Annotated in this window: 46 protein-coding genes (2 of these 46 only partly in view); 29 read left to right on the top strand and 17 right to left on the bottom strand. The window is 57.9% G+C overall.

The genetic code is table 11. The annotated features are described in order from the left end of the window. Window positions 1-364 carry the 5' portion of a UvrD-helicase domain-containing protein gene (locus BLW70_RS19030; RefSeq protein WP_074876519.1) on the bottom strand. 2,111 nt of this gene lie to the left of the window's left edge, so the window shows 364 of its 2,475 coding nt (coding positions 1-364); the start codon lies at window positions 362-364; its stop codon lies beyond the left edge, outside the window. Between the two features lie 280 nt (window positions 365-644). Here BLW70_RS19030 and BLW70_RS19025 point away from each other — a divergent pair, with 280 nt between their 5' ends. Then, window positions 645-1,340, top strand: a complete 696-nt coding sequence (locus BLW70_RS19025; protein ID WP_074876517.1) for a pirin family protein — start codon at window positions 645-647, stop codon at window positions 1,338-1,340. 62 nt (window positions 1,341-1,402) lie between these two features. Here the strand turns inward: BLW70_RS19025 and pgm are convergent, their stop codons facing one another. The 4 genes from pgm to BLW70_RS19005 form a co-directional block, all read right to left on the bottom strand. After that, the gene (gene pgm / locus BLW70_RS19020; RefSeq protein ID WP_074876507.1) at window positions 1,403-3,049 is read right to left on the bottom strand and encodes a phosphoglucomutase (alpha-D-glucose-1,6-bisphosphate-dependent); all 1,647 of its coding nucleotides are present in this window, start codon (window positions 3,047-3,049) and stop codon (window positions 1,403-1,405) included. 111 nt (window positions 3,050-3,160) lie between these two features. Beyond that, window positions 3,161-4,561 carry an aminotransferase-like domain-containing protein gene (locus tag BLW70_RS19015; RefSeq protein ID WP_074876505.1) on the bottom strand — a complete coding sequence of 467 codons (1,401 nt, stop codon included), beginning with the start codon at window positions 4,559-4,561 and terminating at the stop codon, window positions 3,161-3,163. A gap of 67 nt (window positions 4,562-4,628) precedes the next feature. After that, window positions 4,629-6,116, bottom strand: a complete 1,488-nt coding sequence (locus BLW70_RS19010; RefSeq protein ID WP_074876503.1) for a hypothetical protein — start codon at window positions 6,114-6,116, stop codon at window positions 4,629-4,631. 575 nt (window positions 6,117-6,691) lie between these two features. Continuing rightward, window positions 6,692-7,714 (bottom strand): zinc-dependent alcohol dehydrogenase family protein, encoded by a 1,023-nt coding sequence (locus tag BLW70_RS19005; protein WP_074876501.1) that lies wholly within the window; start codon window positions 7,712-7,714, stop codon window positions 6,692-6,694. Window positions 7,715-7,982: 268 nt separating this feature from the next. On the opposite strand from BLW70_RS19005, the gene BLW70_RS19000 reads away from it, so the two are divergent. From BLW70_RS19000 to BLW70_RS18970, 7 genes are all read left to right on the top strand, one after another. Next, window positions 7,983-8,900, top strand: a complete 918-nt coding sequence (locus tag BLW70_RS19000) for a LysR family transcriptional regulator (RefSeq protein ID WP_008156370.1) — start codon at window positions 7,983-7,985, stop codon at window positions 8,898-8,900. A 319-nt stretch (window positions 8,901-9,219) separates the two neighbouring features. Continuing rightward, entirely contained in the window at window positions 9,220-10,473 is a 1,254-nt protein-coding gene (gene mexE / locus BLW70_RS18995; protein ID WP_074876499.1) for a multidrug efflux RND transporter periplasmic adaptor subunit MexE, read from the top strand. A gap of 15 nt (window positions 10,474-10,488) precedes the next feature. After that, window positions 10,489-13,671 (top strand): efflux RND transporter permease subunit, encoded by a 3,183-nt coding sequence (locus BLW70_RS18990; protein ID WP_074876497.1) that lies wholly within the window; start codon window positions 10,489-10,491, stop codon window positions 13,669-13,671. After that, window positions 13,668-15,089: an efflux transporter outer membrane subunit gene (locus BLW70_RS18985; RefSeq protein ID WP_074876495.1), complete on the top strand. Its 1,422-nt coding sequence runs from the start codon at window positions 13,668-13,670 to the stop codon at window positions 15,087-15,089. The genes BLW70_RS18990 and BLW70_RS18985 overlap by 4 nt, the downstream gene beginning before the upstream one ends. Window positions 15,090-15,335: 246 nt before the next feature. Further along, on the top strand, window positions 15,336-16,391 hold the full coding sequence (locus BLW70_RS18980) for a tetratricopeptide repeat protein (RefSeq protein ID WP_074876493.1): 1,056 nt from the start codon (window positions 15,336-15,338) through the stop codon (window positions 16,389-16,391). A gap of 115 nt (window positions 16,392-16,506) precedes the next feature. Further along, window positions 16,507-18,009: an ATPase domain-containing protein gene (locus BLW70_RS18975; protein ID WP_074876491.1), complete on the top strand. Its 1,503-nt coding sequence runs from the start codon at window positions 16,507-16,509 to the stop codon at window positions 18,007-18,009. A gap of 14 nt (window positions 18,010-18,023) precedes the next feature. Beyond that, window positions 18,024-19,676, top strand: a complete 1,653-nt coding sequence (locus BLW70_RS18970) for an ATP-binding protein (protein ID WP_074880677.1) — start codon at window positions 18,024-18,026, stop codon at window positions 19,674-19,676. A gap of 134 nt (window positions 19,677-19,810) precedes the next feature. On the opposite strand, the gene BLW70_RS18965 is transcribed toward BLW70_RS18970, so the two are convergent. The 5 genes from BLW70_RS18965 to BLW70_RS18945 form a co-directional block, all read right to left on the bottom strand. Beyond that, complete coding sequence (locus BLW70_RS18965) at window positions 19,811-20,188, bottom strand: response regulator (protein WP_074876490.1); 378 nt, start codon at window positions 20,186-20,188, stop codon at window positions 19,811-19,813. Window positions 20,189-20,265: 77 nt separating this feature from the next. After that, window positions 20,266-21,447: a hybrid sensor histidine kinase/response regulator gene (locus tag BLW70_RS18960; RefSeq protein ID WP_074876488.1), complete on the bottom strand. Its 1,182-nt coding sequence runs from the start codon at window positions 21,445-21,447 to the stop codon at window positions 20,266-20,268. Beyond that, window positions 21,441-22,034, bottom strand: a complete 594-nt coding sequence (locus BLW70_RS18955; protein ID WP_074876485.1) for a chemotaxis protein CheB — start codon at window positions 22,032-22,034, stop codon at window positions 21,441-21,443. The genes BLW70_RS18960 and BLW70_RS18955 overlap by 7 nt, the downstream gene beginning before the upstream one ends. Further along, window positions 22,031-22,846 (bottom strand): CheR family methyltransferase, encoded by an 816-nt coding sequence (locus BLW70_RS18950; protein ID WP_083383376.1) that lies wholly within the window; start codon window positions 22,844-22,846, stop codon window positions 22,031-22,033. The genes BLW70_RS18955 and BLW70_RS18950 overlap by 4 nt, the downstream gene beginning before the upstream one ends. Beyond that, window positions 22,846-26,337 (bottom strand): response regulator, encoded by a 3,492-nt coding sequence (locus BLW70_RS18945; protein ID WP_074876481.1) that lies wholly within the window; start codon window positions 26,335-26,337, stop codon window positions 22,846-22,848. The genes BLW70_RS18950 and BLW70_RS18945 overlap by 1 nt, the downstream gene beginning before the upstream one ends. A 261-nt stretch (window positions 26,338-26,598) precedes the next feature. Here BLW70_RS18945 and BLW70_RS18940 point away from each other — a divergent pair, with 261 nt between their 5' ends. The 14 genes from BLW70_RS18940 (at window position 26,599) to BLW70_RS18875 (ending at window position 44,136) form a co-directional block, all read left to right on the top strand. Beyond that, the gene (locus BLW70_RS18940) at window positions 26,599-26,958 is read left to right on the top strand and encodes a response regulator (RefSeq protein WP_074876479.1); all 360 of its coding nucleotides are present in this window, start codon (window positions 26,599-26,601) and stop codon (window positions 26,956-26,958) included. Further along, window positions 26,918-27,214, top strand: a complete 297-nt coding sequence (locus BLW70_RS18935; protein WP_310650411.1) for a PhoPQ-activated protein PqaA family protein — start codon at window positions 26,918-26,920, stop codon at window positions 27,212-27,214. The genes BLW70_RS18940 and BLW70_RS18935 overlap by 41 nt, the downstream gene beginning before the upstream one ends. 376 nt (window positions 27,215-27,590) lie before the next feature. Continuing rightward, window positions 27,591-31,364 carry a hypothetical protein gene (locus BLW70_RS18930; protein ID WP_074876475.1) on the top strand — a complete coding sequence of 1,258 codons (3,774 nt, stop codon included), beginning with the start codon at window positions 27,591-27,593 and terminating at the stop codon, window positions 31,362-31,364. 108 nt (window positions 31,365-31,472) lie between these two features. Beyond that, window positions 31,473-32,768: a glycosyltransferase gene (locus tag BLW70_RS18925; protein ID WP_074876473.1), complete on the top strand. Its 1,296-nt coding sequence runs from the start codon at window positions 31,473-31,475 to the stop codon at window positions 32,766-32,768. 139 nt (window positions 32,769-32,907) lie between these two features. After that, complete coding sequence (locus BLW70_RS18920) at window positions 32,908-33,771, top strand: phosphatidylinositol-specific phospholipase C domain-containing protein (RefSeq protein ID WP_074876471.1); 864 nt, start codon at window positions 32,908-32,910, stop codon at window positions 33,769-33,771. A gap of 78 nt (window positions 33,772-33,849) precedes the next feature. Next, window positions 33,850-34,755 carry an AraC family transcriptional regulator gene (locus BLW70_RS18915; RefSeq protein ID WP_074876469.1) on the top strand — a complete coding sequence of 302 codons (906 nt, stop codon included), beginning with the start codon at window positions 33,850-33,852 and terminating at the stop codon, window positions 34,753-34,755. A 343-nt stretch (window positions 34,756-35,098) separates the two neighbouring features. Further along, complete coding sequence (locus tag BLW70_RS18910; RefSeq protein ID WP_074876467.1) at window positions 35,099-36,409, top strand: ABC transporter substrate-binding protein; 1,311 nt, start codon at window positions 35,099-35,101, stop codon at window positions 36,407-36,409. 205 nt (window positions 36,410-36,614) lie between these two features. Then, window positions 36,615-37,514, top strand: a complete 900-nt coding sequence (locus BLW70_RS18905; RefSeq protein ID WP_235865042.1) for a carbohydrate ABC transporter permease — start codon at window positions 36,615-36,617, stop codon at window positions 37,512-37,514. 10 nt (window positions 37,515-37,524) lie between these two features. Beyond that, window positions 37,525-38,355 (top strand): carbohydrate ABC transporter permease, encoded by an 831-nt coding sequence (locus BLW70_RS18900; protein ID WP_074876465.1) that lies wholly within the window; start codon window positions 37,525-37,527, stop codon window positions 38,353-38,355. Window positions 38,356-38,519: 164 nt separating this feature from the next. Next, a complete protein-coding gene (locus BLW70_RS18895) occupies window positions 38,520-39,623 on the top strand; it encodes an ABC transporter ATP-binding protein (RefSeq protein ID WP_074876463.1) in 1,104 nt (367 codons plus the stop codon). Between the two features lie 15 nt (window positions 39,624-39,638). Further along, complete coding sequence (locus BLW70_RS18890; protein ID WP_074876461.1) at window positions 39,639-41,114, top strand: mannitol dehydrogenase family protein; 1,476 nt, start codon at window positions 39,639-39,641, stop codon at window positions 41,112-41,114. Between the two features lie 128 nt (window positions 41,115-41,242). After that, a complete protein-coding gene (gene xylB, locus BLW70_RS18885; RefSeq protein WP_074876460.1) occupies window positions 41,243-42,739 on the top strand; it encodes a xylulokinase in 1,497 nt (498 codons plus the stop codon). Between the two features lie 13 nt (window positions 42,740-42,752). After that, window positions 42,753-43,697, top strand: coding sequence for a carbohydrate kinase family protein (locus BLW70_RS18880; protein WP_074876458.1), 945 nt, complete (start codon window positions 42,753-42,755; stop codon window positions 43,695-43,697). Window positions 43,698-43,866: 169 nt separating this feature from the next. Further along, window positions 43,867-44,136 carry a DUF2790 domain-containing protein gene (locus BLW70_RS18875; protein ID WP_074876457.1) on the top strand — a complete coding sequence of 90 codons (270 nt, stop codon included), beginning with the start codon at window positions 43,867-43,869 and terminating at the stop codon, window positions 44,134-44,136. 80 nt (window positions 44,137-44,216) lie between these two features. On the opposite strand, the gene BLW70_RS18870 is transcribed toward BLW70_RS18875, so the two are convergent. Beyond that, window positions 44,217-44,486: a DUF1652 domain-containing protein gene (locus BLW70_RS18870; RefSeq protein ID WP_074876455.1), complete on the bottom strand. Its 270-nt coding sequence runs from the start codon at window positions 44,484-44,486 to the stop codon at window positions 44,217-44,219. Window positions 44,487-44,791: 305 nt separating this feature from the next. On the opposite strand from BLW70_RS18870, the gene eco reads away from it, so the two are divergent. Together eco and BLW70_RS18860 are read left to right on the top strand one after the other, a co-directional pair. Then, window positions 44,792-45,274 (top strand): serine protease inhibitor ecotin, encoded by a 483-nt coding sequence (gene eco, locus BLW70_RS18865; RefSeq protein WP_074876453.1) that lies wholly within the window; start codon window positions 44,792-44,794, stop codon window positions 45,272-45,274. A 29-nt stretch (window positions 45,275-45,303) separates the two neighbouring features. After that, on the top strand, window positions 45,304-45,609 hold the full coding sequence (locus BLW70_RS18860; RefSeq protein ID WP_074876451.1) for an NIPSNAP family protein: 306 nt from the start codon (window positions 45,304-45,306) through the stop codon (window positions 45,607-45,609). Window positions 45,610-45,615: 6 nt separating this feature from the next. On the opposite strand, the gene ilvA is transcribed toward BLW70_RS18860, so the two are convergent. Next, window positions 45,616-46,629 carry a threonine ammonia-lyase, biosynthetic gene (gene ilvA / locus BLW70_RS18855; protein WP_074876449.1) on the bottom strand — a complete coding sequence of 338 codons (1,014 nt, stop codon included), beginning with the start codon at window positions 46,627-46,629 and terminating at the stop codon, window positions 45,616-45,618. Between the two features lie 248 nt (window positions 46,630-46,877). On the opposite strand from ilvA, the gene BLW70_RS18850 reads away from it, so the two are divergent. After that, on the top strand, window positions 46,878-47,210 hold the full coding sequence (locus tag BLW70_RS18850) for a DUF2834 domain-containing protein (protein ID WP_074876447.1): 333 nt from the start codon (window positions 46,878-46,880) through the stop codon (window positions 47,208-47,210). On the opposite strand, the gene BLW70_RS18845 is transcribed toward BLW70_RS18850, so the two are convergent. Both BLW70_RS18845 and BLW70_RS18840 read right to left on the bottom strand, forming a co-directional pair. Continuing rightward, a complete protein-coding gene (locus BLW70_RS18845) occupies window positions 47,191-48,114 on the bottom strand; it encodes a magnesium transporter CorA family protein (protein ID WP_074876445.1) in 924 nt (307 codons plus the stop codon). The genes BLW70_RS18850 and BLW70_RS18845 overlap by 20 nt on opposite strands. A 7-nt stretch (window positions 48,115-48,121) precedes the next feature. Then, window positions 48,122-49,696, bottom strand: a complete 1,575-nt coding sequence (locus tag BLW70_RS18840; RefSeq protein ID WP_074876443.1) for a RimK family protein — start codon at window positions 49,694-49,696, stop codon at window positions 48,122-48,124. 92 nt (window positions 49,697-49,788) lie between these two features. Between BLW70_RS18840 and rimI the strand changes: the two genes are divergently transcribed. Further along, window positions 49,789-50,886 carry a ribosomal protein S18-alanine N-acetyltransferase gene (rimI, locus tag BLW70_RS18835; RefSeq protein ID WP_074876441.1) on the top strand — a complete coding sequence of 366 codons (1,098 nt, stop codon included), beginning with the start codon at window positions 49,789-49,791 and terminating at the stop codon, window positions 50,884-50,886. Between the two features lie 17 nt (window positions 50,887-50,903). Here rimI and BLW70_RS18830 read toward each other — a convergent pair whose 3' ends face one another. Both BLW70_RS18830 and BLW70_RS18825 read right to left on the bottom strand, forming a co-directional pair. Beyond that, window positions 50,904-52,055 carry a PQQ-dependent sugar dehydrogenase gene (locus tag BLW70_RS18830; protein WP_074876439.1) on the bottom strand — a complete coding sequence of 384 codons (1,152 nt, stop codon included), beginning with the start codon at window positions 52,053-52,055 and terminating at the stop codon, window positions 50,904-50,906. Between the two features lie 51 nt (window positions 52,056-52,106). Next, complete coding sequence (locus tag BLW70_RS18825; RefSeq protein WP_074876437.1) at window positions 52,107-52,463, bottom strand: hypothetical protein; 357 nt, start codon at window positions 52,461-52,463, stop codon at window positions 52,107-52,109. Window positions 52,464-52,666: 203 nt separating this feature from the next. On the opposite strand from BLW70_RS18825, the gene ku reads away from it, so the two are divergent. Beyond that, the gene (ku, locus tag BLW70_RS18820; protein ID WP_074876435.1) at window positions 52,667-53,527 is read left to right on the top strand and encodes a non-homologous end joining protein Ku; all 861 of its coding nucleotides are present in this window, start codon (window positions 52,667-52,669) and stop codon (window positions 53,525-53,527) included. A 119-nt stretch (window positions 53,528-53,646) separates the two neighbouring features. Here ku and lpxO read toward each other — a convergent pair whose 3' ends face one another. Continuing rightward, complete coding sequence (lpxO, locus tag BLW70_RS18815) at window positions 53,647-54,546, bottom strand: lipid A hydroxylase LpxO (protein ID WP_074880671.1); 900 nt, start codon at window positions 54,544-54,546, stop codon at window positions 53,647-53,649. A 496-nt stretch (window positions 54,547-55,042) separates the two neighbouring features. Between lpxO and BLW70_RS18810 the strand changes: the two genes are divergently transcribed. After that, on the top strand, window positions 55,043-56,632 hold the full coding sequence (locus BLW70_RS18810; RefSeq protein WP_074876433.1) for an ABC-F family ATPase: 1,590 nt from the start codon (window positions 55,043-55,045) through the stop codon (window positions 56,630-56,632). 260 nt (window positions 56,633-56,892) lie between these two features. Beyond that, a protein-coding gene (locus tag BLW70_RS18805; RefSeq protein WP_074876431.1) for an MFS transporter crosses the window boundary here: on the top strand, window positions 56,893-57,671 show its 5' portion. It continues 409 nt past the right edge of the window; only the first 779 of its 1,188 coding nucleotides appear in the window; its start codon is at window positions 56,893-56,895; its stop codon lies beyond the right edge, outside the window.

Here is a 57,671-nt window from a genome sequence, read left to right as displayed (position 1 = left end):
GCAGTCGGGCGACATCTGTCTTCATGCGCTTTTTTAACTCAGAGCTCAACGGCAGACGCCAATCGTCGAACAGATTCTCGTCAACATTGGGCGGTCGGTGTTCGGTCGAGCGCGAGTCGCGGATCAACAATACCTGCCGGCCTTCCTCCAATCCTTCAAGTTTGCCTTCCTTATAGCCGTAATCCACCCCGGCGCTGTGCCCGCTGCGAAAGCCGTCGGCCTGGCCGTGCAGCCAGGATGCCCGGTGTTGTGCGCGCAGACGCGTGAGGCCGTGACCAAAGAACCGGGCGGCCAGACGCTTGAGCAGCGGCATCTCGGCCAGGGGACGAAGCTCAGGAGGAAGATCGGGGGTGTGTTGCGGCACGCGGGCTGACTCCAGGGTGTGAGGCTGTTGCAGGCTATGGTGTCTGCATTTGCCATTCAGTTCTAGTGAAATGCTTACAGCTCATTGGCTTATGCGATGAAGTGAAGGTTGGGTGAGAATCTTTCGAGGTGATTAGATATCAAGTTATTCGATTGTATTGAGGCATTTTTTACGCTTTTTATCGATTAGTTCCTGATAGATGATGCTCGCCATCAACCACCGGTTCGCGTTTCGTGGCTCAGGCGCTGCGCCCCATGACGAACCTATTCAGGAGACGATCATGCTTGAACTCAGACCTTTCAGCTCCCTGGGCGGCGCCCACCATGGCTGGTTGGATGCCCATCACCACTTTTCGTTCGCCGAATACCATGACCCGAAACGGATGAACTGGGGCAACCTGCGGGTGTGGAACGACGATGTGATTGCGTCTGGCACCGGGTTCCCGAAACACCCGCACCGGGACATGGAAATCATCACTTACGTCCGTGAAGGCGCAATCACTCACGAAGACAATCTGGGTAACAAGGGTCGCACCGAGGCCGGCGACGTTCAGGTCATGAGCGCCGGCACGGGGATCGCCCACAGTGAATACAACCTGGAAACCACCGAGACCAGGATCTTCCAGATCTGGATCATCCCGAACGAAACCGGTTTGGCACCGTCCTGGGGCGCCAAGCCGTTTCCAAAAGGCCAGCGCGAAGGTTTCGTAACGCTGGCGAGCGGTAAAGCCGGCGACGATCAAAGCCTGCGCATTCGAGCCGATGCGCGATTGGTGGCCGCAAACTTGAAGGCCGGTGAATCCGCCGAGTATCGCCTGGACAATGGCCGTCGCGCCTATCTGGTACCGGCCACCGGCGTCATTGAAGTCAATGGCTTGCGCGCACAAGCTCGAGACGGTGTTGCGGCCGCCGATGAGCACGTGTTGCGGGTGACCGCCATCGAAGACAGTGAAATCGTCCTGGTGGACCTGGCTTGATCAGGTAAACGCGGGACAAAAAAAAGGGCGACCGTGATGGCCGCCCTTTTTTACATTCTGGATTACTTCGCAGAGATCGCGCCGTCCACCAGTGTTTGCGCTTCTGCCACCAATTGCTTGAGGTGTTCGTCACTGACGAAGCTTTCAGCGTAGATCTTGTAGATGTCTTCGGTGCCCGACGGACGCGCCGCGAACCAGCCGTTCTCGGTCATGACTTTGAGACCACCGATCGCCTGGTCGTTACCCGGCGCGTGGCTGAGGATGCTCTGGATTGCTTCGCCCGCCAGTTGGGTCGAGGTGACCTGGTCTGGCGACAATTTGCTCAGCAGTGCCTTCTGCTCAGGATTGGCCTTGGCATCGACGCGCACCGAGAACGGTTCGCCCAGTTCTTCGGTCAAGGCGCGATAGGCCTGACTTGGGTCGCGGCCGGTACGGGCGGTCATTTCTGCGGCCAGCAGCGCCGGGATCAAGCCATCCTTGTCGGTGCACCAGACGCTGCCATCCTTGCGCAGGAACGAAGCGCCGGCGCTTTCTTCACCGCCAAAGCCCAGGGAACCGTCGAACAGGCCGTCAGCAAACCATTTGAAGCCGACTGGCACTTCGTACAGACGACGCCCCAGACGTTTTGCCACGCGATCGATCAAGCCGCTGCTGACCACGGTTTTACCCACGGCCGCATCGGCGCGCCACTGCGGACGGTTCTGGAACAGGTAGTCGATCGATACGGCGAGGTAGTTGTTCGGCGCGAGCAAACCGCCGGACGGGGTCACGATGCCATGGCGATCATGGTCCGGGTCGCACGCGAAAGCTACGTCGAAGCGCTCTTTGAGACCGATAAGGCCCTGCATGGCGTGAGTGGACGATGGGTCCATGCGGATCTGACCATCCCAGTCAACCGTCATGAAGCGGAAGGTCGGATCGACCTGTTGGTTGACCACTTCCATATCCAGACGGTAATGCTCGGCAATCGCCGACCAGTAGCGCACCCCTGCTCCACCCAGCGGATCGACACCCAGACGCAGCTTGGCATCACGGATGGCGTCGAAGTCGATCACGTTGATCAGGTCGGCGACGTAAGTGTTGAGGTAATCGTGACGATGGGTCGTGCTGGCCTTCAGCGCCTGCTCGTAGCTGATGCGTTTGACGCCGGCGAGCTTGTTGCTCAGCAGTTCGTTGGCCTTGGCTTCGATCCACTTGGTGATGTGGGTATCGGCCGGGCCACCGTTGGTAGGGTTGTATTTATAACCACCGCTTTGCGGCGGGTTGTGCGACGGAGTGATAACGATGCCGTCCGCCAGCCCCGACGTGCGTCCGCGGTTGTAGCAGAGAATCGCGTGGGAAATGGCCGGTGTCGGGGTGTATTCGTCACCTTCGGCAATCATTACCGTCACGCCGTTGGCGGCCAGTACTTCAAGGGCGCTGGTGCCGGCCGGGGTGGACAACGCGTGGGTGTCGATGCCGACGAACAGCGGGCCGTCAATGCCTTGGGCTTCGCGGTACAGGCAGATTGCCTGGCTGATTGCCAGAACGTGCCATTCATTGAAACTCAAGTCGAACGAGCTGCCTCGGTGCCCGGACGTGCCAAACGCTACGCGCTGGGTCGAAATGGCGGCATCGGGCTGACCGGTGTAATAGGCCGTTACCAGTCGCGGGATGTCGACCAACAGTTCTACCGGTGCCGGTTTGCCCGCAAAAGGACTGAGTGTCATGCAAAACCTCTGAAGTAGAGTGGTTCAGGAATAGGAACGCAGTTTACTGGCAGTTTGACCGCAGCGCGATGGGATCGATCCATCAGTATCACGCAGGGGCTGGGACCCCGTTCAATCGATCGACTCCAGACGCAAGGCGTCTCCTAACAAGCCCATCGCCGCGGCAAGGTCGTGATCACCGCCGAAGGTATGACTCAGGCGCAAGTGTTGCGCATGCAAGCCCTGGAGGCTGAACAGCTCTCCCGGTGCGAACACCACCTGATGCTTGAGCAGACGCTGGAACACCCGACGTACATCGACCTGGCGCAGCGAACGAACCCACACGGTCGCCCCGCCCTGAGGGTCGACAAAGTGCAAGGCATCCCCCAGACGCTCCTGCAACAGTTGTGTCATCTGCACTTTGCGGTCCTTGAGCATCCGCCGTAACACCTGAAGATGCTGGTCGACACGTCCATTGCCGTACAAGCGCGCGATGGCTTTCTGGCGAATCGGTGACAAGCGGAACGAACGCAGCAGAAAGTACCGCTGCAATTCAGCACTGAAGTGCCGCGACAGCAGGTAGCCGTAGGGCGCCTCCGGCCCGATGATTTTCTCGAAAGTGGAAAACACGATCAGCCGATCGGGGTCCAGCAGGTCGCGAAAGCGCGGGCCGTCCGGTTCGAATCCTAGTTCGCCGTAGCAGTCGTTTTCCAGCACCCAACTGCCATGTCGCTCCAGCAACTGCGCGACGATTTGTCGGTTGTCGTCGGGTGCCAGGCTGCCTCGCGGCATGTTCAGCCCGGATGAAACCATCACCAGCCGCACCGGCTCGGTCTCCAGCAGCTCTTTGAGCCATTCGACGTCCAGGCCACCGCAGGATTGCACCGCCAGCTCGATCACTCGCACCTGCGCAGCCTGGAGCAACCGCAGAATCGCCCAGTCGCACGGCGACTCGACCAACACCGTGGCGTCCTTGAGATTCAACACCGCGATTAGTATTTCCAGTACGCCACGCAGGTCGGCACCAATATAGACATCGTCGGCATGCCAGCAGCGCAGCGGCGAAGTGGTGTAGCGCGCGGCCAGGGCGATGCGCAACTCCAGCTCGCCGCAAGGTTGGGATGTCGGTTGCGGCTGACGCGGATACTGGCGCAGCAGTTCTCTTTCAAGTAGCAGCAACGGACTGTCGAGGGGTTGCAGCAGCGCCGGTTCATCGGCGCTCAACACCAGCATGCCGGGACGTCTGGCATTGACATAAACGGTTTCGAGCAGGTCGTTGCCACTGCTGAGCGTGTTGATAGAGGATACCGGCAATGCGTAATACCCGGACTTGGCCACCGAATAGACGCGACCTTCCTTCTCCAGCAGCGAATATGCGTACTGAATGGTCGAGATCGACACGCTCAGACGCTCCGCCAACTGACGCAACGAAGGCAGGCGGACCCGCGTGTCACTGACCGGTTCGTTGATCAGGTTAGTCAGATATCGGTACACCGCCTGATACGCGAAGTCTGTTTCTCGCGGCCCTTTCATGGGCAAGAGCCGAATGCCGTGTGAACGTCCTCATGCATCGTCAGAAAATCTGTCAAGCCACGCACTTTCAGCGCCCCGCTGACCATTCATCCGCCACCGCCGTGTCGTCGTCGCAAGCGGTTGCCACTTGCACACCCGCGCTGTCGATTTCCAGCGCGCCTGCCCTGCTTTCACCTGCAGACAACGGGGCCATGCGATAAATCTTGCCAATCAAGTTGACAGGCAAACCGCTGACATCGGTCATCCAGTGCAGAACCTGCTCCGGCACCGGCTGGCCCTGCATTGCCCGGTGCAAATCAGGCATCGCCACGAGCATGCCGGGGTGGCACTGGCGCAGAAAACGCTCAAGCGCCGCGCCATTGTCGACGAAAGGTGAAAAAAGCAGGCACACCAGTTGAGCCTCGTTCAGGCCAAGGCTTTTTTGCGCCTCGGCCGCCGCCAGCACGCGCAGTTCGGCCAACATCGCCGGATTGCCGAACGCCTCTACCGCTTGTTCGCACAACCGTTCCGCCAGTTGCTTGCGCCGCATCATGATCAATGCACGCTGCAGGTATTCGGTGACACCTGTTTCGTAGCCGCGGTCGTGGACGAAGCACGACTGCAAACCCCGCATGTGGGCGCAGATAGAAAGGCTGACGTACTCGTTGTCGCTGAGCTGAGCCGCCAGTTCGTCGGCTTGAAAACCGAGAAACTCTGTGAGCAGCGGCCAACGCTCTTCCAGGTTGCTGACCAGCAAGTCGTGAATGTCGATGTACGTGGCGCGACGACAGGCCTCGAATCGTTCGGCCGGGCGCCATGCAACCTGGCCATGCTCGGCATAAAAAGCGCGGTAGCAGTCGCTGCCCAGTTCATCGAGCAATGCGAAAAGCGCCTCGTAGCCGGTTTCGTGATGATCCGAGGTCTTGAGCCCGGCCTTGGCGGCCGCACGCTTCAAGCCGTCGAGAAACTGTTTCTGCTGACGGGGTGAGTCGCTGCTGATCAACGCATCGACACCGCGGTCCCAGCGAGCTATTTGCCCATAGAACTCTCCGGTGGCCAAATACCCGTCGTCCCACAGTTCAAGCGGCCCGTTCCAGGCGCGACAATGGCCCACCATCAAAAGATTGAGCCGATTGGACTCTCGGCCACCTTCGGAAATCGGCGTCAAGTGGTTGAACGGCAGGACCTCCCGGTTATCAACCATCAACACTTCGACCCGAGGATCGTCGTAGAGGAACAAGGCGCTGCAGCTGCGATGGATGTTTTCCAGGGCCGTCGGGCTTGCGTCGTTCAAGCGCAAGGAGGCCACACGCAACTGGAACGTCGCTGGCGCCCGGCCGGCGATACTCAGCTGCGCAGCGCGCAGCAGCGCCAGGGTGTAACAACTGTCACGGGACCCCGACTGAATGGCCAGGACCTTGAATTCGACAATATGCTCCATGCCTCCGGCGGCCACCACCAATCGCTGAATCATCAGTTGCAATGCCGTGCGTTCGGCACGCGAGAAGAAACTCAACAATCGCTGCAGCACTTGCTGATAGACATAGTTCATCGCTTGGTCATGGATATTGGTCATCTTTATTTACCTGATACTTGTAAGTTCGATGTCGTGCCAACCACCACACGCATTGCGCAATGGGTTGCTTGCCCCGACTGAAGTACTGGACGCTATTGCCAAATGCTAGCACTTAAGCTTTTAGTAATTATTTGAAATAACTGGAAGTCCCCCTTGCTCCCGCCAGAGGCAGGTGACCGTGAACCCCTGTAGAGCCGGGCCCTTGCAGCCGACCGCGAGATCCTAGGAAATATCCGACAACGTCCCACAGACAATTAGCACAAGAAATAGAGAAAGAAGTCACCCATGTTTTTTTGGTAACGGCGCAACGACGAACTATTGGTCGGATATGTATTAACAGTGTGTATTGAAAAGTATCAAGCTGATACCCAGCCATGACTCATTCCTTGAGATGAAAGTAATCATTCAATTATCAAGGCTTATATGATGATTAGAAGATACAGATTGAGAGCAAAAACCAGTTCAGTTGCTGAACTGACCTATTGAGGGGGCGAGGCGACATCTCATTTCAGCGGGGTTGAAACAGAAAAGTCCGCGGCGGACGCGGACTTTGCAGAGGGGCTTACATGAAGGACTTAGGCAGGTTCGACCTGGAGGGCGACCCGTTCGCGGCATGGGCATTCGTCCATGTAGCGGTGTGCTTCTACAAACTCGGCAAACGGGAAGACCCGAGTCTTGAGCGGTAGCAGCACGCGGTCGGCGGTCATCTGGTTGATGTCGCGCAAGGCGCGTTGCAGTGCGACCTGGTCCTGGATGATGCCCAGTTCCGGCTTGCCGGTGAAGTTGCCGATGCAGTGCACAAAGAACTGGATGTTCTTCTGGAACGCCGCACAGGCCGGGAACGGCGTCTGGTTGCCACCTTGCAGGCCGTACAGTACCAGGCTGCCGCGAGGTGCAAGCACATCGCCAAGCAACGACATCTGTGGCCCGCCGAGACCGTCGAACACCACGTCCACGCCACGGTTGTCGGTGATCTTGTTGATCTGCATCAGCAGATCCTGTTCCTCGGTGACGATGACTTTCTCGGCGCCCAGGGACAGCAGATTCTCACGTTCTTCCGCGGTCTTGGTTGCGGCAATGACCCGGATGCCCAGAGCCTTGCCCAATTGTACGAAGGACGGACCGGCACAATGACTGGCGTCGGTCACCAGGGCGAATTGCCCGGGCTTGACCCGTGCCAGATCGACATAAGCAAAGTAAGCGATCAGCAGCGGCGTGTAATGCACACTGGCTTCGATCGGGCTGAGTACGTCCGGGTAACGAGTCAGTGCCGTACGCGGCAGAACGATCTGTTCGCCATAGACCGGATAATCGTTGGGGCTTGCAGCCGGGAAGCTGGCGACTTTGTCGCCGATTGCCAGATCATCGACGCCCTCGCCGACCGCCGTCACGACGCCGGACATTTCATGGCCAAGGCCTGAAGGCAGACGAGCGTGAGACGAGGCCAGGTTCTGGCGCCAGAGAATGTCGTACCAGCTGATGCCAATCGCCTCGACGCGCACCTGCACTTCGCCCGGTGCAGGGAGAGCGGCCGCATGCTCTTCGCATTTGAGCACCTCGGCTGGACCAAACTTGTGAAAACGGATCGTGCGGGACATCGCAAACCTCGTCAAAGAAACCTCTAATGCCCTGAACTCTATCCGGGCTTTCTACCCAAGACTATCAGTGGCTATTAATAGTCGACATGCCTGTCATTGATTCCGCAGCGCCGGTGACATCATCAAATGCCGTGAAAACCGAAGCATCCATTTCAGGAAAACTGAATTACTCGGTGCAGAGTAGCAGCCTTTCCCCTTAATATTCATGCCGGCCATTGTTCTCATATGGCCGCTCTCGTCAAGCTTGATGACTCTGCCAGGACTCCAGATGAATCGTAATGACCTGCGTCGTGTCGACCTGAACCTGTTGATCGTTTTCGAAACATTGATGCACGAACGCAGTGTGACCCGCGCTGCGGAGAAACTGTTCCTCGGTCAGCCGGCCATCAGTGCGGCGCTCTCGCGCTTGCGCGGGCTGTTCGATGATCCGTTGTTCGTGCGCACCGGTCGCAGCATGGAACCGTCCGCCCGGGCGGTGGAAATCTTCGCCCTGCTCTCGCCTGCACTGGATTCGATTTCCACCGCGGTCAGTCGTGCGGCGGAATTCGATCCGGCGACCAGCACCGCGGTGTTTCGCATCGGTCTGTCGGACGATGTCGAATTCGCCCTGCTGCCGATGCTGCTCAAGCGCCTGCGTGCCGAATCCCCGGGGATCGTGCTGGTGGTGCGTCGGGCCAACTACATCCTGATGCCGAGCCTGCTGGCTTCGGGCGAGATTTCCATCGGCGTCAGCTACACCGCCGACCTGCCGGCCAACGCCAAGCGCAAAGTACTGCGCCGCAGCATGCCGAAGCTGTTGCGGGCCGACACAGTGCCAGGGCCGTTGAGCCTGGATGATTTCTGCGCGCGGCCTCATGCGCTGGTGTCGTTCGCCGGTGACCTGAGCGGCTTTATAGATGAAGAGCTGGAAAAGCTCGGGCGCAAACGCCATGTGGTGCTTGCCGTGCCGCAGTTCAACGGTCTCAGCACACTCATCAGCGGCACCGATATTGTCGCGACCGTGCCGGATTATACGGCTGAAGCATTAACGGCGGCCGGCGGTGTGCGGGCTGAAGACCCGCCGTTGCCGGTGCGCAGTTTTGAATTGCACATGGCCTGGCGTGGGTCGCAGGATAATGATCCGGGTGAGCGTTGGTTACGCTCGCGAATTCAGATGTTTTTTGGTGATCCGGATAGTCTGGCCTGATCCTGATTGTTATGAGGGCTGATGGCCTCTTCGCGGGCAAGCCCGCTCCCACAGGGATTTGTGAACACCATAGATTCAATGTGGGAGCGGGCTTGCCCGCGATGGCCGCGACTCGGTTCTACGTCCAACTTTTGCACTCCCCGCAACACAGAATTGTCATCATCCCAATTGATAGCCGCCTAACGAAAGGTGCACGCTAGAGAGCTTGCCTGGCGCTTATATCATTCCGAATGATAGTTATCTTTGCCTCATTCGATTCGTGCGATACAGCCTCCCCGAGCATCATCCGCCCATTCTCAATACATTGGCGGATGCATCCATGGAACAATCACTCAAACATTTACGCTTCCCGTTGGCCCTGTTGGCCGTGCTGGTGATGAGCGCTTGCGGCAAGACTCCGGACACGGCCGCCACTATGCCCGCAGCCAAGGTCAGCGTGGCCAAGGTGCTGGAACAACCGGTGAACGAGTGGGACGAATTCACCGGGCGCCTCGAAGCCCCGGAAACCGTGGAGATTCGTCCACGGGTCTCCGGCCAGATCGATGAAGTGGCCTTCACTGAAGGTGCTTTGGTCAAGAAAGGCGACCTGCTGTTCCAGATCGACCCGCGTCCATTCCAGGCCGAGGTCCGCCGCCTCGAAGCCCTGGTTGCCCAATCCCGCGCCACCGCCACCCGCAGCGAAAACGAATCCCAGCGTGGCGAACGTCTGCGCACCAGCAACGCGATCTCCGCCGAGCTGGCCGATTCGCGCACCAGCGCTGCTCAAGAAGCCCGCGCCGCCGTCGGTGCCCTCCAGGCGCAACTGGACCTGGCCAAACTGAACCTGAGCTTCACCCGTGTCACCGCGCCGATCAGCGGCCGCGTCAGTCGCGCAGAAATCACTGCCGGCAACCTGGTGACCGCCGATACCACCGCGCTGACCAGCGTGGTGTCCACCGACAAGGTCTACGCCTACTTCGACGCTGACGAGCGTGTGTTCCTCAAATACACCCAGCTCGCTCGCCAGGGCAAACGCGGTGCTACCACGCCGGTGTACCTCGGTCTCTCCAACGAAGACGGCAACCCGCACCAGGGCGTGATGAACTTCGTCGACAACCAGGTCAACCCGAAAACCGGCACCATCCGTGGTCGCGCGGTGTTCGACAACACTGACGGTCAATACACCCCCGGCTTGTATGCCCGCCTGAAACTGGTCGGCAGCGGCACCTATTCCGCCGTGCTGATCAACGACGAAGCGGTCGGTACCGATCTGGGTAAAAAATTCGTGCTGGTGATGGATGCCGACAACAAGACGGCGTATCGCTCGGTCGAGCTGGGTCCGAAGATCGAAGGTTTGCGCATCGTGCGCAGCGGCCTGAACAAGGACGACACGATCATCGTCAAGGGTCTGCAACGGGTTCGCCCTGGTTCGCCGGTCACGCCAGAAGTGATCCCGATGGCCAGTGAACAAACCCTCGCGGCACTTGCACAACAACGACAAGCGCTGGAAGCCAGCAACCTGCCCCAAGTCGCACCTGCCAAGGTCGCGCCGGGTTCGGTTGTGAAATTGGCTGCCGCGACTCCACGCGGTTAAGGGACGACAACTCCGATGAATTTTTCCCAATTCTTCATTTCACGGCCGATCTTTGCCGCGGTACTTTCGCTGCTGATCCTGATCGCCGGTGCCATCTCGCTGTTCCAGTTGCCGATCAGCGAATACCCGGAAGTGGTTCCGCCGACCGTTGTGGTTCGGGCGAACTTCCCGGGTGCCAACCCTAAAGTCATCGGTGAAACCGTGGCCGCGCCACTGGAGCAAGCCATCACCGGCGTCGAGAACATGCTGTACATGTCCTCGCAGTCCACCGCCGACGGCAAGATCACCCTGACCATCACCTTTGCGCTGGGCACTGACCTGGACAACGCACAGGTCCAGGTGCAGAACCGGGTGACCCGGACCGAACCCAAACTTCCAGAAGAAGTGACGCGTATCGGTATCACCGTGGACAAGGCGTCGCCCGACCTGACCATGGTTGTGCACTTGACCTCGCCGGACAAACGCTACGACATGCTCTACCTGTCCAACTACGCCTTGCTCAACATCAAGGATGAGCTGGCGCGTCTGGGCGGTGTCGGTGATGTGCAGCTGTTCGGCATGGGCGATTACTCGCTGCGGGTCTGGCTCGATCCGAACAAGACCGCTTCGCGCAACCTGACCGCCACCGACGTCGTGACCGCCATTCGTGAACAAAACCGTCAAGTAGCGGCCGGTGCCCTGGGCGCTCCGCCTGCGCCGAATGCCACTGCGTTCCAGCTGTCGGTCAACACCCAAGGTCGTCTGGTTTCCGAAGAAGAGTTCGAGAACATCATCATTCGCTCCGGCGACAATGGTGAAATCACTCGCCTGAAAGACATCGCTCGTGTCGAACTCGGCTCCAGCCAATACGCCCTGCGCTCCTTGCTGAACAACCAGCCGGCGGTGGCAATCCCGATCTTCCAGCGCCCCGGCTCCAACGCGATCCAGATCTCCAACGATGTCCGGGAGAAAATGGCCGAGCTGAAGAAAAACTTCCCGGAAGGCATGGACTTCAGCATCGTCTATGACCCGACGATCTTCGTGCGCGGCTCCATCGAGGCGGTGGTTCACACTCTCTTCGAAGCCCTGATCCTCGTTGTGCTGGTGGTGATCCTGTTCCTGCAAACCTGGCGCGCCTCGATCATTCCGTTGGTGGCGGTGCCGGTTTCGCTGATCGGTACGTTTGCCGTGATGCACCTGTTCGGCTTCTCGCTGAACGCCCTGTCACTGTTCGGCCTGGTGTTGGCTATCGGTATCGTGGTCGACGATGCGATTGTGGTGGTGGAGAACGTCGAGCGAAACATCGGGCTCGGATTAACCCCTGTAGAAGCCACCAAACGTGCGATGCGTGAAGTGACCGGCCCGATCATCGCAACGGCGTTGGTGCTGTGTGCGGTGTTTATCCCGGCCGCGTTCATCTCCGGGTTGACCGGGCAGTTCTACAAGCAGTTCGCCCTGACCATCGCGATCTCGACTGTGATCTCGGCGTTCAACTCGCTGACCCTGTCGCCCGCCCTGGCTGCGGTGTTGCTCAAAAGTCATGACGCACCGAAGGACCGTTTCTCCAAGGTTCTCGACAAGATCTTCGGTGGCTGGCTGTTCCGTCCGTTCAACCGCTTCTTCGACAAGGCCAGCCATGGTTATGTCGGCACCGTGGGCCGGGTTATCCGCAGCAGCGGTATCGCCTTGCTGGTGTACGCCGGGCTGATGGTGCTGACGTTCTTCGGTTTCTCCAACACCCCGACCGGTTTCGTACCCGGCCAGGACAAGCAATACCTGGTGGCCTTCGCGCAACTGCCGGACGCCTCGAGCCTGGACCGTACCGAAGACGTGATCAAACGCATGTCCGACCTGGCCCTGAAACAGCCTGGCGTGGAAAGTGCGGTGGCCTTCCCTGGCCTGTCGATTAACGGTTTCACCAACAGCCCTAACGCCGGCATCGTGTTCGTCACCCTGAAACCGTTCGACGAGCGTAAAGACCCGAGCATGTCCGCCGGTGCGATTGCCGGTGCATTGAACGGCCAGTTCGCCGGGATCCAGGAAGCCTACATGGCCATCTTCCCGCCGCCGCCGGTACAAGGCCTGGGCACCATTGGTGGTTTCCGCCTGCAGATCGAAGACCGGGGCAACCTGGGTTATGACGAGCTGTACAAAGAAACCATGAACATCATCACCAAGAGCCACAACGTGCCGGAACTGGCCGCCCTGTTCACCAGCTACACCGTGAACGTGCCGCAAGTCGATGCCGCTATCGACCGCGAAAAAGCCAAGACCCACGGCGTGGCCGTCAGCGACATCTTTGACACCCTGCAGATCTACCTGGGTTCGCTGTATGCCAACGACTTCAACCGCTTCGGTCGCACCTACCAGGTCAACGTTCAGGCAGAACAACAGTTCCGTCTCGAACCGGACCAGATCGGTCAGTTGAAAGTGCGTAACAACAGAGGTGAGATGATCCCGCTGGCGACCTTTATCAAGGTCAGCGACACCTCGGGCCCGGACCGCGTGATGCACTACAACGGCTTCATCACCGCTGAAATCAACGGTGCTGCCGCTCCCGGCTACAGCTCCGGCCAGGCCGAAAAAGCCATCGAGAAACTGCTCAAGGAAGAACTTCCGAACGGCATGACCTACGAATGGACCGACCTGACCTACCAGCAGATTCTGTCCGGTAACACCGCACTGTTCGTGTTCCCGCTCTGCGTGCTGCTGGCGTTCCTGGTACTCGCGGCTCAATACGAAAGCTGGAGCCTGCCATTGGCGGTGATCCTGATCGTACCGATGACCCTGCTGTCGGCCATCACTGGTGTGATTGCTTCGGGAGGCGACAACAACATCTTCACCCAGATCGGTTTGATCGTACTGGTGGGGCTTGCCTGTAAGAACGCGATTCTGATCGTCGAGTTTGCCAAGGACAAACAGGAGGACGAAGGCATGAACCCGCTCGCGGCGGTGCTCGAAGCTTGCCGCCTGCGTCTGCGGCCGATCCTGATGACTTCCTTCGCGTTCATCATGGGGGTTGTGCCTCTGGTGTTCTCCAGCGGTGCCGGTGCCGAAATGCGTCATGCCATGGGTGTGGCGGTGTTCTCCGGGATGCTCGGGGTGACCTTCTTCGGTCTGTTGCTGACACCCGTGTTCTACGTATTGATTCGTAACTTTGTGGAGCGCGGTGAAAAGCGCAAAGCGGCCAAGGTCCTGAAACTGGAGGCGCAACAATGAGTCTGAAAGCCTTCCTGCCGAGCCTTCTGGTACTGGCCCTGAGTGCCTGTGCCGTCGGCCCGGACTACAAGACTCCAGCCACTGAGCCGGCCAACATCACCACCGCTACCGATGGCAGCGCCGGTCAGAAAAACTTCGACCGCTCGCGTTTCGAAGGCATCTGGTGGCAGCAGTTCGAAGACCCGACCCTCAACCAGTTGGTGACTCAATCGCTGCAAGGCAACCGTGATTTGCGCGTGGCCTTCGCTCGCTGGAAAGCGGCCCGGGCGATTCGCGATGACGTCAGCAATGACGCCATGCCCACCATTACCAGCCGGGCCAGCAGTGACCTGGCCAAGGGTCAGATTCCGGGCCAGACCACCAAACGTGTCAGTAGCGAACGCTACGACCTGGGCCTCGACATGGCGTGGGAGATCGACCTGTTTGGGCGTATCCAGCGCAACCTGGAATCCGCCGACGCCGAACAGCAAGCGCTCGAAGCCGATCTGTACCAACTGCAAGTCTCGATGATTGCTGAACTGGTGGATGCCTACGGTCAACTGCGCGGTGCGCAACTGCGGGAAAAGATCGCCCTGGCCAACCTGAACAACCAGCAGGAATCGAGCAAGATCACCGTCAGCCTGCGTGATGCCGGCGTCGGCGATCAGCTCGATGTGGTCCGCGCCGACGCACGCCTGGCGTCCGTCGAAGCCAGCCTGCCGCAATTGCAGGCCGAACAGGTTCGGCAGAAAAACCGCATCGCCACCCTGTTGGGTGAACGGCCGGACAAGCTGACCGTCGACCTGAGTCCAAAAGACTTGCCGGCAATCGCCAAGGCCCTGCCAATCGGTGATCCGGGTGAACTGCTGCAGCGCCGCCCGGACATTCTCAGCGCCGAGCGCAAACTGGCCTCCGCCACCGCCCGTATCGGCGTGGCCAAGGCTGATTTGTTCCCACGGGTCAGCCTTAGCGGTTTCCTTGGCTTCACCGCCGGGCGCGGTTCGCAGATCGGGTCCTCGGCGGCCAACGCCTGGGCTCTGGGTCCAAGCATTACCTGGGCCGCGTTCGATCTGGGCAGCGTGCGAGCACGTTTGCGTGGCGCCGATGCGGATGCTGAAGGCGCCCTGGCAACCTACGAACAGCAAGTCCTGTTGGCGTTGGAAGAATCGGAAAACGCCTTCAGCGACTACGGCAAACGGCAACAACGCTTGATCTCACTGATTCGTCAGAGTGAGTCGAGCCGCGCCGCTGCCGACCTGGCGGAAATTCGCTACCGCGAAGGTACGGCGGACTTCCTCGTCCTGCTCGATGCCCAGCGTGAGCGTCTGGCGGCAGAAGACACTCAGGCCCAGGCCGAAGTCGATCTGTATCGCGGCATTGTCGCGATCTACAAAGCCCTGGGCGGTGGCTGGCAACCGGAGTCTGTCGCCAGCAAGTAAAGTTTTAACGAGCTCCTTTGGTTGGCCGCAACCAACCAATTCCTTTGCCCTGCGCCTCATTCGGTCGCGGGGCTTTTTTTTGCCTGAATTAAGGGATGGGACGCAACCTGTAGGCAAAATCATTGCAAAGCCAGCCTGCCTCGAATTGCCTGACTGGCGAATTGAACGGCGTCTGGGTTTGACTCACAGCCTTGGCTGACCGAAGCTGGCAACTTTGCAACAGCTTGCCAGCTCCCGGATTCCTGCATGCCCCAGTCCCGCCGCTACCTGCTCATCAGCCTCTGCGTCCTGTTTGCCATCGGCCTTGCCTGGTTTTTCCTGCGCAGCACAACCCCCGCCGTGCCGGAGGCGATCAAGCGTGGCTACAGCGAGGCGCTGAACCAGGCGCGCGCAGGTCAACCGGGCGCGGCGCGAGTTCTCTACCAGCAATTGGGCCGCCCCGATATATCGCCCAAGCGTCGCGTCTGGTTGCATGCCGAACTGCCCAACTACCCCAGCTCCGTGGCCCTGAAACTGGCGGATGCGGACTTGCAGCATGAATCGCCGGACGTGCGCATCGCCGCGATCAAAAGCATCAGCGGTCTGGTGCCCAGCGGCCAGCGCAGCCTGCTGTTGGGCCCGTTACTTGATGATGGCGAACAGCGCGTGCGCTATGCCGCAGTGAACGCCCTGCTCGGGCTATCGCCGGACGACCTCGGTTTGTACTTCGGGCCGCTGGAACAAGCCATCGATGCCTGGGAACAGGACCTTAAGAGCCAGCCGCAAAGCGCCGACAGCCAATATCAACTGGCTCGGTTGCATCTGCACAATGCCGAACTGAAAAAGGCGCAACAGGCGCTGGAGAACACCTTGCGACTTGCACCCGGCAACCTGCCCGCGCTGGTGATGCAAATCGACGTGCTGGATCGCCTGGGCCAAAACGATGCGGCCCGACAGCTGTTGGCCAAGCAGTTGAAGGCTCAGCCAGACTCGGCCTACCTGCAACATGCCCTGGGACTCTGGTTGTTGCATCACGGGCAAAGCGAGTTCGCCCTGCTCGGCCTTTCCAAAGCCGTGGAGCTGGAGCCGGATAACAAGGATTACCGCTACGACCTGGCCACCACGCTTCACGATCAACAGGAGCTGGAAGCGGCGCAGAAACAGTTGCAGGAGATCGTCCAGCGCCACCCGGCCGACCGCAGAGCCCGGGTATTGCTGATCAACTACTGGAAAGAAAGCGGCCAGCTACAGAACGTGCAGATTCTGTTGGCGCAACTTGAACAACTCAATCCCGACGACCCTGCCCTGCAGCAAGGGCTTTAACAACAACAAAAATTTCGTTGAACTCGTCGTCTCGACCAAGGGTCAAGAGATCAGGCAGTCCATTCAGGCACTACCGCCTGCTGCCTCGTTTCCCCTAGTCATGAGAGGGCATTTTTTGTCTACATCAAACGAGTTGATCAGTGCAAAAGCCGCCACCGGCATCGAAGGTCTGGATGACATCCTGGCCGGTGGTTTGTCCCGCGGCCATGTGTTTTTACTGGAGGGTGAACCCGGAACCGGCAAAACCACCGTCGCTTTGCATTTCCTGTTGGCCGGCGCTCGTGCTGGTGAACGCTCGTTGTACATCACCCTGTCCGAGACCGAACGCGAATTGCGCCAAGGGGCCTTGTCCCATGGTTGGGAGCTGGATGAGAACATCCACATCTTCGAGCTGACACCCCCGGAAAGCCTGCTCAATGCCGAACATCAGCAAAGCCTGCTGTATTCCTCGGACCTTGAACTGGGCGAAGCCACCAAGCAGATTTTTGAAGTGGTCGAACGGGTCAAGCCGACTCGTGTAGTGCTCGACAGCCTTTCCGAGATCCGTTTGCTGGCCCAGAGTTCTTTGCGCTACCGTCGCCAGATCCTCGCGATCAAACACTACTTCGTGCGCTATGACGCCACAGTGGTGTTGCTGGACGACCTGACCACCGAATCCCTCGACAAAACCGTGCACAGTGTGGCCCACGGGGTGATTCGCCTTGAGGAACTGACCCCCAACTATGGCGCCGAGCGTCGGCGAATCCGCGTGGTGAAGTACCGTGGCCAGAAGTACCGTGGCGGGTTTCATGACTTCACCATCATGGGCGATGGCGTTCATGTGTTTCCGCGCCTGGTGGCCGCCGAGCATCGCGGTCGCTACATTCGCCAGCAGTTAACCAGCGGCATCAAGGAAATGGATGCCTTGCTCGGTGGCGGGATCGAGACCGGTTCCAGCACGTTGATCCTCGGCCCTGCCGGTACCGGCAAATCGCTGATCTCGATGATCTTCGCCGCTGCCGCCGTGGCCCGTGGCGAAAAAGCTGCGCTGTTCATTTTCGATGAAGAGCTCGGGTTGCTGTTCGAGCGCATGAAGAACATCGGCATCGACCTCAAGGCGCTGCAAGACACCGGCAACCTGCTGATCGAGCAGGTGGACGCGGCCGAGTTGTCCCCCGGAGAGTTTTCCTACCGGGTTCGTCGCTGCGTCGATGACGGCGATATCAAGACGGTCGTGATCGACAGCATCAACGGCTATCAGGCAGCGATGCCCGAGGAAAACGCGTTGGTACTGCACATGCACGAGTTGCTGCTGTACCTCAATCGCCAGGGTGCCGCGACCTTCATGACCGTCGCCCAGCATGGACTGGTCGGCGACATGCAGGCCCCCGTGGACATCACCTATCTGGCCGACACGGTCATCCTGCTGCGCTACTTCGAGGCACTGGGCAAGGTGCGCCGGGCGATTTCAATCATCAAGAAACGTACGGGCAGCCATGAATCGACCATTCGCGAATACCGCATCAGCGCTCAGGGCATGACCATTGGTGAACCACTGGATGCCTTCCAAGGGGTATTGCGCGGCGTCCCGACTTATCTGGGTGCCAGCAACCCCTTGCTTGAGGAACAAAGCCCGTGATCGCCCAGGAAGCGATGTCCGAGCGCGCGATCATTCTCGCGCCGCTGGGTCGCGACAGCCAGATTGCGTTGATGATGCTCAACGAAGCGGGTTACGACGGGGTCATCACTCGGGACCTGGTGGCGTTATGCAGTGAACTGGAGCAAGGGGCAGGCTTGCTGCTGATCTCCTCCGAAGCCTTGCTGGGCGGTGACCTTGAGCCACTGCTCTTGCTGATCGAGCAACAACCGGCCTGGTCCGATCTTCCGATTGTCTTGATGACCTACCATGGCGGCCCCGAACAAAACCCGGCGTCGCGCTACGGCCCGCAGCTGGGGAACGTGACCTTTCTTGAGCGTCCTTTTCACCCGGTCACGTTGATCAGCCTGGTGACCACCGCGTTGCGCGGCCGTCGACGACAGTACGAAGCCAGGGATCGGCTGATCGATTTGAGTCAAAGCGAACTGCGGTTGCAGAACACCCTCGAAACCCTCGAACAGCAGGTCGAGGAACGCACCGCCCAGCTACGACACAATGAAGAAGCCCTGCGTCAATCGCAGAAGATGGAAGCGGTCGGCCAGCTCACCGGCGGCATAGCCCACGACTTCAACAACATGCTGACCGGCATCATCGGCAGCCTGGAGCTGCTGCGTCGACGCCTGGCCCGTGGGCGCACTGAAGATCTGGACAGCCTGATCGACCTGGGCGTGACCTCAGCCAACCGCGCGGCAGGCCTGACCCACCGTTTGCTGGCGTTCTCCCGGCGTCAGTCGCTGGACTCCAAACCCGTGGCGATGAACACCCTGGTGGTGTCCATGGGCGAATTGCTTCAGCGCAGCATCAACGAAACCATTCAACTGGACATGCAGCTCAACGAGCAACTCTGGGTGGCCGAAGCCGATCCCAATCAACTGGAAAGCGCCCTGCTCAATCTGGTGATCAATGCTCGGGATGCGATGCCCGATGGCGGCAAACTGGTGGTAAAAACCAGCAATCAGCATTTGGACCTTGAGTTCACCAAGACGCAAAGCAACCTTCAACCCGGTGATTATGTGGTGCTGAGCGTCACGGACACCGGCTGTGGCATGCCACCAAGCACCATCAGCCGAGCCTTTGACCCGTTCTTTACCACCAAGCCCATCGGTCAGGGCACCGGCCTTGGATTGTCGATGATCTATGGCTTCAGCAAACAATCACGCGGCCACGTCGCCATTCAAAGTGAAGTGGGCGAAGGCACCACGGTGAGCCTGTTTCTGCCGCGATGCGGCAGTGACCTGCCTCAGGACAACCCGGTGAACGTCCAGCACGCGCCATACGCGCGCAATGGCGAAACGGTGCTGATCGTCGAGGACGATCCAGCGGTGCGGGTGTTGGTCAGTACGGTGTTGAGTGACCTGGGTTATGCCTTCGTCGAGGCTGGCGATGCCGACAGCGCGGTGCCGATTCTCGATTCCGGGCAGCGTATCGATCTATTGATCAGCGACGTTGGATTGCCCGGCATGAATGGCCGGCAACTGGCGGAAATCGGCCGGCAATACCGGCCGGACCTGAAGGTGTTGTTCATTACCGGATATGCCGAACACGCGGCGGTGCGCGGTGGTTTTCTGGATCCTGGCATGCAGATGATTACCAAGCCGTTCACCTTCGACCTGTTGACGGCGAAGGTGCGGGAGATGATCAGGATCTGACGCCCCCCTTGTAGCAGCTGCCGAAGGCTGCGTTCGAGGACGAAGCCCTCACCAAGGGATTGTATAGCCCCGATAAGCGGCCGCTACGCGCCCGAACGCAGCCTTCGGCAGCTGCTACATAGAGCGTGCGGCGCTCAGGAAAGCATTTCCCGCATGAGCTCTTGCAGCACATCCAGATCGAACGGCTTGGCCAGGATCGGCGCCTTACGGGTGATCGGGCTGTCCGTCTCGCGGATCTCCTGCGGATAACCGCTGATAAAGATCACCTTGAGCTCCGGTCGCAGCTTCACGGCAGGTTCAGCAATCTGCACGCCAGAGATGCCGCCCGGCAGGCGGAAATCGGTGATCATCATGTCCAGGTGCGGTTTGCTCGACAGGATTTCGAAGGCCTGCTCGCCGTTTTCGGCCTGCAATACCCGGTAGCCCTCACCCGACAGATAGGCCGAAAGCACCATCAGAATCGAGGGGTCATCTTCGACGATCAATACGACGTCTTGTGCATCTTCACTCATGGGAAGCCTTTGTTCGGTCAATAGCTGCTGATAGGACCATGGGGCCGATCAGAGGTTGCGTTTATCTGGCCAGTTTCCTAAAGCGGCAGACAAACGCGAAACAAGGCGCCTTCGCCAATTTGGCTTTCGACGGTAATGGAACCGCCATGGGCGGCCACAATCTGCTCGGAAATAAACAACCCCAGGCCCAACCCCGCGACTGCGTGTTTGGCCGTGACGCGTTCGAACTGCTGGAAAATACGCATCTGGTTCTCTTCGTCGATGCCGATCCCTGAATCGCGCACTTCCACCCAAGCCTGATCGCTCTCACTGTACACCCTAACGGTGATCGGGCTCTTGGCGCCGTAGCGCAACGCATTGGTCAGCAGGTTGGAAATCACCTGTTCAATGCGAAATTCGTCCCAACTGCCCACCACGGGTTGCTCGGCTTCCAGGGTGACCGAGGACTCGGCAGCATCGATCTGCGGGGCAAAGTTCTGCAACAAGTCGCGGACCAGCGCCGACAGATCGAAGCGCGTTGGTCGGATCGACAACTTGCCGGTGCGAATGCGCGACACATCGAGCATGTCCTCGATCAAGCGGATCAGGCTTTTGATCTGCCGCTCGTCGCGGTCGACCATTGCGTGCATTTTGTCCAGGGTGAACGCTGCCGCGTTGTCTCGGGCCAGGTGCATCTTGCGCAATTGGGTTTCGAGGATCAGGCCATTGAGCGGCGTGCGGACTTCGTGGGCGACGATGGACATGAAGTCATCACGCATGCGCACCGCTTGCTCCAGTTCCAGTTGGGTACTCTGTAACTGCTGGAGTAATGCTTCCTGCTCGCGGCGGCTTTGCTCCAGCTCTTCGACCTGCTGTTTCATCGCCTTGCTTTGGCGAAACAGTTCGACGAACACGTTGACCTTGCTCTTGACCGCATGGATATCCAGCGGCTTGTAGAGGAAATCCACGGCGCCGCTTTCATAGCCCTTGAACGCGTAGTTCAGCTCGCGACCGCCCGCACTGACGAACACGATCGGAATGTTCTTGGTCTTTTCCGTGCCGCGCATCAGCTCGGCCAGTTCGAAGCCGTTCATGCCGGGCATCTGCACGTCGAGAATGGCCATGGCGAACTCGTGTTGCAGCAACAGCGACAAGGCCTCGTCGGCGGACAAGGCTTTGTAGACGATACGGTCTTCGCGCTTGATCAGCGCTTCGAGCGCCAACAAGTTCTCCGGTAGATCGTCAACGATCAGTAATTTGGCCTGGATAGTACTTAGCATGCGATTCGTTCCAGCTCGACAAGCAGACGGCCGATGCCGCGAATAGGGAGGATATGGTCCGGTTGGTGTATATCAAGCGCCGCCCGGGGCATGGTCGCGACCTGGGCTTCGTCCGGGTCCTGAACGATGGTCATGCCGCCATGGCGCTTGACCTGGGCCAGGCCGCGAGCGCCATCACGGTTGGCGCCGGTCAACAACACCGCAGCCAGAGCTGAACCGTAGGCATCGGCGGCCGACTCGAACAGGTAATCGATGGCCGGTCGCGAATAATGCACGCGGGCTTCCAGGCTCAAGGAAAAACTGCGGTCCTGCTCCACCGACAAGTGATAACCCGGAGCCGCGAAATACAGCGTTCCCGCTTCGACCAGCGTCTTGTCGCAGGCTTCCCGTACTGGCATGGCCACGCGCCGTGCGAACACCTCGACCAGATGACTGCAGCGTCCGTCCGGCAAGTGCAAAACCACAATGATCGGCAGTTGGAAGCCTTCTCGCAGTGGGCCGAGGATACTCAGCAACGCCTCCACTCCGCCGGCCGAGGCGCCGATCACAATAGCCTCTATGGAAGGCAGATCCGCTGCACTGTTCATGATTTTCGGTAGACCCGTTCTTGTTTGACCAACGGTTCGAACTGATTGCCGTAAGACGAGAAATCCGGGGTTTCCTTGCTGCCCAGCACCAGAAATCCTCGATGGCAAAGGGAATCATGGAACAAACCGAAAGCACGATCCTGAAGCTTTTTATTGAAATAAATCAAAACATTACGGCACGAAATCAATTGAGTTTCTGAAAAGACACTGTCAGTCGCCAGGCTGTGATCGGCGAAGGTCACGTTCTCACACAGGGTCTTGTCGAAAATGGCGTAACCGTAAGCCGCTGTGTAGTAGTCGGCGAACGAACGCTGGCCACCTGCCTGCTGGTAGTTATGAGTGTAGGCGCGGACATTCTCCATCGAGAATATCCCTTGCTTGGCTTTATCCAGCGAGCGCGGATTGATGTCGGTGGCGTAAATGATGGTGCGATCGAGCAAGCCTTCTTCGCGCAGCAGAATGGCCATCGAATAGACCTCTTCACCGGTGCTGCAACCGGCGATCCAGATCTTGATCGAGGGGTAAGTCTTGAGCAGCGGCACCACTTCCCTGCGGATCGCCAGGAAATGCGAAGGGTCGCGGAACATTTCGCTGACCGGGATCGTCAGCAGTTGCAACAACTGCATGAATGCCGTTGGGTCGTGCAGGACCTTATCCTGCAACGCTGAAATGGTCGTGCACTCGAACTGGCTCAACGCGTGATTGACCCGGCGCTTGATCGAAGCGCCGGAATAATCGCGAAAGTCATAGCTGTATTTGAGGTAGATCGCCTCGATCAACAAGCGCAATTCGATTTCGCTGTTCTTTTCCACTAAATGCGTTCCATCTTCGGCAACCACACGCGAATCAGCGAGAACAGGCGATCCAGGTCGATGGGCTTGGCCAGGTAATCGTTGGAGCCCGCTTGCAAGCACCGCTCCTGATCGTCCTTCATGGCCTTGGCCGTCACCGCAATGATCGGCAGCTTGCGCCAGCGCGGGTCCTTGCGGATCTCGATGGTGGCTTCGAAACCATCCATTTCCGGCATCATCACGTCCATCAACACCAGATCGATGTCCTCGACTTCATTCAGTCTTTCAATCGCTTCACGACCGTTGCGACCGATGACCACGACTGCACCCTTTTGCTCCAGGGCACTGGTGAGGGCGAAGATGTTGCGCACATCGTCGTCCACCAGCAGCACCTTGCGACCCTCGAAAACCTTGTCGCGACTGCGCGCGGTCTTGAGCATCCTCTGGCGTTCATGGGACAACCTGGATTCGACTTTGTGCAGAAAGAGTGTGACCTCATCCAGCAAACGCTCTGGCGAGCGCGCACCCTTGATGATGATCGAGCGCGAATACTTGCGCAGCTCGGCCTCTTCGTCCCGGGTCAGGTTGCGTCCGGTGTAGACAATCACTGGGGGGAAGGAGCAGATATCTTCCGTGGACATGCGCTTGAGCAAGTCGTTGCCGAGCATGTCCGGCAGTTTCAGGTCGATGATCATGCAATCGAAAATCGTCGTACGCAGCAGGTCCAGCGCATCTTGTGCCAGGCCAACGGCAGTGATCTCGATGTCCTCGTCGCCGATCAGCCGGGCAATGCTGTCGCGCTGCAGGTCATCGTCTTCGACCAGCAGGACGCGTTTGACTTTCTGGGTCAGCTTGGCCTCAAGACGGGCAAACACGTCCTTGAGTTCTTCTCGGGTAGTCGGCTTGACCGCGTAACCGATAGCGCCCATATGCATTGCGGCTTCGACCCGGTCTTCCACGGAAATCACGTGCACCGGGATATGCCGGGTTTCAGCGTGTTCCTTCAGACGCTGCAACACAGTCAACCCGGAATGATCCGGCAGACGCATGTCCAGCAGAATGGCGTCCGGGATGAATTCCCTGGCCAGGTCGTAGCCTTCGTCCGCCCCGTGCGCCACCAGGCACTGATAACCCAGCTCATGGGCCAGGTCGTACAGGATATTGGCGAAGTTCGCCTCGTCTTCCACCACCAGAATGCAACGCGTGGTGAATGGCGCCTTGGTGCGATCGTCGTCGAAGCGCGGGATATCGACTTCGGCGATCAGCGGTACCCGTGCAGCGGGCATTACTCTCGGGGTCATGGCAACCGGGGTGGCTCTCATCGGTTCGACAGGTTCTTCGCCCGGTTCAACGTATTGCTGCGGCAACACCAGGGTGAACACACTGCCCTGCCCCGGCTCGCTGGTGACACTGATGGAGCCGCCGAGCAAGGCGGCCAGGTCACGGGAAATCGACAAGCCAAGGCCGGTGCCGCCATAACGGCGATTGGTGGTGCCATCGGCCTGGCGGAAGGCTTCGAAAATACTGTCCTGCTGATCCGCGGCAATGCCAATCCCCGAATCGCGAACGATAAAGGCAATACCGTCGGCGGGCTGACTGGCAACTGTCAGGCTGACCTCGCCTTTTTCAGTGAATTTCACCGCGTTGGACACCAGGTTCTTGATCACCTGCTCCAGACGCTGGCGGTCGGTGAAGATCATCATCGGCGCACCGGCCTGCACTTCCACCTGGAAATGCAGCTTCTTATCGGTGGCCAAGGGCTGGAACATCTCGCGTAACCCATCCACCAATCGCGCCACGCTGGTGTTCTCCGGCCGCATTTCAAGCTTGCCGGCCTCGACCTTGGAAATATCGAGAATGTCGTTGATCAAGTTGAGCAAATCATTGCCGGCAGAATAGATCGACTCGGCAAACTTGACCTGTTCGGCGCTGAGGTTTTCCTGGGGGTTTTCCGCCAGCAACTTGGCCAGGATCAACGAGCTGTTCAGCGGCGTGCGCAACTCGTGGGACATGTTGGCGAGGAATTCAGACTTGTACTTGCTCGAACGCTGCAACTCTTCGGCGCGCTCTTCGAGCAGGTGCTGGGCCTGATTGAGCTCGGTATTTTTCTTGTCCATGGCGTCGCGCTGGTCCGCCAGGATCAACGCCTGTTCGGCGAGCTGCTCATTGGTTTGTTCAAGCTCGACCTGCTGGGTCTCCAGATGCGCCTGGGATTCTTTGAGAATCCGCGACTGCTCTTCCAGCTCTTCGTTGGCGGTCTTGAGTTCTTCCTGCTGGACTTGCAGCTCCTCATTGAGCTGCTGGGTTTCAGCCAGCACTTCTTGCAGGCGCTGGCGATAGCGAGCGGCCTCGATGGAGGTGCCTATGTTGCCGGCAATCAGTTCAAGCAATTCGACATCGCGATCCATCAGCGGGCGCAGGAAACCCAGTTCGATCACACCGTTGACCCGATCATCGTCACTGGTCGGCACCACCAGCACACTGTGCGGCAAACCTTCGCCCAGGCCGGAGCTAACCTTGAAGTAACCGTCCGGTACGTTATCGAGACGGATCAAGCGAGCCTGGTGCGCGACCTGGCCGACAATGCCTTCATCGCTGTAAATCTGCTGTTCGCGCGCTTCCTGCTCGCGGGAGAAACCGTAAGAAGCAATGCGCTTGAGCCCGCCATGTTCTTCGCGGACATAAATGGCGGCTACGGCGGTGCCCAGGTATTGCGCGCAGAACTGCAGAATGTTGCGGCCCAGCAGATTCAGCGACAGTTGCCCCAGCACTTGTTCGGCCAGTTCAGTCTGGCCATTGCGCAGCCAGGCCTGCTGTTCCAGACGCAGGGCACTGGCCTGTTGCCCGGCGAGGTTGGCGCTGTAACTTTGCGAAAGGTTGAGCAAATCCCGACGACCGATGTAGGCCAGCAAGGCGCTGATCCCGGCAATGAACAACAGGTAAAGGCTGATGCTCCAGATCGTGGTACTGCGCACATCCTCGTTGCGCGTGGTGCGCAACTGTTGCTCCATGTCGATCACGTCTTCGAATTGCCTGCGGATCTCATCAGTCAGCCGCTTACCGCGCCCGGTCTTGACCGCGCTGCGGTAATCACCGCTGGATCGTTGCAATTCAATTAGGGTCTGCGCGTAAGCGGCCCACTCATTCTGCAAGGCCTGGAGCCGGTGCAGACGGTCGGTCTGCACCGGATTGTCTGCGGTCAGATCGAGCAAGGTTTTGAGGGCCACTGCTATTCGCGGCTTGGCCGTTTCGTAGGGTTCAAGGAAGTGCTCGTCGCCAGTCAGCAGGAAGCCGCGCATTCCGGTTTCCAGATCGACGGTCAGCTTGATCGATTCATTGGCGTTATTGATCACCCGGTCGGTGTGCTCGACCCACTGGGTCACCGACAGCAGGTAAGTGATCAGCGAAACAAAGAACACTGCACTGAGCGCGCCGACCCCTAATGGCAGGCTGACGTTACGGCTCAGGAGTTTACGGAATCGTTGCTCATCAACCGAAGACGCGGATGTCATGGGGGAAACCTTGTCGAACTGTTGAAAACCAAGGAGTTTGCCCCAAAAGCGCCGGCTTGATCCAATTTTCTGACACCTTTTCGCGCAAAATCCCACATTCAACTGCTCCACTGCCAAGGAGCGGTTATCCTTGCCAACGCTTGTGTGACTAATCTTTTTTCTACCGCGTGGGAACTTGTCGGGTTCCGTCACTTACTGAAGCAAGAGCCCGGCGATTTCGATCGACCGACCACCCGCGAATTCAACCTCTGAGAACCCACTATGTCCGCCACCGCGTCCATCATCCTTGTAGTCGAAGACGACGCCATCGTGCGCATGCTGATTGTCGATGTGCTGGAGGAACTCGAGTTCAAGGTGCTCGAAGCCGATGGCAGCGAACAGGCGCTGGAGTTTCTCAACGATGAAGACCAGCACATCGATTTGATGATGACCGACGTTGGATTGCCAGTGATGGACGGCCGTGAACTGGCCACCCAGGCCCGGATGCTGCGCCCCGAGCTGCCCATCCTGTTTGCCAGCGGTTATGCCGAAAGCATGGATGTGCCCGAAGGCATGCACGTGATCGGCAAACCGTTTTCCATTGATCAGTTGCGCGACAAGGTCAAAGGCATGCTGGCCTGAGAGTTGTTTGGGGCTGTGGCCCCTCCACTTCTGCATAAACCGACGCAAGGCTGTATTTTTGCCACGCACAGAAGATGACAGCGTTGCCCGCAGCTGGAAACTATTCATGCAGGCCCCGGAACAACAGCCCTTTATGTCGCTGCATGTGCCGATGATGGAAGCGCTGGTCAAGGCCATGGACCTGACCCAAAAAGAAACGCAGCCAGGCCGGGTGGTGAGTTTTCTTGCCACCGGCGCGTCGAAACGCGAGCGCTGAGTTCTTCGAGGCTGAGTACGCAGACGGCGTTGTCGAAACGACGATGGTCAAGATTCTTCCTGGATACGTATCCGAATCAGTCATTACCCGCCGATGATGCGTTTTGCAGTTGTCGTGTTTCCTTGACTACACGTGACTGGCAAACCGTTTCCCATTAATCAGTAGCGGAATGCAGTCAAATGCTCTATTTAAAACTACAACAAATCACCTGACCTTCTTGCCTGTTATAGAAAAGAGTCATTTGCCGCCGAACAACATGACAACCCACCAACTACGCAAACAAATGCAATACACACTTACATACGTCGACTTGCCATCAATTAAATATTAAAAGAGGATACCTCAAACATACAGCCCTGAAACAACTGGATTTACCATGAGCCTTACTAATGCAACCAATACATTTCAAAGACACTTATCAAGACCTTTGACTTATAGCCCGCCGCAAGATCACAACAGTCATAAAGACAATATCGAGCGCCGGGAATTTCTCGACAAATTAAAGCGTCGAGTGCAAGACAGTAGTCACTCCAGGAAAGTCAGCCTGGAAGGTTATTTTATCTCCCTGGAACCTGGCTCATCGCTAGAAGAAACTCTCCAGCCCGCAAGAGACATTTTGCGAAACATGGTCGAAAAAACCTCTTTCAAAAATCTTTTATTGAAACTCCAGCTGCCCGAAGACTCACTGTTTGAAGTAACCGCCACAGGTCAGGTCAAGGCACACTACGCTGGTAAAACCCTGAGTTTCGAGAGTGCATTCAAACTGGCTCCGGATCTGAACGATGATCTTGTTGTATTGGTTGAAATGGCGCAATTGACGGGTGGCGTCGTCACCCTTGACGACCAGGTCGGCATGATTCAATGGTTGAGATTCCATCGTTACCTCCTTCCTCGAACGGTAGTCGATGCTCAGAACCTGATTGCCTTCCTGGAGCAGTCATATCCGGAAAGTCCGCCATTCGGCAACTATTGGGAAATGGTAATCGCCGGCGAAAATAATCCGCTCATTATGCCATCAGCACAGCGGGACCGGCTTCGAACACTGATCAAGGAGTACACCAAGGGCGAGTCATTATTGGAACTGCTTTCAGACACTATTCTGGGTGGACGATCCACTCCCATCAAACGATCGGAAGCGGAGTATTTTCTGAACATGCTTGTTTCCAGTTCCATTGCTCTAATCTGGGCAAAAAGCTTTGTACGAGACCTGGATTGGTATGGTGCGCAAGATGATCAGCCCTTATCGGACGAATCTCTCCAGCAAATACTTTTCACTGCGCTACTGTTGGATCTTCATCCGAAGGTCGGGGAGCAAGAGCCGCGCAATCAAGTGGCCGGGTTCGATCTCTATGCAGCCCAACATATAGAGAAGTCTTTCACCAGTGTTCAAACGGAATTCGAAAGACATTTGATCAATCACCACCGGGTCACTGAACAGAACGTGGCACTGGCCTCGCATTTATTGCTGGCCGGCACCGCGCCGGAGTTCCTGGTCCAGGACTTGCCACCTACTTTGCTATTAGGCACCCCGCAATGGGTTGATTACTGCCGGACCATCGCGGTGCAGGAAGCTATCTCACCGGGATCGTCGCGCGTAATGACCCATGCGCAAATACAACACCTGATGAAGTCCGAGTCAGTCACAGAGTCGCAACAGGCACTCAATGCCTTGGCTGCTGTAGATCCAGTGATCAACTGGGCGTTGCTCAACAGTATCGTCACCCATGATGAAGTGAACCGCTCGACCAAGGATTCGCTTGAAGTGGCCGTGGCCGCTTACGCCCGCCATGCGAAAACCCTTGCTGAAACGGCTGAAACGCTGTCTCGCCCCTTGCCGACCCGCAAGAGCGTCGCCCTGGATATCCTCAAGCAAGTCGCCAAAGGATGCACCTATCTTGAAGATGACGTCCTTCACCAAAAGAGCAATCGATCACTGGAAGACGCCTATGCCGACCCGTTTCTCATGTCCCCTGTAGACCTGCACATGTCCAACGACCTGCAGACAGGCGATTGGGACTTGAAGCATGGAGCAAGTATTTATACTGCGTTTCCAAAGATGCTCCCCAATCTGATCTCTGCGCAGGGAGAGTTTTACCGCCAATTCAATCGGAACTACCTGTCACATGCGCAGGCTATGTATACGCATTTGAAACTAGCCCTTTCATCCTTGCCGCTTGTTGATCGAGTGCGGCTGCTGCGCGGACAATTGACGATATTCTCTGTACGGCCTTCAGTCGCGACTATTCACCCAATCACCCGCTTCCCCATGAATCCATTAGCGTCAACCCTTGACGTCATACTTAAAGTGCCGAATCGGGTTCCCATGGAGAGTCATAAAGACAAAGAGCAGGCCACCGGTCGTTACGGCGTGGTGATGTGTACCTACTTCGAAGGACGATTGAGCTGTTATGAGCTGTTCACCTTGCACGGAGTCTGCCGTGAAAACACGGAACTGGCCGAGCTGATCGAAAGGGAGAACCTGTTACGTACAAGCCCCCGCGGCAGTGAAAAGAACCACACCCATCCGGCACCGGTGCATCAACTGCCCACGGACATCGAGTGCTACACCCATGGGGTCACACCTGGCCTCGTCAATACCAGTCGTGGCGTCATTGAAAAGATCGGTGAACTATCCGCACCCCCACTGGCTTCGGACATTGAAAGCAAAGGCTATTACCAAAGTTTCTATTCAAGTGAATTCGAGTCACTCGTAAACTTCGTGCTCAAGCACCGGCCAATCGCAACCTACGATGAGTTGGTGAAAGAATGTTGGGGGCAAACCCGGCTGGAGGCATTGCGTGCAGAACGTGAAGAGGCATTGAACACGTTTCTCAATATTGTCGTACCGTTCAAATCATGCATCGAAGACATCAGTTCAGACGATCTGGATCGACAGTTCCAAGGCGTAGGTGCCTGCACCCTGGAAGCTGCGATGACGCTTCTGTTGGTGGTCGGGGCCATTGGCAAGATAGCCAGTATTGCCGCCCGAAGCATGACCCTTGCAACGAAAGCCAGCGCCCTGGCCAAAACTGGCCTGGGCCTGGTGAGCAGCTTGCTAAATCCGCTGGATGGCGTTCCGGATTTGCTTATAGGTGGCGCGAAACTGTTGCGCAAAGGTATTAACGGGAGTGTTGCGGCCTTGGAAAACGCCGTATCCGATCTTCGACAGTTGACGGGTCAGACTCAATTCGAGCAATTGGCCAGAGCCGGCGATCCAGACATCATTCGTCTCGGAACCTGGCGCCCTGCGCAAACTTCCCAGGATGCCTTCCAGGTATGGGGTATACGCCACCATGACGAATGGTACGCACTGAACCGATTTGGTGAGCCCTGGGGAGCCAAACTGAAGGGTTTTGATCTCAAACTTAAATTGCCCATCCCACGCTGGCATAAAATCATGCCTAAAAGCTACGCTCGTACAGTGATCAAAGAAGGCTTACCACTCGCCAGCAGAAAAGTAGACGATGCCATCAACGTATTGAATGACCCAACGCTGATCCAGGAATCGAATGCGGCGCTCGTCCTTCTGCTTGCGAATGACTCTTCCGCAGCCCGAAGTGCTTACCGTGACTACCTGATTGCAGTAAAAGAGGACCTTACAAATATCAAACCCGGCAACTTTATCCTCGACAGCAGTCAAGAAAGCGACTCAGTAGCCGAGCTGCATTGGGGGCTGTACAACGACTGGAAAACTGGCGACAAGGCGCAAAATGCCAACAACGAATTTATCCGGGTCTACAGTGACAACTTCAACGAGGCTTATCGCAGGGATCATTTCAACCCAGGCATTACTGCCGATACTTTCGTTCATGAAATGTTCCACGGCGCGCCGAAAACCAAAGATTTCGCCTACGCTGAAGACACCGGAATATTTCAGCGTGGCTCTCAACAATTGGACGTGAGTCCACTCCTGAATCTCGCCAACGGCAAGATGTCCATGGGCCTGCCGAGTTTTCCAAATACCAACTACAACAGCGGGATGGCGTTTAAAAATGCCGACTCATTTGCATTGACGACATCGCTGCTAAGCCAATTAAAGAGCAACAAGCAAGCGTATCAGCAGAATATAGCGACCATGAAAGCGGCACTCAAAAATGCCAACCATGGATACATCAATGGGCAGACACTGATAAAAATCAACATTCTCTGAGTTTCAGACAGACCGAGTTACCGATACCGGGCGCATGCGACCACTACTGTACTGTGGTTTAATTGCGCCCTTTTTTGCCCCCTCGCTTGCTGCAAAGGATCACTGTTCATGACCCAGCCCCTCGCAACCAAAGTCCTGGTCATCGGTTACGTCTGGCCCGAGCCCTGCTCTTCAGCGGCGGGTGGGCACATGATGCAAATTCTCGAGACCTTCTTGCAGCAAGGCTGGGACATTACTTTCAGTAGTCCGGCCAGCTCCGGTGAGCATCGGGCAGACCTGACGGTGTTGGGCATTCGCGAAGTCCCGATCGAATTGAACAACAGCAGTTTCGACAGGTTCATCAGCGAACTGGCTCCGGATATCGTTTTGTTCGATCGGTTCATGATGGAAGAACAGTTCGGCTGGCGAGTTGAGAAGCACTGCCCCGATGCCTTGCGTGTGCTTGAGACTTCTGACCTGCAAAGCCTGCGAGATGCCCGCCATCAACGCCTCAAGGAGCGTTTGAAGGCGAATGACGACACCAATGACTTCAGTGAACTGTTCGCGCCAGCGTTACGGGAAGAGTTTGAGCTCATGGCCGAGACCGATCTGGCCAAACGGGAAATCGCAGCGATTTATCGTTGCGACTTGAACCTGATGGTTTCCGAAGTGGAGATCGAATTGCTGGTCGAGCAATTCAAACTGCCGCGCCACTTGCTGCACTGGTGTCCGCTGATGGTCGATCTACCGAGCGTGCCGCCGGTTTCTTTTGGCGACCGCGCGCACTTTCTCAGCATCGGCAACTTCCGTCATGCGCCGAACTGGGATGCGGTGCTCTGGATGAAAACCACTATCTGGCCGCTGATTCGCGAACAACTGCCCAAGGCTCAATTGCACATTTACGGTGCTTACACGCCGCCCAAAGCGACTGCATTGCACAACCCCGGCCAGGGCTTTCATGTGATGAACTGGGCGCAAGATGCGTTAAAAGTCATGTCTGGCGCACGGATTTGTCTTGCGCCCCTACGCTTTGGTGCCGGCATCAAAGGCAAAATTGTCGACGCCATGTTATGCGGCACGCCCACGATCACCACGCCAATCGGCGCAGAAGCAATGCATGGCGAACAACGCTGGCCGGGGGCTGTGACCCGAACAGCACAGGCGTTCGCCGAGTGCGCGGTTCAGCTGTACAAGGATGAAGCTCTGTGGACGGACGCTCAATCCCTTGGGCAATCGTTGCTCGTCGCGCGTTATCGACAATCGGAGCATGGTCCGGCGCTGATTGAAAAGTTGTTGTATTGCCAACAACATCTGGCACAACTTAGAAATGACAACTTTACGGGAAGTATGTTGCGCCATCATCACCACAGAAGCACGCAATACATGGCGCAATGGATTGAAGCAAAGAATCGGAACCCATTATAGAACTTATACCAACAACAAATATTTTGCATTATCACTGTTATTGACCAAATCCAGCACTCAACCTTATAAATATTCAGCCAGACTTGTTTAAGTTCGGCACCCTCAACTCTTCTTATAAATTAATGCAAGGATGCATTAAATGAGCAACTACGCCAATAACAACTGGATGTCCGCCACGCCAGCCATTAACACTTTATCGCTCAGCGAACTGACTCTGCCTGGCACTCATAACGCTGGCTGCGACTGGAAAGCGCCCTGGCCTTTGTTCGGCCCTCCCCCGCACTGGGTGGCTTGTCAGCATAAGTCGTTCTATAGCCAACTGTGTCATGGGTCCCGAGCACTTGACGCCCGTCTGATTTATGACGCCACTGCCCCAGGGTTAGGAAAATTCATATTTACACATGACAGTCATCGCTCTAACCGCACGCTGGGCGAACTGATAACCGACCTAAATAGATTTCTTACGGAAAACCCGGATGAGTTTGTCATTGTGGACTTTCACCAACTCAAGAATGGCGAGCATCCATTTGATTTCAAATACTTCAACGACATGATGTTGAGATTTATCGACCATCGGATGATTCCTGTCCAAAACCAGAGCCTGAGCCTTGAGAGACTCAAGCAAATCAGCCCACTGCAAAGAATACTGATCGCGACCCCATGGCACAGTGCTCTTGATCGAACTGTATTTCACGAACAGATCAGGCACAAATGGTCTGGCAGCGGTATCACCAATGTCGCTGATTTGAAGCAGCACATTATTAATGTACTGAAATACCCGCCGGGCACAGGGGCACCGTGGTCACTTTCCGCCACCAGTTACAGCGCGCTCGGTGGCCCCGTGGATATTCATGACGAGCTTAATTCCTGGTTCGATCCGAATAACAGCGACTGGGCGTCAAAATGCAACATCATCAACGTCGATTTTATTGAAGAGTCCAACATCGTCTCTTATTGCCGAACGGTAAACCTGATGAAAGCGCGCGATCGGGTCCCCCGTTAGGCAAAGTCGTGGCAGGCTGGCACAGAAGGCGCCAAAAGAGGCATGATCGAGCAGCGATAACAAGAAAAGCATCCTGACATGACTCGAACAGCCCGCGTGACAGACCCCTCCTACGAATTGATGGACGACCACAACGGGTTGTCCATCATCTACCGTCAGCACGGATTCCCTTGCCCGCTGGTGCGTTGGCATTTTCACAAGGAATACGAACTGCACCTGATCGTCGCCAGTTCCGGCAAAGTGTTCATCGGTGACTACATCGGTAATTTCTATCCGGAATCGCTGTTCCTCACCGGCCCCAACCTGCCCCACAACTGGATCAGCCAGGTGGCCGAAGACGAAGTGGTGCCCAAGCGCGACATGCTGGTCAATTTCACGGACGAGTTGTTCGACAGCGGCCACTTGGTGTTTGCCGAGCTCAAGGCACTGGCGCCACTGTTGGAGCGCGCCCAGTACGGCATCGAGTTTCGCTGCAAGCGCACCATCCGCCAGGCCATGACCTTGATGCAGCGTATCGCCGATACCCAAGGCGTGACGCGTCTCGGGCACTTTTTCATTCTGCTGGAGTTGCTGGCCGCCTCTGACGATTTTCAGTTGCTGTCCGGAGCCACGACACCGCAATTGGCCGACGAGCACAATATCGATCGCACCAACCGGGCGGTGGATTACATCTTCGCGCATTACGCTCGGGAACTGCCGCTGGAAGAAGTCGCCGAGCACTTGGGCATGAAGCCGACTTATTTCAGTCGAGTGTTTAAACAAGCCACCGGCCGCTGCTTCATCGAATTCGTCAATCGCCTGCGGATCAGCAAATCCTGCGAGTTGCTGGCCGATGGCAACAAACCGGTGACCGATGTGTGCTTCGAGTCGGGCTTCAACAATATTTCCAACTTCAATCGGCGCTTTCAGCAACTCAAGGGCATGACGCCCTCGCATTACCGGCGGTTGGCGGTGCAGCGGTTGACCGAACAAAACCTTGGGTAAATACAAATCCCTGAGGGAGCGAGCCTGCTCGCGAAAGGGTGGATCATTCAACAGTGATGTTGACTGACACGAAGTCATCGCGAGCAGGCTCGCTCCCACAGGTTAAGACCTGTTTTCACACTGAAACCTGTACGGATTCAATAGGCGTTAACTGCTGAAAACCCGTTCCCTGCACCTCCCCCCTCAAAGTCCAGTGCAAAATAGTATCGATTCAAGTGCGATGGATGATTTGTCACGTCATCAATTGAAGGCTGTAATCAGTGCACATTCTTCCCCCCGCAGGAAGACACAAAAACAATAACTGTCCTTCTGTAACCCGCCGGGTGCAGAAAAGGAGTGCACGATGCAACCTTCTGTAAAAGCTCTGCTTGCCCTTACCTGCATGACCCTCAGCAGCGTCAGCCTCGGCGCCCAGACCCTGACCATCGCCACCGTCAACAACAGCGACATGATCCGCATGCAAAAACTCTCGAAAACCTTCGAGGCCGAGCATCCGGACATCAAGCTCAATTGGGTGGTGCTGGAAGAAAACGTCCTGCGCCAACGCCTGACCACCGACATCGCAACCCAGGGCGGACAGTTCGATGTTCTGACCATTGGCATGTACGAAGCCGCACTCTGGGGCGGCAAAGGCTGGCTGGAGCCAATGAAGGACTTGCCGGCCAGTTATGCCCTCGACGACGTGTTCCCATCGGTGCGTGAAGGCTTGTCGGTCAAGGGCTCGCTGTACGCTTTGCCCTTCTACGCCGAAAGCTCCATCACCTATTACCGCACCGACCTGTTCAAGGAAGCCGGGCTGACCATGCCCGAGCACCCGACCTGGACCCAAATCAGCGAATTCGCCGGCAAACTCACCAATAAGGATAAAGAACAGTACGGCATCTGCCTGCGCGGCAAGGCCGGTTGGGGCGAGAACATGGCGCTGATCACCACCGTCGCCAATGCCTATGGTGCGCGCTGGTTCGATGAGCAATGGAAGCCGGAATTCACCAGCCCCGAGTGGAAAAACGCGCTGAACTTCTACGTCGACACTATGAAGAAATCCGGTCCGCCGGGCGCATCGAGCAACGGTTTCAATGAAAACCTCGCGCTGTTCAACAGCGGCAAATGCGCGATCTGGGTGGATGCCAGCGTCGCCGGCTCCTTCGTTACTGACAAGACCCAAAGCAAGGTGAGTGACCACGTCGGTTTCACCTACGCACCGCACGAGACTACCGATAAGGGTTCAGCCTGGTTGTATTCCTGGGCGCTGGCAATTCCGACCAGTTCCAAGGCCAAGGACGCGGCGAAAACCTTCAGCGCCTGGGCCACTTCCAAGGAATACGGAGCGTTGGTTGCCGAGAAAGACGGCATTGCCAACGTGCCGCCAGGTACCCGCGCATCGACGTACAGCGATGCCTACATGAAGGCTGCGCCGTTCGCCAAGGTGACTCTTGAATCGCTGAAAGCCGCGGATCCGAGCAAGCCGACCCTCAAGCCCGTGCCCTATATCGGCATTCAGTTGGTGACCATTCCTGAATTCCAGGCCGTGGGCACCCAGGTCGGCAAATTGTTCTCGGCAGCGCTGATCGGCCAGACCACGGTCGACCAGGCGCTGACCGCTGCCCAGTCAACCACCGAACGTGAAATGAAGCGCGCCGGTTATCCCAAGTAACCCCCGCTACCAATGTGGGAACTGCTTGTGTGGCGTGGGAGCTTGCTCCCGCTCGACTGCGCAGCAGTCGCAAAGCTTTTGGGGCCGCTTCGCGCCCCAGCGGGAGCAAGCTCCCTCGCCCACAAGCCCGCTCCCATAGTTGATCTTCATTTGTCTGTTCTTAATCGGTTCTATCGCCATGAATATTTCAACTGCCAAAGCTCACATGGACATTTCCCAACCGGTGCGTAAAAGCCGGTTGGCCAATCCCGGCTGGTTCCTGGTCAGTCCCTCGGTGGCGTTGTTGCTGCTGTGGATGATCGTGCCGCTGGGCATGACCGTTTACTTTTCGCTGATCCGCTACAACCTGCTCTACCCTGGTGAAAACGAGTTCGTCGGGCTTGAGAACTTCAGCTACTTCCTCAGCGACTCGGGCTTCATACCCGGCGCCACCAACACCTTGTTGCTGGTCGGCAGCGTGCTGCTGATCAGCGTGGTGTTCGGCGTGTTGATCAGTGCGCTGCTGGAGGCCAGTGAATTCCTCGGTCGCGGCATCGTACGGGTGATGCTGATCTCGCCGTTTTTCATCATGCCCACCGTCGGCGCGCTGATCTGGAAGAACCTGATTTTCCATCCGGTGTCGGGGATTCTCGCCTATGTCTGGAAGCTGTTCGGCGCGCAACCGGTGGACTGGCTGGCGCACTACCCGCTGCTGTCGATCATCATCATCGTGTCCTGGCAATGGCTGCCGTTCGCGATCCTGATCCTGATGACTGCCATGCAGTCCCTCGACCAGGAACAAAAGGAAGCCGCGCGCCTCGACGGTGCCGGGCCGATCGCGATTTTCTGGCACCTGACCCTGCCGCACCTGGCACGGCCGATTGCCGTGGTGGTGATGATCGAAACCATCTTCCTGCTCTCGGTGTTCGCCGAAATCTTCACCACCACCAACGGCGGCCCCGGCTACGCCTCGACCAACCTCGCCTACCTGATCTACAACCAGGCGCTGGTGCAGTTCGACGTCGGCATGGCGTCCGCCGGCGGTTTGATCGCGGTGGTGATCGCCAACATCGCAGCCATCGTGCTGGTGCGCATGATCGGCAAAAACCTGACAGACAAAGCCTGAGGCCTGCGCCATGACCCTTCAACAATCCCGCCGTCTGCAAAGCCTGCTGCTCGGCACCCTGGCCTGGGCCATCGCGATCCTGATCTTCTTCCCGATCTTCTGGATGGTGATGACCAGTTTCAAAACCGAAATCGACGCGTTCGCCACGCCGCCGCAGTTCCTCTTCACGCCGACGCTGGAGAACTACCTGCACATCAACGAGCGCAGCGATTACTTCAGCTTCGCCTGGAACTCGGTGGTGATTTCGTTCAGCGCTACGGCCCTGAGCCTGCTGATCGCGGTGCCGGCGGCGTACTCGATGGCGTTCTACGAAACCCAGCGCACCAAGGGTACGCTGCTGTGGATGCTCTCCACCAAGATGCTGCCACCGGTGGGCGTGCTGATGCCGATCTACCTGCTGGCCAAGAGTTTCGGCCTGCTCGACACGCGCATCGCGCTGATCGTGATCTACACGCTGATCAACCTGCCGATCGTGGTCTGGATGATTTACACCTACTTCAAGGACATCCCCAAGGACATCCTCGAAGCCGCGCGCCTCGACGGTGCCACGTTGTGGCAGGAGATGGTCCGGGTGCTGCTGCCGATCGCCAAGGGCGGCCTGGCATCGACGGTTTTGCTGTCGCTGATCCTGTGCTGGAACGAGGCATTCTGGTCGCTGAACCTGACCTCGTCGAAAGCCGCGCCGCTCACTGCGTTGATTGCCTCCTACTCAAGTCCCGAAGGTCTGTTCTGGGCCAAGTTGTCGGCGGTGTCGACCCTGGCTTGCGCACCGATCCTGATCTTCGGCTGGATCAGCCAGAAACAATTGGTCCGCGGCCTGTCGTTCGGCGCCGTGAAATGAAGATCGCCGACTCAATGCGACCACTGTAGGAGCGAGCCTGCTCGCGATGGCGGAATGTCATTCAACAGTGATGTCGACTGACACGGCCTCATCGCGAACAGACTCACTCCTACAGAAAAGCCCACACGGCTCAACTGAATAACAACAAGTGGAGGCCCATCATCATGGCCAACCTGAAAATCAAGAATCTGCAAAAAGGCTTCGAAGGCTTTTCCATCATCAAAGGCATCGACCTGGAAGTGAACGACCGCGAGTTCGTGGTGTTCGTCGGCCCGTCGGGCTGCGGCAAATCCACCCTGCTGCGCCTGATCGCCGGCCTGGAAGAAGTCAGCGGCGGCACCATCGAACTCGATGGCCGCGACATCACCGAAGTCAGCCCGGCCAAGCGCGACCTGGCGATGGTGTTCCAGACCTACGCCCTGTACCCACACATGAGCGTGCGCAAAAACATGTCGTTTGCCCTCGACCTGGCGGGCGTACCGAAAGCCGAGGTCGAGAAGAAAGTCGGCGAAGCGGCGCGCATCCTCGAACTGGGGCCAATGCTCGAACGTAAACCGAAACAGTTGTCCGGCGGTCAGCGTCAGCGCGTGGCCATCGGCCGAGCCATCGTGCGCAATCCGAAGATCTTCCTGTTCGATGAGCCACTGTCCAACCTCGACGCCGCCCTGCGGGTGCAGATGCGCCTGGAACTGCTGCGCCTGCACAAAGAACTCAAAGCCACGATGATCTACGTGACCCACGACCAGGTCGAAGCCATGACCATGGCCGACAAAGTCGTGGTACTCAATGGCGGCAAAGTCGAACAAGTCGGCTCGCCGCTGGACCTGTATCACCAACCGGCCAACCTGTTTGTCGCCGGGTTCCTCGGCACGCCGAAAATGGGCTTCCTCAAGGGTAAAGTCACCCGCGTCGAAAGCCAGCGCTGCGAAGTGCTGCTGGACGCCGGCACCCGCATCACCTTGCCACTGAGCGGTGCCAACCTGAGCGTCGGCGGTGCGGTGACCCTGGGCATTCGCCCGGAGCATCTGAATCTCGCGCAGACCGGCGACTGCACCTTGCAGGTCACCGCCGACGTCAGTGAACGCCTGGGCAGCGACACCTTTTGCCACGTGGTGACCTCGTCCGGCGAAGCCCTGACCATGCGCGTTCGCGGCGACCTGGCCAGCCGTTATGGCGAGTCGCTGAGCCTGCATCTGGACGCCGAACACTGCCATTTATTCGATGCCGACGGCGTGGCGTTGACCCGCCCGTTGCGCGCTGCAGCCTGATTTCGAGACCTTGTGATGAAACTCAATAAACACAACCTCAACCGCCTCGCCCCTGAGGTGATCCTGCCGGCCTATACCCTGAGCGACACTCGCCAAGGCATCGCGCACATCGGCGTCGGCGGTTTCCACCGGGCGCATCAGGCGTATTACACCGATGCGTTGATGAATGCCGGCGAAGGTCTGGACTGGGCGATTTGCGGTGTCGGCCTGCGCGCCGAAGACCGCCGCGCCCGGGACGATCTCAAAGAGCAGGACTACCTGTTCACCCTGTTCGAGCTGGGCGATACCGACGACACCGAAGTTCGAGTGATCGGTGCGATTCGCGACATGCTGTTGGCTGAAGACGGCGCACAAGCACTGATCGACAAACTCGCCAGCCCCGAGATCCGTATCGTTTCGCTGACCATTACCGAAGGCGGCTACTGCATCGACGACAGCACCGGCGAGTTCATGGCCCAGCTGCCGCAAATCCAGCACGATCTGGCACACCCAAACACACCGAAAACCGTGTTCGGTTTCCTCTGTGCCGCGCTGGCTAAACGCCGTGCAGCCGGCACGCCCGCGTTCACCTTGATGTCCTGCGATAACCTGCCGCACAACGGCTCAGTCACGCGCAAAGCGTTACTGGCGTTCGCCGCCCTGCGCGATGTCGATCTGCGGGACTGGATCGCTAGAAATGTCAGTTTTCCGAACGCGATGGTCGACCGCATCACGCCGATGACCAGCACCGAACACAAGCTGCAACTGCACGATAAACACGCTATCGACGATGCCTGGCCGGTGGTTTGCGAACCGTTTGTGCAATGGGTGCTGGAAGACAAGTTCGTCAATGGTCGGCCGGCCTGGGAAAAGGTCGGCGTGCAGTTCACTGACGACGTCACGCCTTATGAAGAGATGAAGATCAAACTGCTCAACGGCAGTCACCTCGCCCTCACTTACCTGGGGTTCTTGAAGGGTTACCGTTTCGTTCACGAAACCATGAACGACCCGCTGTTCGTGCGCTACATGCGTGCCTACATGGACCTGGACGTGACCCCGCAACTGTCACCCGTGCCGGGGATTGACCTGACCGAGTACAAGAACACCCTGGAGGCGCGCTTCTCCAACCAGGCGATTGCCGATCAACTGGAGCGCGTGTGTTCGGACGGTTCGTCGAAGTTTCCCAAGTTCACGGTGCCGACGATCAATCGATTGATTGCGGATGGGCAGGAGACCAAACGGGCGGCGTTGGTAGTAGCGGCTTGGGCATTGTATTTGAAGGGCGTGGACGAGAATGGCCAGACCTACAGCGTTCCTGACCCACGGGCGGAATTCTGTCAGGCGTTGGTGGCGGATGATGCGTTGATCACGCAGCGGTTGCTGGCGGTTGAGGAGATTTTTGGAACGGCGATCCCGCATTCGCCCGAGTTTGTGGCAGCGTTTGAGTGGTGCTGTAACAGCTTGCGCGATGCCGGCGTGACAACAACCCTCGAACGAGTACTCGCCAACTGATCATTCCCACGCTCTGCGTGGGAATGCCTCAAGGGACGCTCCGCGTTCCAATTCGCGAAAGGGACGCGGAGCGTCCCGGGCTGCATTCCCACGCAGAGCGTGGGAACGATCTTCGGCAGGGTGTATTCATGACAAACCAACATTTATTCCTCGGCATCGACTGCGGCACCCAAGGCACCAAAGCCATCATCCTCGACGCCGTCAGCGGTCAGGTGCTGGGCCAGGGTGCTGCCGCCCACACTCTGATCAGTGGCGCCAACGGCCGCCGCGAGCAAGACACCGCCCAATGGCTGGAAGCCTTCGCGCTTGCCACCCGCCGCGCATTGCTCGCGGCGAAGGTCGACGGCCAGGACATCCTTGGCATCGGCGTTTCCGGCCAGCAACACGGGCTGGTGCTGCTCGACGATCAGGGCCAGGTGCTGCGCCCGGCCAAACTCTGGTGTGACACCGAATCCACCCCGGAAAACGACCGTCTGCTGGTCCATCTGGATGGCGAAAAAGGCTCGCTGGAACGCCTCGGCGTAGTGATCGCGCCGGGCTACACCGTCTCCAAACTGCTCTGGACCAAAGAACAACATCCGCTGGTTTTTTCCCGGATCGCCCGCATCCTGCTGCCCCATGACTACCTCAACTATTGGCTCACCGGGCGCAGTTGCAGTGAATACGGCGACGCCTCGGGCACCGGGTATTTCAACGTGCGTACCCGCCAATGGGACTTGCAGCTGCTGCGGGATATCGATGCCACCGGGCGACTGCAAGCTGCGCTGCCGGAGTTGATAGACGCTCATCAAGCCGTCGGCACGATACTGCCGAGCATCGCTGAACACCTGGGTATCAACCCGCAGGCGCTGGTCTCCAGCGGCGGTGGCGACAACATGATGGGCGCCATCGGCACCGGCAACATCAAGCCAGGCGCTATCACCATGAGTCTCGGTTCTTCGGGGACGGTGTACGCCTATGCCGACCAGCCGAAAGTCAGTCCGGACGCTTGCGTCGCAACGTTCTGTTCCTCCAGCGGTGGCTGGCTGCCGCTGATCTGCACGATGAACCTGACCAACGCGACCGGGGTGATTCGCGAACTGTTCGAGCTGGATATCGAACAGTTCAACGACCTCGTCGCGCAAGCCCCCATCGGTGCCGAAGGCGTGTGCATGCTGCCATTCCTCAACGGCGAGCGCGTCCCCGCCCTGCCCCATGCCACCGGCAGCCTGCTGGGCTTGTCCATGACCAACCTGACCCAGGCCAACCTGTGCCGCGCGGTGGTCGAAGGCACGACCTTCGGTTTGCGTTATGGGCTGGACCTGCTGCGGCAGAATGGCTTACAAAGCCGCAGCATTTGCCTGATCGGCGGCGGCTCGAAAAGCCCGGTGTGGCGGCAGATCGTCGCCGACATCATGAACACCCCAGTCATCTGCACCGAACAAAGCGAAGCCGCGGCCCTTGGCGCCGCGATTCAGGCAGCGTGGTGCAAGTCTTGGGAAAACGGGCATGAAGACAGCCTGGAGGATCTATGCAAACGCTGCGTGAAGCTCGATCCAGCCAGCGAAACCTTGCCGATCGCCGACAATGTGGCGGCCTGTCAGCAGGCCTACGAACGCTATCAACAGCATGTCGCAACCCTTTAAAGAGTAAATAACTATGTACCTGGTGTGTGGCGAAGCGCTGTTCGATTTCTTCAGTGAAGAGGACGCCAGCGGCCTGGCGTCAAAAGTGAATTTCAAGGCGATTGCCGGCGGCTCGCCGTTCAACGTGGCGGTGGGTTTGCGTCGTTTGGGGGTGGATGCGGCGCTGTTTGCCGGCCTGTCCACCGACTACCTCGGTCGGCGCTTGCAGCAGGTGCTGCAGGATGAAGGTGTGCGCCCGGATTACCTGGTGGATTTCGCAGCGCCTACGACTCTGGCGATGGTGGCGGTCGGGGCCAATGGTTCGCCGCATTACAGCTTCCGGGGTGAAGGCTGCGCGGATCGTCAGCTGAAAACCGAGCATCTGCCAGAACTGGGATCTGAAGTGCGCGGCCTGCACATCGGTTCGTTTTCGCTGGTGGTACAACCGATTGCCGACACGCTGTTGGCCTTGGTGCAACGGGAAAGCGGTAAACGCTTGATCAGCCTGGACCCCAACGTGCGGCTCAATCCTGAGCCAAGTATCGATCTGTGGCGCTCTCGGGTTGCCACCTTGGTTGAGTTGGCCGACCTGATCAAAGTCAGCGATGAGGATTTGAGCCTGTTGTACCCCGAGCAGGATCCGCAACGGGTCATTCAAGGCTGGCTGCAGCATCGCTGTCAGTTGGTATTTCTGACCCGTGGTGGCGAGGGGGCGACGGTGTTCAGTCGTGCCCATGGTTCATGGTCGGTACCGGCGAGTTCAGTGAAAATCGCCGACACCGTGGGCGCGGGCGATACGTTTCAGGCGGCATTGATTACCTGGCTGACGGAGCAGCAGCTGGATTCGGTTGAGGGCGTGCAGCAACTGAGCCGTGAGCAGATCGACGGCATGCTCAAATTTGCAGTGCAGGCGGCAGCGCTGACCTGCAGTAAGACCGGGCCGGATTTGCCGTATCGCCATCAGTTGGATCTTCGCTGAGGCTGATGGCCTCCTCACGACAGGCGGCATTCAGTCGGGTTAACCATTGCTTAACCTCGCGGTCCAAAACTTTACTGGACCGCACGCCCTCAGAGTTCTCTGACGCCCAGTGCGGCAGGTTCGACGCTTGAACGTCGAGCTTACTTCAAGCCTGCATCGGAGATCGTTCATGAACATGCGCACCTTGCTGGTTACCAGCGCTCTCGCCTGCACCGCGTTTGCCGGTCTGGCCCAGGCCAATGACACTTCGAGCTCCCAGGCGGTGCCATACCACTATGGTATGCCGCTGCACGTGGGCAAGGTCATTGCCTTGACCGAACCGTCGACACAGGACTGCCAAGTGGTCACAGCCGACATGAAGTACATCGATAGCACCTCGGGCAAACCTGCTCAAATCTCATACCGTAAACTTTCTGACGCCTGCAGTTATCAGAACTGATTGAACGGTCTGATCGAACTGGCGCTGGGTCTGGTGATTTTCCAGACCTGGCGTGCGTCGGTGGAATTCGAAGCCGCGGGTTAAAGCGCTTTTCTGTCTGGATGCAGGGCCTGGGCCATGGTTTGGTGCTGCATGTCAGAGCGCAGCCCGGCGATCAGGTCATTGATTTCGCGGCAACCATTTAGCCTCTTGGCATTTATTCCGGTCACCATGAGATCGAGATGGTCGGTTTCCCGATCGGAATACACCTTCACGGTCATCGACAGGTCCGGCGACAGCGTGCATTGACAACGTTTCGGCAAAAAACTGCTTTCAATGATATTGCGAAGTTCCAAGGCAGAAAGAAACATGGTGACCCCTCTCCTTAAAGTGAGACTGCCAAACGACACTATCGAAACTGACGCAAGGAAATCCCCCGATCAGCTTAAGACCAGCTACAGCATAAAATACGCCTTGGATTTCGCACTGCAGCTCATCGGTAAATCAACGATTTAGCGAAACTAGTGCCAAACGGCCTCATGCGACCTGCAAGGCCGGCCCATTGTGCCGCTGGAATTGGCACACCTCCTTGAGTTTGCATTCACAGCTGACGGCAGTAAGAATGCGGCCTGGCAATCAGTATCTGCTGACACCACTCACAAGCAAGGAGGCAATCATGGGTTCGTTGATCCACATCAATACCGTTGGGCTAATAGTTGCTGGCCTGTCGTTCGCTGCGCACGCCGCGAAACTCGAAGAGGTCGCCCCATTCCCCAAAGCTGACAGCGGTTTCACCCGCCAGGTCATTCACCTTGCCCCACAGACTCAGGAAGACGGCTACCAGGTCGAAATCCTCGCCGGCAAAACCCTGGCCGTCGACTGCAATCGCCAACGCCTGGGTGGCATTCTCGAGGAGAAAAACCTCGAAGGCTGGGGCTACCCGTTCTACCGACTGGAAAAAGTCATCGGCCCGATGAGTACGCAGATGGCCTGCCCGGACGGCAAGAGCAAAAAGGACTTTGTACCGGTGGTCGGTGACGGTTTCCTGCTGCGCTACAACAGCAAACTGCCGATCGTGCTCTACGTGCCTAAAGACGTCGAAGTCCGCTACCGGATCTGGTCGGCGTCGAGCAAGGTCGAGAAAGCCGTCCAGGAATAACCGTTCTATCCCGTTACAGGAGCGCCAATTTGATTACCTGCCACGTCAAATATGTGATCGATCCGTATCAACTCAGCGAGTTCGAAGCCTACGCCAAAGCCTGGCTCGGCATCGTCGAACGTTTGGGTGGTACGCACCACGGGTACTTCCTGCCTTCCGAGGGCGCGAGCAATATCGCCTACTGCCTGTTCAGCTTTCCTTCGCTGGCAGATTACGAAAGCTACCGGCATATCGCGATGACCGACGCCGAAAGCGCCGCGCTCGTAGCTTCGCTGGTCGAAAAGAAGTTTATCGTCAGCTATGAGCGGACCTTCCTGCGCCCGCTGCTGGCCTGACACCGCTCACGCCGGGACGTCGCTCAATGCGGCGCGCTCGGCCACATGACGCAAACTGTCGAAATTGATATTGGCGCCCGAGTCGATCGCGACCAGCGTCTGACCACGGGCGCCGGTCTGCGCTACGTATTTCTTGATGCCGGCCACGGCCAAGGCGCCGGAAGGTTCGGTGATCGAGCGGGTATCGTCGTAGATATTCTTGATGGCGGTGCAGAGTTCGTCGTTGCTGACCGTCAACACTTCATCGACGCAAAACTGGCAGACCTCGAAACCATAAGCACCGATCTGGGCGACGGCGACACCGTCGGCGAAAGTGCCTACGCTCGGCAGGACAACTCGCTCGCCAGCCTGTAATGCCGCGGATAAACACGCGGAATGCTCCGACTCGACACCGATGATGCGGACTTCAGGTCGCAAGTATTTGACATACGCTGCAATGCCCGCGATCAAGCCACCTCCGCCCACCGGGACAAAGATTGCATCCAGCGGACCTTGATGCTGACGCAGGATTTCCATGGCGACGGTGCCCTGACCGGCGATCACATCCGGGTCGTCGAAAGGCGAGACAAAGGTGCGACCGGTTTGCCGTGCCAGGTTCAGCGCATAGTCCAGGGCAAACGGAAAACTCTCGCCGTGCAGCACGGCGTCAGCCCCCCGACTGCGAACACCGAGCACCTTCAATTCCGGTGTCGTGCGCGGCATCACAATGGTCGCGGCGATCCCCAATTCACGTGCTGCCAGCGCTACGCCCTGGGCATGATTGCCCGCCGAAGCGGTGATCACGCCGCATGCCTTTTGCTCATCGCTCAACTGCACCAGTTTGTTGTAGGCACCGCGGATCTTGAAGGAAAAGGTCGGTTGCAGGTCTTCGCGCTTGAGCAGGATCTGATTGCCGAGCGCCTCGGACAACGCTGGCGCCGGTTGCAGCGGCGTACGCACCGCGAGCTCATACACGGGCGCGGCGAGGATCTTTTTCACGTAATGCTCAAGCAAGGTTTGCTGGGCTGTGCTGCTGCTCATGGTCGTCTCCTGACGTTGATCGAAAACCCAGGAGGCAGAAAGTAAAAACCCGCCTCTAGGGCGGGTTGGGTGCTGCAGTCGTGAGCTAGCCCGCCAAATAAGGAATGGCGGTAATAATGCTTGGCTGGCAGCGCAATACAGTGGAAGTCATGCCCGGAAATTAGCCGGGCGTTGATGGCAAGTCAATGGCCAATTTTACTCGGCCTCTGTAGGCTGGCGACTCTACTCATCATCCCAAGGAAGGAAACATGAAGTCTGTCGCCCTGCCCCTCATTGCCTTGATCGCGTTCGCCGGCTACACCGTTTCGGTGATGCTGCAAGCCGAACAGTCATTGATCGATTTCGGCATCGGCCTGATGTCGCGCCCCGACACGGCGCAGGTGGTGATTGATTTGTACCTGCTGGCGACGCTCGCGGGCATCTGGATGTACTCGGATGCGCGCAAGCGCGGATGGTCGGGGTGGTCGGTGGTTCCCTACCTTTTGATCACCGCTGTTTTCGTCTCCATCGGGCCGCTGGTATACCTCGTGGTCCGTGGCCTGCAGGATCGGAGAACGGCCGTCACTTCGCCAACCGTCTGAGCCCCAGCACCATCATTCCAGCCCCCACTATCATCGCGCTCAGAAACAGCGGATACGAAACCCACCATGGCACGCCCGCCGTCATCATGCTGAACTCGGACATGCCGCCGATACTTGCAATCAGGTTCAGCGGCAGAAACACCACATTGATCAACGTCAGTTTGCGCAGCAGGTTGTTCATGCTGTTGTTCATCAGGTTGCCCCGGGCGTCGATCAGCCCGGAGAACACTGTGGAGTAGATTTCCGCCTGCTTGTAGCACTGGTTGTTTTCGATGATCAGGTCGTCGATCAGGCCAATGGCTTCGGCGCTGAAATGTTCCTTGGCGGCGTGATTGCGCAACCGGGTCAGGACGGCGCCGTTGCTGTGAATCGCGTTGATGTAATAGATCAGGCTTTCGCTGAGGTTGAACATCTGGATCAGGTGCTGGTTCTGCATCGACGCGTTGAATTTCTGCTGCAACTCCCGGGCAACCAGTTTGATCACCTTCAGGTGGCCCAAGTAGTGATGGATGTTGTTGAACAACAGGTCGAGCAACACATCCAGCGGCGTGTTCAGAGGTTGGCGCAGGCCGAGGCCGCTGAGCGGCGAGTCGTCGGTGGCGATCACCAGCAAACGGTGCTCGGAAAACAGCAAACCGCAGGACGACACTTCAAAAGCCAGGCTGCCGGCACCGGAATAGTTTTCCGGGCGTTTCCAGATCAGGAACAGGTTGTCGGGGTGAAACTCGATGCGTGACACCTCGTCGGGGTCCAGGGCCGAGGCCAGGGCGTGTTCATCGAGCTTGAAATGGCTGTGCAGCAAGTCCCGCTCGGCGGCGTCGGGGTTGCTGAAGAGCATCACTTCGGCGTCCAGCCGTTCGACTTTGTGCAGGGCGCCGTGGATCAGTTGAAAGCTCTTGATCATCGGCCGCTCACCAGGCCTGGCCGCGGCGCTTGAGTTCAAGGCGACGGACGAACTCTTCCAGCACCAGTGAATACAGATCGTCCTGCAAGTAAGCGTCTTCGATACCGGCGTCCATGTTGGGGTTATCGTTGACCTCGATCACCACCACTTTGTCGCCGGATTGCTTGAGGTCGACACCGTAGAGGCCATCGCCAATCAGGTTCGCGGTCTTCACCGCCAATTCCACCACCGCCCGCGGCGCTTCGTGAACCGCCAGGGTACGGCATTCACCGTTGATGTCCTGACCCTTGGCCTTATGGTTGTAGATCTGCCAATGGCCCTTGGACATGAAGTACTGGCAGGCAAAAATGGGTTTGCGGTTGAGCACGCCGATGCGCCAGTCATATTCGGTGTAGAAGAACTCCTGAGCCAGCAACAGCACCGAATGCTCGAACAGTTCGGCCGTGGCTTCGAGCAAGGCCTGCTGGCTTTCGACCTTGATCACGCCCCGAGAGAAACAGCCGTCGGGGATCTTCAACACCAACGGGAAACCGAGGCGCTCGCCGACCCGCTCAAAGTCTTCCGGTCGCTCTTTGTAGAGAATCTCGGTGGCGGGCATGCCTAACTGATGACTCTTGAGCAGATCGGTCAGGTACACCTTGTTGGTGCAACGCAGAATCGACGCCGGATCGTCCATCACGACCAGCCCTTCGCTCTCGGCTTTCTTGGCGAACCGGTAGGTGTGGTTGTCGACGCTGGTCGTCTCGCGGATCAACAGACCGTCGTATTCGGCAATACGTGCGTAGTCCTTGCGTTCGATCAGCTCGACGTCGATGCCCAACGTTTTGCCAACCCTGACGAAGTTGTCCAGCGCCTTGGCATTCGACGGCGGCAACGCTTCCTGGGGATCGTGCAGGATGGCCAGGTCATAACGGGCCACACGGCGGGAGCGCGGTATTCGCCAGATCTTGCGACTGAAACTGTCGAGTGAGTGGGCGAACTGATCTTCCTGATCTTCGCGTAACTTATGCAAGGCACCGGACTTTATCCCGTCAATATGCCAGCCGTTAGTTCGACGAAACTCAACTAACAATATCGGACACGGGAAGACTTCAAACAACTGTCGCGCCAGATCCTGTAACGGCTCGATATGAGTCTTGCCAAAGTACAGCGTCAGGGTAAAACCTTCGGTGTCACTGTAAAGATGATGACTGAGGGCTTTTTCCAGGGTTTTATCCAGATCATCCAGGGCCAGGCCATACAAGGACTTTCGAGTCAGTTCGCTGATGGTCCGCACCGACGGAATTACCTTGTGTCCGCGGGCTTCGGCCAGCAACGAGCAGTAGTAGCCGTGCCCCAGGTATTTGTAGCTGCGGCATAGGTTGATCACCTGGACCCGCTTGCCCCGCTCGTCATCACGGGTTTTTTCGAGATATTCCTGTGCCGTCACGATGTCTTCACTGGGGAAGTAGGAGGCCCAGTCTTCCTTGCGTTCGACGATGATAATCAACTGGCTGGTAGTTCTAACACCGTCATTTAAATAAGTTGCCGCCGGCAAAGTTTGCTCGGATACTTCGCGCCAATGACCCTGTACCGCTGACATAGTGATTGATCCGTTGGAGAACAAGACCTTTCCTATTAAGCACGAACTTTTTAGAAAGTCCCGTTTCGTTACGTAACTTTTACGGTGGTCATATGAATCTGGTTTTTCGCTTGGCGATGGTTGAAGACTTGCCAGCACTGCTGGAACTCGAACAACACTGTTTCACCACGGATCGGCTTAATCGTCGCAGTTTTCAATGGATGATCACCCGGGCCCACGGGCAACTGCTGGTGGCCCAGCGTGGCGAGCACTTGGTCGGTTACGCCGTGGTGCTGTTTCACCGGGGCACTTCGCTGGCGCGCCTTTACTCGATTGCGATCGCCACCGACGCGCGCGGCAGCGGCCTGGGCAAACAATTGCTCCAACGCATCGAGGCCTGCGCCCTTGAGCACGACTGCGCCTACCTGCGACTGGAAGTGCGCATCGACAACCCGGCAGCCATCGCTTTGTACGAGCGCAATGGTTACCGACGCTTCGCACTGATTCACGATTACTACCAGGACCATACCGACGCGCTGAGGCTGGAGAAGCGCATCCTCCAGCACCGCGACTCTCGCAACATCAAGGTGCCCTGGTATCAGCAGACCACCGATTTCACCTGCGGCCCGGCCTGTCTGCTGATGGGTATGGGCGCACTGCAAGCGGATCGCGTGCTGGAGCGGCGCGAAGAACTGCAGATCTGGCGCGAAGCGACCACCGTGTTCATGACTTCCGGCCATGGTGGCTGCAGCCCTCAAGGCTTGGCGCTGGCGGCATGGCGACGGGGTTTTGGGGTGCGTTTGCAATTGAGCATGGCCGGGCCACTGTTTCTTGATGGCGTACGCGATGCGCATAAAAAAGAGGTAATGCGGTTGGTACACGAGGAATTCACCACGCAGCTACAGGAGACTGATGTGGAGCGAGTGATCGGCGGACCACTGAACCTTGCACGGTTACTGGACGGTGGCGGACAACCGCTGGTGTTGATCAGCAGCTATCGACTGACCCGTTCCAAATCGCCGCATTGGGTGATCGTCACCGATTGCGATGAAGAGTTCGTCTACCTGCATGACCCGGATGTCGATCACAGCCAGCATCGCCAACCCATGGACTGCCAGCATCTGCCGGTCAGCCATGGCGAATTCGACAAGATGAGCAGCTTCGGACGAGGCAAGTTGCGCGCGGCAGTGGTTCTGTACACCCGATCATGAGCGGCTACAGGGATGCGTTACTTGAGGCCGATCCTGTACAGGCCGCCGTCGTCCTCATCGGTCAGCACATACAAATACCCGTCCGGGCCTTGCCGCACATCGCGAATGCGCTTGTTGAGTTCGCTCAGCAATCGCTCTTCGTGAACGACCTTGTCGCCATCGAACTGCAAGCGAATCAACTCCTGGCTCACCAGCGCGCCGATAAACACATTGTGCTGCCAGGCTTTGAAACGGTCAGCGTCATAGAACGCCATACCGCTGAGGCCGGGGGACTTTTCCCAGACGTGGCGCGGGCCGACGGTGCCTTCGGCGGTCTTGCCCGTGGCTTCCGGAATCGGTTGGCCGGAATAGTTGATGCCATGGGTTGCCATCGGCCAGCCGTAATTCTTGCCACGCTCGATGATGTTGATTTCATCGCCTCCCTGGGGACCGTGTTCGTTTTCCCAGAGGGTGCCGGTCCAAGGGTTGAGCGCCGCGCCTTGCGGATTGCGCTGGCCGTAGGACCAGATCTCCGGGCGTACGCCAGCCTGACCGACAAAAGGGTTGTCATCCGGCACCCTGCCGTCCGGGTAGATCCGCACGACCTTGCCTTGCAGCTTGTCGAGGTCCTGAGCAGTCGGACGGTCATTGTTCTCGCCAAGGGTGATGAACAGATAGCCGTCGCGGTCAAACACCAGGCGCGAACCAAAGTGGTTGCCGACCGAAAGCTTGGGTTCCTGGCGGAAGATCACGTTGAAATCCTTGATGGCGGTGAGGTCGTCAGAGAGACGCCCACGCCCGACTGCCGTCCCGGCCCTGTCGCCCTCACCGCCACCTTCGGCATAAGACAAGTAGACCGTGCGGTCTTGCTTGAAGTCGGGCGATAACGCTACATCTAGCAAACCGCCCTGCCCCTTGGCCCAAACCTTTGGCACGCCACTGAGCGGAGCGGAAAGTTTGCCATCGGCGCTGACCACCCGCAGGTTGCCGGGCCGTTCGGTCACCAGCATTCCTTGGCGATCGGGAAGAAACGCCAAGGCCCAGGGATGTTCAAGCCCCTTGGTCATGGTCGTCACCTCAAGGGTGCCCTGTTCGCTTTTGAAGTTCTGGGTCGGCGCCGCGAAAACCGGCGCGGTGACAGTGATCAGTGCGCTGGCACACAGTGTGGCCAGAAGGGTTTTACGCAACATGCACGATTCCTTTTGTCGTTCGAATGGCTGGCAAGAACACTATCGTGCCGTTCAACGGTTGCTGGTGTTTGCGTCTCGATGAGGTGGATTGGGAATGAATTTCGGTGGAGTGGCGGGAGGCGAGCGATCCTGGGGATAGCGGTTGCCGATGCCACCATTGTCCAGCGTCGGAGGGCGAGGCACGGGCACTGTGTTTGGCCCACGAATGACCGGCGCGCCGGGTTGCGTGCCTTGCATGCTGTTGGGATTGGCCCGGAGAATCGGGCTGTTGTAAGGATTGCTGGAGTTGCCCGTCGGGCTCTGGGCCAACAGCAATGAAAAAGGTGGCGATGTGGTGTCAGCCTGGACCAGATTGCTCAGCACGCCACTCAGTGCCAACGCGGTGCAGCCGAGCACAAATCTGTTCATGGGGGAGCCTCTCGACATCAGGGGGATTGGAACTTCGATATCACGCTACGCCCGGGGTTCGGTTTTGTTAACTAAAACCTCCTCGGCAAGATGTAACACGAAGTTGAGAACGCCGTTCATCCCCCACTGGACCAGGCCGCAAGCCACTGAAACTTTTACGCCAGGACACAGGTCACCTGAACATCACTCGCGAGAAGACGACCATGGCACGGGCAATCTGGAAAGGCGCGATCAGTTTCGGTCTGGTGCATATCCCTGTGGCACTGGTCTCGGCGACGTCCTCGCAAGGGATCGATTTCGACTGGCTCGACAGCCGCAGCATGGACCCGGTGGGTTACAAGCGCATCAACAAGGTCACCGGCAAGGAAGTGACCAAGGAACATATCGTTAAAGGTGTGCAGTATGAAAAGGGCCGGTATGTGGTCCTCAGCGAAGAGGAAATCAAGTCGGCGCACCCGCTGTCCACCCAGACCATCGACATCTTTTCTTTTGTCGACAGCGAGCAGATCCCCCTGCAAAACATTGATACGCCCTACTACCTCGCGCCGGACAAACGCGGTGGCAAGGTCTATGCGCTGTTGCGCGAAACGTTAAGCCAAACCAATAAAGTCGCCCTGGCTCATGTTGTGCTGCACACGCGCCAGCACCTTGCGGCTTTGATGCCGCTGGAGTCGGCGATGGTATTGGTGATGCTGCGCTGGCCTGCCGAAGTGCGAAGCCTGGATACGCTTGAGTTGGGCAGTGAAGTCACCAAGCCCCAACTGGCCAAGGGTGAGCTAGAGATGGCCAAACGACTGGTTGAGGACATGAGCGCAGACTGGAGCCCCGAGGATTATCGCGACAGTTTTGAAGACAAGATCATGGCGCTGGTGGAGAAAAAGGCCAACGAAGGAAAAATCGAAGCTGTCGAAACGGCAACTGGTGAAGAGGAGCGTAAGACGGCGGATGTTATCGATCTGACCGAATTGCTTAAACGCAGCCTCGGCGGTAAGAGCACGGGTAAAACGAAGCCCGCTGCGAAACCCGCCGTAAACAAAAAAGCCACGAAGACTTCTCGTGGCTGATTGAAAGTTTGCGGTGAATATTACTGCCCCATCGCGAGCAGGCTCGCTCCCACAGGTGATCGCGATTAACTGTGGGAGCGAGCCTGCTCGCGATGGCTTTATACGCCGCAACAGATCATTCAGATCAGTACAAAAATCGCCAGCAATCCGCCAAAAATCGCCCACTTTTCGAGGTAGTAGAGCTTGCGGTTACGCTTCTTCAACGCTTTGCCACGCAGGCGAATCTTGTAGACCTTGGCGAACAAGCGGTTGAGACCGCCGGTCTTGTCACCCGCATCGTTCGGCGCGCCCGCCGCCGACATCACATGACGGCTGAACCAGCCATTGAACGCCGCCGCCCAGCGATACTTCAACGGCCGCTCAACATCGCAGAACAGAATGATGCGGTTCTGCCCGGTGGTGTTTTCGGCGTAATGAATGAAGGTCTCGTCGAACATGACCGCCTCACCGTCGCGCCAGTGGTAGTTCTCGCCATCGACGTTGATGTAGCAACCGGCATCGTTCGGGGTTTCCAGGCCCAGGTGATAGCGGTAGGAACCGGCGTACGGATCGCGGTGACGCACCAGCTTCGAGCCCGGCGGCAGCTCGGCGAACATCGCAGCCTTGATCGAGCCGATGCTTTGCACCAATTCGGTTGTGCGCGGGCAAAGTTTCATCGCCGATGGATGGCTGTCGCCGTACCACTTCAGGTAGAAACGCTTCCAGCCCGTCTTGAAGAACGAGTTGAAGCCGACATCGTCGTATTGATTCGAGCGCTTGATCTCCCCGGCCCTGAGCAGGTTCTGGCCCTCGGCGCGAATTTCTTCCCAATGGTCCTGCAACGGAGTGAGATCGGGAAAGTCGGCCGGGTTGAGAAAAGGCTTGTTGGGGATTTTCGAGAACATATAAAGGAAGCAGTTGATCGGCGCCAGAAACGTCGAGTGGTCGCTCAGTTGGCGCCCCAGCTTGTGGCGCACACGTCCGCGCAAGTGGACGTACGCGATGGATACAACATATATAGCGGCAATGATCAATTTCACAAAAATCGTCACACGTCAGAAGTGAACAAACTGCGTCCCTTGCCGATCGATCGGCCCGAGGGTCTTGTGCAGCGTCTGAATTAACAACAGCGGTCCTGAATGGCCCGTTCTTGAGCCTGCGCCGTCTGTCGGCAGCAGGTGACAGATGGCATTTTAGCCACAGTTTGTAACCAATAGTTATCCTTCAGATGTGAAAAACTGTCCACTGATGCTGCCAAAGTGGCCGTGCGGCCTTAACGCCCTATCGTTTAAAGAGCCAGACCAGTACAATCGCCGCCAAACATTACGCGCCCCCCTTGGTTGATGACGGGAATGAACCCCGTCTCAGCGCACTTCGACTCGGGCCAAGCGCTCCATATGCTGCTGTCCACTTATTGCCAGATGGACCTTCCGCTTCTGACCGGGATGCATTTCCTATGGTTCGAATACCGGAAACGGGTACTGAATCGGTACTGCCGCACCCCTAGCTACTCTGAATGCTTCGCAGGAAAAACCTTTGATCTCTACAGCTAACATCACGATGCAGTTCGGCGCCAAGCCGCTATTCGAAAACGTTTCGGTCAAATTCGCCGCGGGCAACCGCTACGGCCTGATCGGCGCTAACGGTTGCGGCAAGTCGACTTTCATGAAAATCCTCGGCAACGATCTTGAGCCATCCGGCGGCCAGGTCATGCTCGAGCCGAACGTGCGTCTGGGTAAATTGCGCCAGGACCAGTTCGCCTACGAAGAATTCACCGTGATCGATACCGTGATCATGGGTCACGAAGAGCTGTGGAAGGTCAAGGCCGAGCGCGACCGTATCTACTCGCTGCCGGAAATGACCGAAGAAGACGGCATGGCCGTTGCCGAGCTGGAAACCGAATTCGCCGAAATGGACGGCTACACTGCCGAATCCCGTGCTGGCGAACTGTTGCTGGGCCTGGGTATCGGCATCGAGCAACACTTCGGCCCGATGAGCGAAGTGTCCCCAGGCTGGAAACTGCGCGTATTGCTGGCCCAGGCGCTGTTCTCCGATCCTGAAGTGTTGTTGCTCGACGAACCGACCAACCACCTGGACATCAACACCATCCGCTGGCTGGAAAACATCCTGACCCAGCGCTCCAGCCTGATGATCATCATCTCTCACGACCGTCACTTCCTGAACAGCGTGTGCACCCACATGGCTGACCTGGATTACGGCGAGTTGCGCCTGTTCCCGGGCAACTACGACGAGTACATGACCGTGGCGACCCAGTCCCGCGAGCAACTGCTGTCGGACAACGCCAAGAAGAAAGCGCAGATCTCCGAACTGCAATCGTTCGTCAGCCGCTTCTCGGCCAACGCCTCGAAAGCCAAGCAGGCCACGTCCCGCGCCAAGGCGATCGACAAGATCCAGCTGGCCGAGGTCAAGCCTTCGAGCCGCGTGAGCCCGTTCATCCGTTTCGAACAAACCAAGAAGCTGCACCGTCAGGCGGTCATCGTCGAGCGCATGGCCAAAGGCTTCGACGGCAAGACCCTGTTCAAGGACTTCAGCTTCCAGGTTGAAGCCGGCGAGCGCGTGGCGATCATCGGCCCGAACGGCATCGGCAAAACCACCTTGCTGCGCACCCTGGTCAACGAACTGACCCCGGATGCCGGCACCGTGAAATGGACCGACGCCGCGGAACTGGGCTACTACGCCCAGGACCACGCGCACGACTTCGAAGACGACTGCAACCTGTTCGACTGGATGGGCCAGTGGACCCAGGGCGGCGAGCAAATCGTTCGCGGTACCCTCGGCCGTATGCTGTTCTCCAACGACGAGATCCTCAAGTCGGTCAAGGTCATCTCCGGTGGTGAGCAAGGTCGCATGCTGTTCGGCAAGCTGATCCTGCAAAAGCCGAACGTGCTGATCATGGACGAACCGACCAACCACTTGGACATGGAATCCATCGAGGCGCTGAACCTGGCGCTGGAGAACTACCCGGGCACGCTGATCTTCGTCAGCCACGACCGTGAGTTCGTATCGTCGTTGGCTACCCGCATTATCGAACTCAGCCCTAGCGGCGTGATCGACTTCAGCGGTACCTATGACGACTACCTGCGTAGCCAGGGCGTTGTGTTCTAAAAAGCTGCCGAAACTGAAAAGCCCTGTCCTGGTGACGGGGCTTTTTGCATTTCAGGGTCTGATCGTTCCACGCTCTGCGTGGAAATGCCTCAACGGACGCTCCGCGTTCGGCTTCTGATGGGACGCGGAGCGTCCCGGGCTGCATTCCCACGCAGAGCGTGGGAACGATTGGCTCAGGAGAAAGTAGTTAGCCTGCTTTCTTTTATTTTGCGCCCACGCCATGATGCGGTTCTCCTACCGCCGCCCGCGAACGAGCCCTCATGTCTGTGCAGCAGCTGCCACCGCAAAGCTCCCTGGCGATCACCCTGCAGATCGTCTCCATCGTCTTTTATACCTTTATTGCCTTCCTCTGCATCGGTCTGCCAATTGCGGTGTTGCCGGGGTATGTCCACGAGCAGTTGGGTTTCAGCGCGATCATCGCGGGGCTGACCATCGGCTCTCAATACCTGGCCACCCTGCTCAGCCGCCCGATGGCCGGGCGTCTGTCGGACAGCATCGGCACCAAGCGGGCGATTGTTTACGGGTTATCGGGGATTGTGCTGAGCGGCGTGCTGACGTTGATTTCAACGTTGCTGCAAAGTCTTCCGTTACTGAGCCTGTTGATCCTGATCGCCGGCCGCTTGTTGCTGGGGATTGCCCAGGGCCTGATCGGGGTCGGCACCATCAGTTGGTGCATGGGTCAGGTGGGCACGGAACATACCGCGCGATCGATCTCCTGGAACGGCATTGCCTCCTACGGCGCCATTGCCATCGGTGCGCCGCTTGGCGTGGTGATGGTCGGTGAACTGGGATTCGCCAGTCTTGGGATCGCGCTGTCGGTGCTGGCGCTGGCGGCGTTGGTGCTGATCCGAAACAAACCCTCGGTGCCGGTGATTCGCGGCGAGCGCCTGCCGTTCTGGGCGGTGTTCGGGCGCATTGCGCCGTTCGGCGCGAGCCTGAGCCTCGCCTCCATCGGTTACGGCACGTTAACCACTTTTATTACCCTGTATTACGTCAGCCGTGGCTGGGCCGGCGCGGCTTACTGCCTGACGGTGTTCGG

The sequence above is a fragment of the Pseudomonas frederiksbergensis genome, assembly GCF_900105495.1.
GTDB lineage: Bacteria > Pseudomonadota > Gammaproteobacteria > Pseudomonadales > Pseudomonadaceae > Aquipseudomonas > Aquipseudomonas frederiksbergensis.
Note: the sequence above shows the minus strand (reverse complement) of the source record. Positions and strands in the feature narration are given on the sequence as shown.

Coding starts and splice junctions, on each gene's coding strand:
- BLW70_RS18990 (WP_074876497.1), top strand. CDS start 10,489: ATGAATTTTTCCCAATTCTTCATTTCACGGCCGATCTTTGCCGCGGTA.
- BLW70_RS18940 (WP_074876479.1), top strand. CDS start 26,599: ATGTCCGCCACCGCGTCCATCATCCTTGTAGTCGAAGACGACGCCATC.
- BLW70_RS18930 (WP_074876475.1), top strand. CDS start 27,591: ATGAGCCTTACTAATGCAACCAATACATTTCAAAGACACTTATCAAGA.
- BLW70_RS18925 (WP_074876473.1), top strand. CDS start 31,473: ATGACCCAGCCCCTCGCAACCAAAGTCCTGGTCATCGGTTACGTCTGG.
- BLW70_RS18890 (WP_074876461.1), top strand. CDS start 39,639: ATGAAACTCAATAAACACAACCTCAACCGCCTCGCCCCTGAGGTGATC.
- BLW70_RS18955 (WP_074876485.1), bottom strand. CDS start 22,034: ATGAACAGTGCAGCGGATCTGCCTTCCATAGAGGCTATTGTGATCGGC.
- pgm (WP_074876507.1), bottom strand. CDS start 3,049: ATGACACTCAGTCCTTTTGCGGGCAAACCGGCACCGGTAGAACTGTTG.
- BLW70_RS18880 (WP_074876458.1), top strand. CDS start 42,753: ATGTACCTGGTGTGTGGCGAAGCGCTGTTCGATTTCTTCAGTGAAGAG.
- BLW70_RS18840 (WP_074876443.1), bottom strand. CDS start 49,696: ATGTCAGCGGTACAGGGTCATTGGCGCGAAGTATCCGAGCAAACTTTG.
- ku (WP_074876435.1), top strand. CDS start 52,667: ATGGCACGGGCAATCTGGAAAGGCGCGATCAGTTTCGGTCTGGTGCAT.
- BLW70_RS18945 (WP_074876481.1), bottom strand. CDS start 26,337: ATGACATCCGCGTCTTCGGTTGATGAGCAACGATTCCGTAAACTCCTG.
- BLW70_RS19015 (WP_074876505.1), bottom strand. CDS start 4,561: ATGAAAGGGCCGCGAGAAACAGACTTCGCGTATCAGGCGGTGTACCGA.
- BLW70_RS18905 (WP_235865042.1), top strand. CDS start 36,615: ATGGACATTTCCCAACCGGTGCGTAAAAGCCGGTTGGCCAATCCCGGC.
- BLW70_RS18915 (WP_074876469.1), top strand. CDS start 33,850: ATGACTCGAACAGCCCGCGTGACAGACCCCTCCTACGAATTGATGGAC.
- BLW70_RS19025 (WP_074876517.1), top strand. CDS start 645: ATGCTTGAACTCAGACCTTTCAGCTCCCTGGGCGGCGCCCACCATGGC.
- BLW70_RS18850 (WP_074876447.1), top strand. CDS start 46,878: ATGAAGTCTGTCGCCCTGCCCCTCATTGCCTTGATCGCGTTCGCCGGC.
- BLW70_RS19005 (WP_074876501.1), bottom strand. CDS start 7,714: ATGTCCCGCACGATCCGTTTTCACAAGTTTGGTCCAGCCGAGGTGCTC.
- BLW70_RS19010 (WP_074876503.1), bottom strand. CDS start 6,116: ATGACCAATATCCATGACCAAGCGATGAACTATGTCTATCAGCAAGTG.
- BLW70_RS18960 (WP_074876488.1), bottom strand. CDS start 21,447: ATGCTAAGTACTATCCAGGCCAAATTACTGATCGTTGACGATCTACCG.
- xylB (WP_074876460.1), top strand. CDS start 41,243: ATGACAAACCAACATTTATTCCTCGGCATCGACTGCGGCACCCAAGGC.
- BLW70_RS19000 (WP_008156370.1), top strand. CDS start 7,983: ATGAATCGTAATGACCTGCGTCGTGTCGACCTGAACCTGTTGATCGTT.
- BLW70_RS18910 (WP_074876467.1), top strand. CDS start 35,099: ATGCAACCTTCTGTAAAAGCTCTGCTTGCCCTTACCTGCATGACCCTC.
- BLW70_RS18845 (WP_074876445.1), bottom strand. CDS start 48,114: ATGATCAAGAGCTTTCAACTGATCCACGGCGCCCTGCACAAAGTCGAA.
- BLW70_RS18920 (WP_074876471.1), top strand. CDS start 32,908: ATGAGCAACTACGCCAATAACAACTGGATGTCCGCCACGCCAGCCATT.
- rimI (WP_074876441.1), top strand. CDS start 49,789: ATGAATCTGGTTTTTCGCTTGGCGATGGTTGAAGACTTGCCAGCACTG.
- BLW70_RS18965 (WP_074876490.1), bottom strand. CDS start 20,188: ATGAGTGAAGATGCACAAGACGTCGTATTGATCGTCGAAGATGACCCC.
- BLW70_RS18970 (WP_074880677.1), top strand. CDS start 18,024: ATGTCCGAGCGCGCGATCATTCTCGCGCCGCTGGGTCGCGACAGCCAG.
- eco (WP_074876453.1), top strand. CDS start 44,792: ATGGGTTCGTTGATCCACATCAATACCGTTGGGCTAATAGTTGCTGGC.
- ilvA (WP_074876449.1), bottom strand. CDS start 46,629: ATGAGCAGCAGCACAGCCCAGCAAACCTTGCTTGAGCATTACGTGAAA.
- BLW70_RS18830 (WP_074876439.1), bottom strand. CDS start 52,055: ATGTTGCGTAAAACCCTTCTGGCCACACTGTGTGCCAGCGCACTGATC.
- BLW70_RS18825 (WP_074876437.1), bottom strand. CDS start 52,463: ATGAACAGATTTGTGCTCGGCTGCACCGCGTTGGCACTGAGTGGCGTG.
- BLW70_RS18900 (WP_074876465.1), top strand. CDS start 37,525: ATGACCCTTCAACAATCCCGCCGTCTGCAAAGCCTGCTGCTCGGCACC.
- BLW70_RS18895 (WP_074876463.1), top strand. CDS start 38,520: ATGGCCAACCTGAAAATCAAGAATCTGCAAAAAGGCTTCGAAGGCTTT.
- mexE (WP_074876499.1), top strand. CDS start 9,220: ATGGAACAATCACTCAAACATTTACGCTTCCCGTTGGCCCTGTTGGCC.
- BLW70_RS18980 (WP_074876493.1), top strand. CDS start 15,336: ATGCCCCAGTCCCGCCGCTACCTGCTCATCAGCCTCTGCGTCCTGTTT.
- BLW70_RS18870 (WP_074876455.1), bottom strand. CDS start 44,486: ATGTTTCTTTCTGCCTTGGAACTTCGCAATATCATTGAAAGCAGTTTT.
- BLW70_RS18985 (WP_074876495.1), top strand. CDS start 13,668: ATGAGTCTGAAAGCCTTCCTGCCGAGCCTTCTGGTACTGGCCCTGAGT.
- BLW70_RS18875 (WP_074876457.1), top strand. CDS start 43,867: ATGAACATGCGCACCTTGCTGGTTACCAGCGCTCTCGCCTGCACCGCG.